The sequence below is a fragment of the Mycobacterium sp. NPDC050853 genome (genome assembly GCF_040653875.1).
In the GTDB taxonomy this organism is placed as follows: domain Bacteria; phylum Actinomycetota; class Actinomycetes; order Mycobacteriales; family Mycobacteriaceae; genus Mycobacterium.
This window is the reverse complement of record NZ_JBFAGW010000009.1, coordinates 112,308-168,876: the sequence shown is the minus strand read 5'-3', so window position 1 is coordinate 168,876 and position 56,569 is coordinate 112,308. Positions and strand designations below refer to the sequence as shown.

Here is a 56,569-nt window from a genome sequence, read left to right as displayed (position 1 = left end):
AATGAGCGGCGATGAGGGTCGTGAAGAGCGTCATGCTCAACGAGATCCGCACTGACAATCGAATCCTCCAGGGGCGAGGAAGAAGGAGCCATGGTGACCGATAACGACAAGGACGACACGTCAGGCGAGGTCACCGCGGAAACGACTTCGGTGTTCCGCGCCGATTTCGCCACCGAGCTGGAAGCGCCCGCACAGGCCGGTTCCGACGTGTCCGGTGTCGAGGGATTGCCCGCCGGATCGGCACTGTTGGTCGTCAAGCGCGGACCCAATGCGGGATCGCGTTTTCTGCTGGATCAGGCAACCACTTCGGCTGGACGCCATCCGGACAGCGACATTTTCCTCGATGACGTCACGGTGAGCCGTCGTCACGCCGAATTCCGCCTTGACAGTGACGAATTCCAGGTCGTCGACGTGGGCAGCCTCAACGGCACCTACGTAAACCGCGAGCCCGTGGATTCAGCTGTCCTCGCCAACGGCGACGAAGTGCAGATCGGGAAGTTCCGTCTGGTTTTCCTGACGGGCCCCAAGTCGGCCGGCGACGACGCCGCGGGCGGGCAGTGATCAGCACGTGACAGCTCCCGACCGGCCGGCTCTCACCGGAATGTCGATCGGGTCGGTACTCGACCTGTTGCGTCCGGAGTTTCCCGACGTCACGATCTCGAAGATTCGGTTTCTCGAATCGGAGGGACTGGTTACCCCGTCGCGTAGCGCGTCGGGGTATCGCCGGTTTTCGGCCTATGACGCCGAGCGGCTTCGGTTCATCCTGACTGCGCAGCGCGATCACTATCTGCCCTTGAAGGTGATCAAGGAACAGCTCGACGCGCAACCAGACGGAGCGCTGCCCGATGCGACGGGGTTTACCGGCGGTCCTCGTCTTTTTGCCATCACCGATGGCGACAGCACCAACAGTGTTGCCCGTCAAGGATTTCCGCCTGTCCGACCCACGCGGCTCAGCCGCGAGGACCTGCTCTCGCGTTCGGGTGCGGACGAGGTGCTGCTGACTTCGCTCATCAAAGCGGGAATCATCACCGCCGGACCTGGCGGTTTCTTCGACGAATACACGGTCCTGATCGTCCAGTGCGCCGCTGAGCTGGCCGACTACGGCGTCGAGCCACGGCATCTGCGCACCTTCCGATCGGCCGTCGATCGGGAGACCGATTTGATCGCCCAGATCGTCGGCCCGACCGTCAAGGCCAACAAGGCAGGGGCCCGCGACCGCGCCGATGACCTGATCCGGGAGGTGGCGGCGCTGTCGATCGCGCTCCACGGCGCCATGATCAAGTCCGCGGTGCGCGGCGTCCTCGATCGCTGAGTACTAGACTCGCGGTACGACGGACGTACTGGTGTTGGAGGCACGATGAGCGAAGTTCGAGTCGTGGGAATCCGCGTGGAACAGCCCCAGAACCAGCCGGTGTTGTTGTTGCGGGAGTCCGGCGGTGATCGATACCTGCCTATTTGGATCGGTCAGTCGGAGGCGGCGGCCATTGCCCTGGAGCAACAGGGAGTAGAGCCGGCGCGGCCGCTTACCCATGATCTGATCCGTGATCTGATAGCGGCCCTTGGGCATTCGCTCAAGGAAGTGCGGATCGTGGATCTGCAGGAGGGTACGTTCTACGCGGATCTGGTCTTCGATAGCGATATCCGGGTGTCGGCAAGACCCTCGGATTCGGTGGCAATCGCGCTGCGGGTCGGGGTTCCGATCTACGTCGAGGAGGCCGTACTCGCCGAGGCAGGTTTGATCATTCCCGACGAGGACGACGAGGACTCGGGCGGAGCGCTGCGAGAAGACGAGGTAGAGAAGTTCAAAGAATTTCTCGATAGCGTGTCGCCCGACGACTTCAAGGCCACAGAAGGCCCGTAACAGGCCTTAAGTAACGACTAAGTCTCAACCTGACCTTGACAGTCACCGCCCGGGCGCGTCGCGTTGACCGGGATTTCACGGGGGCCATAATTTGACTCAGCGGCCGGCACGGGGCAACGCAAGGGGCGTATGCTCGGAGAATTCGTGCTTGGACGAACGCACTACCGGCGGACTCGGATTCCTGAGGTTCTCAAGGAACCCACGGGACAGACAACCGGGGAAGCGATCGGCGAGAGGGAGCAGAAGTGGTCGAACAGCCGGAGCAGGGGCAGCTGGATATGACGCTGGACACTGGCGTAGCGGGTTCCGCTGGGTCCTCCGTGTCGCCTGGGCCTGTCCAGCCGGGCCTCTTCCCGGATGACTCACTTCCAGATCAGCTCGTCGGCTACCGCGGTCCCAGCGCCTGCCAGGTTGCTGGCATCACCTATCGCCAACTGGACTACTGGGCCCGCACCTCACTCGTGGTTCCCTCGATTCGCGGCGCCGCCGGTTCGGGTAGCCAGCGCCTGTACTCGTTCAAGGACATCCTGGTTCTCAAGATCGTCAAGCGACTGCTGGACACCGGGATCTCCCTACAGAACATCCGGGTTGCCGTCGAACACCTGCGTCAGCGCGGGGTCGAAGACCTTGCGAACATCACGCTGTTCTCGGACGGCACCACCGTCTATGAATGCACCTCCGCTGAGGAGGTTGTCGACCTCCTGCAGGGCGGACAGGGTGTGTTCGGCATCGCGGTCAGCGGCGCCATGCGCGAGCTGACCGGCGCCATCGCCGAGTTTCCGGGGGAGCGTGCCGACGGTGGCGAGGCCATCGAGGCGCCCGAGGACGAACTGGCCTCCCGTCGCAAGGATCGCGCCCGCAAAATCGGCTGATCCAGCTCTACCGCCTTACCGGTCTGGACCAGAGGCTGTACTCGCGTAAACTGGTTCCGCATCGCCCGTGGGCGGGAGAGTGTCATGACCGCCAGTCATGACCGCCGAAGGAGCAACACCTCTCCGCCAATCTCTCAGGCCCCCGAACCGCTCTCGGCCCCGATGCCTCTGGAAAGCGGTGATCTGGCCTACGCCCGGACCGCCCGCCGACGGGGAAAGGCTTCTGAACTGGCTTTTTTTGCCAGATTTTGACGCTGAATCTCTCAGGCGCCCCTAGCGGGTCGATGACAGAGGGAGGGGAGATTTTGTCGCGTGCCAGCCGCGCGACTCGGCCCTCCGGGAGTAACGTGTCCAGCTCTCTTCGCGCAACCGGCTCATCAGCCACTTTCGCCGACCGCCATATCGGTCCCACCGCCGCCGATATCGACACCATGCTCACCACCATCGGGGTGGCCAGTCTCAACGAACTCGCCGATAAGGCAGTTCCGGCCAGCATCCTGGACACACTTCACGGTGGCATCGCCACCGGTCTCGACGCGCTGCCGGCAGCAGCTTCCGAACACGAGGCCTTGGACGCGCTGCGAAAGCTCGCTAGCCACAACACGATTGCCGTGTCCATGATCGGACAGGGCTATTTCGAAACGCTGACGCCGCCCGTGCTGCGCCGCCACATCCTGGAAAACCCGGCTTGGTACACCGCCTACACGCCGTACCAGCCGGAGATCAGTCAGGGACGCCTTGAGGCGCTGCTGAACTTCCAGACCATGGTCGCCGAGCTCACGGGCCTCGATATTGCGAACGCCTCCATGCTCGACGAGGGCACCGCCGCCGCCGAGGCGATGACGCTCATGCATCGCGCCGGGAAGTCCGCATCCAACCGTCTGGTTGTCGACGCCGATCTATACGCGCAGACCGCCGCCGTTATCGGCACCCGCGCCGCGCCGCTGGGCATCGAGGTGGTGACCGTTGACCTCGCCCAAGGATTGCCTGACGGCGACTTCTTCGGGGTGATCGTGCAGCTGCCCGGCGCATCCGGGGCTGTTCGCGATTGGACACAGCTCATCGCCGAGGCTCATGCCCGCGGCGCACTGGTATCTGTGGGCGCCGACCTGCTGGCGCTCACCCTCAACGCGCCGCCCGGTGACATCGGCGCCGACGTCGCCTTCGGTACCACCCAACGCTTCGGTGTACCCATGGGATTCGGCGGACCACATGCCGGTTACCTCGCGGTGCACACCGCTCACGCCCGACAGCTGCCGGGACGCCTCGTGGGGGTGTCGGTGGACGCCGATGGCGCCCCGGCGTACCGGCTCTCACTGCAGACCCGCGAACAGCACATCCGCCGTGACAAGGCCACCAGCAATATCTGTACCGCACAGGTGCTGCTGGCGATCATGGCCGCCATGTACGCGAGCTACCACGGCCCAGAGGGATTGCGCGCCATCGCCACCCGCGTCCACCGCAACGCACAGCTGCTGGCCTCCGGGCTGACTCGCGGCGGCCACACCGTGGTGCACGACGAATTCTTCGACACCGTGCTGGTGCACGTCCCCGGTAAGGCCGCAGAGATCCAGGCCGCCGCCAAGGCCGAGGGCATCAACATCTGGAGCCCCGACGGTGACCATGTCTCGATCGCCTGCGACGAGGCGACGACGCTGCCACACCTGGTGTCGGTCCTGCGTGCATTCGGTACCGAAATTGACGAGGGTACGGCGGGGTCCCTGAGCACCTCGGATATCGCGACCCGCAGCTCGGATTACCTGACGCATCCGGCGTTCAACCGCTATCACAGCGAAACCGAGATGATGCGATACCTGCGAGCGCTGTCCGACAAGGATATTGCGCTGGACCGCAGCATGATTCCACTTGGATCGTGCACCATGAAGCTCAACGCCGCCGCCGAGATGGAACCCATCACCTGGCCGCAGTTCGCCGCACAGCATCCGTTCGCCCCGGCCGGTGATTCGCGCGGACTGCGCACCCTGATCGCCGATCTCGAAGGCTGGCTGGCCGATATCACCGGATACGACAAGGTGAGCCTGCAGCCCAACGCTGGATCACAGGGCGAATACGCGGGGCTGCTGGCCATCCGGCAGTACCACATCGATCGCGGCGAGAGCGACCGCGAGGTGTGCCTGATCCCGTCGAGCGCCCACGGCACCAATGCCGCCTCCGCTGCGCTGGCCGGGATGCGCGTCGTGGTGGTGGCATGCCGCGAGAACGGCGATGTCGACCTGGACGACCTGCGTGCCAAGATCGCCGCGAATGCCAGCACGCTGGCCGCGATCATGATCACCTATCCGTCCACCCACGGCGTCTACGAGCACGACATCGCCGATATCTGCGCGGCCGTGCATGATGCCGGGGGGCAGGTGTACGTCGACGGCGCGAATCTCAACGCCCTTGTCGGACTTGCCCGTCCCGGGCGTTTCGGCGGCGATGTGAGCCACCTGAATCTGCACAAGACCTTCTGCATTCCCCATGGCGGTGGCGGGCCTGGTGTCGGACCCGTCGCGGTGCGCAGCCACCTCGCGCAGTATCTGCCCGGACACCCGTACGCCGCGGAGCTACCCGACGGACCTCCGGTGTCCTCGGCCCCCTACGGTTCGGCATCGATCCTGCCGATCACCTGGGCTTACATCCGGATGATGGGGCCGGACGGCCTGCGCGCCGCATCGCTGACGGCCATCGCCTCGGCAAACTACCTGGCGCGCCGTCTCGACGAGTACTACCCGGTGCTCTACACCGGCGATACCGGCATGGTGGCACACGAATGCATCCTGGATCTGCGGGAGATCACCAAGAACACCGGCGTCACCGTCGACGATGTGGCAAAGCGCTTGGCCGACTATGGTTTCCACGCACCCACGATGAGTTTCCCGGTGGCAGGCACGCTCATGGTGGAGCCCACCGAGAGCGAGAGCCTGGCCGAGGTGGATGCCTTCTGCGAGGCGATGATCGCGATCAAGGCGGAGATCGACAAGGTCGGCTCCGGAGTGTGGCCGGTGGAGGACAATCCGCTGCGCGGGGCGCCCCACACCGCCGAATCGCTTACTGCCGACGAGTGGAATCACCCCTACAGCCGGACCGAGGCCGCCTACCCGCTCGGAAAGGGCTTCCGCCCCAAGGTGTGGCCGCCCGTGCGCCGCATCGACGGTGCCTACGGTGACCGGAACCTGGTGTGCTCCTGCCCACCGATCGAGGCCTTCGCAGAGTAGAAACTCGTCACGAGCAGTCTCCCCGCTTGCGGGGGACTGCTCGTGACTAAGAGACGAACCGCGTGATGGCCGCAGTGAGCTCCGGGCTGTTCGAGACCGCCAGGTTCTGGTACACGCCACCAGTCTGCTGAGCCAGCGCCTGCCAGGTCTGCTGATCGGAGTCGTTACCGAAGTCGATCACGTTGATGCGCACCGGTTTCGCCGGATCTTTGAGGCGGTTGATGGTGTCGATCAGACCCGGCCCGTCCAGGGATTGGTCCGTATGCGATCGCCCGGCCACCACCAACACCGAGTTGACCTGATTCGGGCGGAAACCACCGACAGCGTCCTGGTATAGCGCTCGGAGTGTCGTGTACGCCACGGCTCCATTGCCGGTCGGCTGCAGCGCGGCCAGCGAATCGGCAACACTCTGTGAGCGTGGCATCCCTTCGACGTCGTCGCCGGCGCCACCGAGCCGCACCACGGTATTGCCCTCCTTGCCGTCGTAGACCCACAGGCCCACACCCGAATTCGGGGAGATCGCGCGAACTCGACTGGCCAGCGCCCCGGTGATATCCGACAGCTTGATGTCGGGAGCAGGGGAGGAAGAAAGCATGATCGTGGTAGTCCCGGGCGTGGCCGCGGTGCCGTCGGCCAGCGCGACGCGCACCTTGTCCTCGATACTCAGCGGCTTCTCGATCGTGGCGAAGCTCACCACATCGCTACTGGGCAGATCCGCACCCTCGGCGCGGAAGCCGACGTCGGCCAGCGCCTTGAGCTGATCCTTTTCTCCCAGGAACCGCGCGAATTGGCTTGCCGCGGTGTGCTGTTCTTCGGACAGCCACGGACCGTCCAGCTGGACGGTGGGGTAGTCGGCCACCGGAGTCGCACCGGCGGGCTGCCACGCGGCGATGACCTTCTTGGCATCGGGGTTACTGCGGGTGCGGACATAGAGCTGCTGCTCGGTGGTCACCACCGAGTGCACAGCGGCACCGGGCTGCTCGCCGGCGTCCAGCAGCGCGCCCATGGCATCGGACAGACTGTTCGCAGGCAGCTTGGGGGCCGTCGCGGCCAGCGAAGCGGCCGCACCCGCGCCGAGCTCGGGCGACTCTCCGGGGCGGACACTGGCCGCCGCCACCGCCTCACCGGCGAGCTGCGCCGCGTCGGCGTTACCGCTCGATGGCAGCGCCAACCGCAACGAGCCCCAACCGGGGAGGCCAAAGCCGTCCAGCGAGTTCGGAACACTCTGCAGTGCAGGCAGATCCGCCCAGCTCTTGTCGTTGGGAATGGCCTGGCGCAGTCTCGGCGTCACCGCGATCACGACGGGCGTACTCACCAACGACCGGCTGTCGCTCACGATATTGGTCTTCGATGCCGCCTTCAGACGTGCCGACGAGACCGAGCTCCCCGGGATCCACAACGCCGGCTGCCCGCCGAGCTCGGCGGGCCACTGGCCCGTCAGCCCCTTGATCACATTGGTGGCATCGGCCGGACGGACCGACACGGTGAAGCAGTAGTCGCCGATCACCTCGTGCGTCTTGTTGAACCGCTCGGAGAACTCGCCGATCCTGTCGGCGATGGAGGGGTCGGCAACCACGGCGATGGTGTTGTCCCCGTGTACACAGGTGGCCGAGGCTTCAGCTTGATTGTCGGAGGTCCGCCCATCGAAGTACCACCACAGTCCGATGGATACGGCCACCACGAGCACGGCGGCGATCGCGCCGATCAGCCCCTTACTGACACCCCAGTTACTGCCGTCGCTGCTGCGATGCGAACGCTGCAAGCTGCCCGTGTCGAACTCTGAGCCGGAACTCGACTCGTGCTCCGGCTCCTGGTCCGCATCCCAACCGTCGTTGTCGTCTCCGCCGCTTGGGCTATCCGACCCAGATGCGCTGTGCCTGCCCATGGTGTCGTCGCGACCTTTCTTCGTGCTGTCTTTCGGCTACTGCGAGACCCGCCCCGCGTCCGCCCGAGTCTACTGTCCCAGGCCACCGTTACCACGGCACGCGCAACCAAACCGCACCCAAATCGACATGGCGCCGTACCCAGCGTCGCTGGGGGATTGGGGCATGTCAGATCGCCATCCGCTACTTGGCCGCAGCTGCCTTGTACTCGCGGCGGCGGCGGTGCAGGATCGGCTCGGTGTATCCGTTCGGCTGATCCTTACCTTCCAGGATGAGCTCCTTGGCGGCCTGGAAGGCGATGTTGCTGTCGAAGTCCGGGGCCATCGGGCTGTAGTCCCTGTCGCCGGCGTTCTGCCGATCGACAACCGGAGCCATCCGCTGGAGGCCCTCGACAACCTCGTCCTCGGTGATCACGTCGTGACGCAGCCAGTTGGCCAGCAGCTGGCTGGAGATACGCAGGGTGGCGCGGTCCTCCATGAGCGCCACATCATGGATATCCGGGACCTTGGAGCAGCCGACACCATGATCGATCCAGCGGACGACGTAGCCCAGGATCGATTGGCAGTTGTTGTCGATCTCCTCACGGATGTCCTCTGCCGTCCAGTCGCGGCGCGACTCGGCCAGCGGGATGGTGAGCAAAGAATCCAGTTCGGCGCGGTGCTTACCGGCCAGCTCCTGGTCCACCGCCTTAACGTCGACCTGGTGGTAATGCAGTGCGTGCAAGGTGGCCGCGGTGGGGGAAGGCACCCAGGCGGTGGTGGCCCCTGCACGAGGCTGCGCGATCTTCTGCGCGACCATATCGGCCATCAAGTCGGGCATGGCCCACATGCCCTTACCGATCTGCGCTTTACCCGCCAGGCCGGCGCCCAGTCCGGTGTCGACGTTGTGGTCCTCGTACGCCAGGATCCACGGCTGCGACTTCATGACGGCCTTGCGGCACATCGGCCCGGCCTCCATCGAGGTGTGGATCTCGTCGCCGGTGCGATCCAGGAAGCCGGTATTAATGAACACGACGCGGTCGGCGGCGGCCTTGATGGCGGCCTTCAGGTTGACGGTGGTACGACGCTCTTCGTCCATGATGCCGACCTTGAGAGTCGCATTCGGAAGTCCGAGCACCTCTTCGACGCGGCCGAAAAGTTCGGCGGTGAACGCCACCTCTTCGGGGCCGTGCATCTTGGGCTTCACGATGTAGACGGACCCGGTACGGCTGTTCTTCAGAACGCCGTTCTTCTTACCGGAGCGCAGCCCATGGATGGCGATGAGACTGGTGAACAACGCGTCCTGGATGCCCTCGGGGATCTCGTTCCCTTCAGCGTCGACGATCGCGTCGTTGGTCATCAGGTGACCGACATTGCGGACAAACAACAGGCTGCGGCCGGGCAGGGTCAGTTCGCCCTTACCGTCCGGGGTGGTGAACACGCGGTCCACGTTGAGCACCCGGGTGAACGTCTTGCCACCCTTGGAGACCTGCTCTGCCAGGTCGCCCCTGTTGAGCCCCAACCAGTTTCGGTACCCGAGCACCTTGTCTTCGGCGTCCACGGCGGCCACCGAGTCCTCGAAGTCCATGATCGTGGTGATCGCCGACTCCAGCACGACGTCCTTGATGCCGGCCTTGTCGGTGGATCCGACGGGGGAGTCGGGGTCGATCAGGATTTCCAGATGCAGACCGTGATTGACCAGCAGCACCGACCATTGCGGCTTCCCGAGCTTGCCCGTGTAGCCGATGAACTGCCCGGGGTCCTTGAGCCCTGTCGAGAGACCGTCGCCCAGTGTGATGAGCAGCTGCCCCTCGTCGATCTTCAGGCCGGTCGCGTCCTTCCACGTTCCGGCCGCCAGCGGTGTGGCGACGTCGAGGACCTCGCGGGCGTAGGCAATGACCTTGTCTCCGCGGATCTTGTTGTACGACGAGCCCTTCTCGGCACCATCGGCTTCCGGGATGACATCGGTGCCGTACAGCGCGTCATACAGAGAGCCCCAGCGCGCGTTGGCGGCGTTGAGCGCGAAGCGGGCGTTCAGGATCGGAACGACCAGCTGCGGGCCGGCCGTTGTGGTGATCTCGTCGTCCACGTTGGCGGTGGTGATGGTGAAATCCTCGGGTTCGGGAACGAGGTACCCGATCTCGGTGAGAAACTCCCGATACGCCGAATGATCCAGGGGCTCGAGTGCGCGCAGCCGGTGCCAGCGATCGACCTGGGTTTGCAGGTCGTCCCGTCGCTCGAGGAGCTCCCGGTTCCGCGGAGCCAAATCGGCGACTACCTTGTCGACCCCGCCCCAGAACGCGTCGGCATCCACACCGGTGCCCGGCAGCGCCTCATTGGTGATGAAGTCGTACAGCACCCGTGCCACGCGCAGGTTGCCAACATCGACGCGATCACTCATCGCAGCTCCTTCTGAGTTTGGTCGGTCGCTCTGGTGCGATTCGGTGGATATTGATCCTACTCACTGGTAGTGATCAACCTCGAAACCGCGTTAAATGCGGTGCGTTCCGTCACGTACGGTGCCGACAAGATCCTCCACCAAGTCCTCAAGTGTGACGAGGCCCACGACGCTCCCGTCGGTGGTCGACATGAGGGCCAGATGACTGTTGCTGCGGCGAAGCGTCGACAGCGCTTCCGCTAGCGGAACCGAACCGTGCAACCGAGGCAGTGGCCGAATGAATGCGGGGTCCACGATCGCTTCCGGATCGTCGCCCATGGTCAAGACGTCCTTTATGTGCAGATAGCCCAGGTAATCCCCGCCGGGTCCAATAACTGGGAATCGTGAATACCCGGTTTCGGCCACCGCGCGCTCCACGGTCGCCACCGACGGCCCCTGCGCGGCGCCCGATACGGCAATCGATCGAATCTGGTTAGCGGGCACGACCACGTCGGCGACCACACGGTGCTGGATCTGCAATGCGCGACGTAACCGGGTGTGTTCTTCCTCATCAAGAAGGCCCTCGGACAGCGACTCCGCGATCATCTCCGATAGCTCCACGGTGGACACCGTGATCTCAAGTTCGTCCTTCACCGGCACCTTGCCGAGCCGCAGCACGGTGTTGGCGCACCAGTTGTAGAAGCCGATCAGCGGCCGCGCCAACCGGATGTAGACCAGGTACGGCGGAATCAAGAGCATGGCCGCCGATTCCGGGCCCGCGATGGCGATGTTCTTGGGCACCATTTCGCCGAACAGCACGTGCAGCAGCACCACGATCGACAGTGAGATCACGAACGCGACGGTGTGCGTCACCGCAGAGGGCGCGCCCAACAGCTCGAACGGCTTCTCAAGCAGGTGGGCGACGGCCGGTTCTCCGATGCGGCCCAACAGAATTGAACAGATCGTGATGCCAAGCTGGGCGCCCGCAAGCATGAGCGACAGCTTCTGGCCGGCCATCATGACGGTGACCGCGTGCTTCTTGCCCGCCTCCGCCAGCGCCTCCAGCCGGTCCCTGCGGGCCGAGATCAGCGCGAATTCGGCACCGACAAAGAAGGCGTTCGCCAAAAGCAATGCCGCGGTGAGGAGTACACCAAGTATGTCGCCACCCATCGTGGTCATGCCCCCCGACCGGCGGTGTCGGTCATCTCGGTGAGCTCGATCTGGTCGATCCGGCGTCCGTCCATACTCGCCACCCGTGCACGCCATCGCGGCAGTTCGGCAAACGGATGGTCGGGCACCACCGCCGACAACTCGACAGTCTCGCCGACCGTCGGGATGTGGCCGAGCTCCTGCAGCACCAGGCCGCCGATCGTCTCGTACTCACCTTCGGGGGCCCGGTAACCGGTCGCCGCGGAGACCTCGTCGATGCGCAGCAGACCCGATACCACCCAACCTCCGCCGGAGGACACCACGTCGGGGGTCGCGTCATCGTGCTCGTCCCGGACGTCGCCGACGATCTCCTCGATCATGTCCTCGACCGTCACCAGGCCTGCGGTGCCTCCGTATTCGTCGACCACCAGCGCAGTTTGCATACCGTTGGCCCTGACCTGCTCCATCACCGCGTCACCGTCGAGGGTCGAGGGCACCACCGCGACCGGCCGGGCGAGACTGGCCAACGTGGTCGTGGCGCGCTGACCCGGTGGCACCTCGAAGATCTGCTTGACGTGGACGATGCCGATCGTTGCGTCGAGATCGCCTTCGGTGATCGGGAATCGAGAAAAGCCGGTGTCGACGGCAAGGGCGACCAGATCGGCGACCGTGTCGGTGGCCTCGAGCGATTCGATCTCGGTGCGCGGCGTCATGAGCTCCTCGGCGGTGCGACTCCCGAATCGCAGCGACCGGTCGACCAGCAGCGCGGTGGTTTCGTCCAACGCGCCGCTGCGAGCCGAGGTTCGCACCAACGACCCCAGCTCCTGCGGTGATCGCGCCGACCGCAGCTCTTCGGCGGGTTCGATACCCATGCGGCGCAACACCCAATTGGCGATGCCGTTCAATGCCCGGATCGCGAAGCTGAACATCGCCGAGAACAGCACCATGGGACCCGAGGTGGCGCGTGAGGTCCAGATGGGGCGGGCCAGCGCGAAATTCTTGGGGACCAGCTCACCGAAGATCATCGATACCGAGGTGGCGATGATCAGCGCCAGCGCCAGCGATATCGCACTGCTTACCGCCACTCCGGTGTAGCCGAACAACTGCGTGAGCAGGCGCGCGATCACCGGCTCGGCCAGGTAGCCGGTGACGAGCGTGGTGATGGTGATACCGAGCTGGGCCCCCGACAGCTGGAACGACAGCGTGCCGTGCGCCCGTTTGACCATCCTGTCCCGGCTGTCACCGGTCTTGGCACGGGCCTCGATGGCGCTTCGTTCCAACGCGGTCAGGGAGAACTCTGCCGCTACAAAGAGCGCGGTCCCTGCGGTCAGGGCGACGAACGCAAGCAAGCTCAGCCCGGTGAGTAAGACCGTCACCGCTGGCGGGCCCCTTAAGTTGAGTGGTCACACGGTGTGACCGGCGTGAGGCTCATGGTAACGGTGCAGGTGGCCGGCAGGTACTCAACCGTCGCGGAGGGCGGTCACCAACCTTCGGGAAGCGGACGTCCCTCGGCGAATCCGGCGGCGGACTGGACACCCAGAACCACCCGCTCGTGCAGCTCGGCCAACGTGCGTGCGCCTACATAGGTGCAGGTACTGCGCACCCCCGAGATGATGTGATCGATCAGGTCCTCGACACCGGGACGTTGCGGGTCCAATTCGATCCTCGAGGTGGAAATACCCTCCTCGAAGAGGGTCTTGCGTGCCTGGTCGAAGGCGCTGTCGCCCGAGGTGCGGGCGGCCACCGCGCGTTTCGACGCCATGCCGAAGCTGTCCTTGTAGCGGCGGCCGCTGGCCGAGAGCTGCAGGTCTCCGGGAGATTCGTGAGTGCCTGCGAACCAGGAACCGATCATCACATTGGCGGCACCCGCGGCGAGCGCCAGCGCAACATCCCGCGGATGACGAACCCCGCCGTCGGCCCACACGTTCGCACCGAGTTCCCTTGCCGCGGCTGCACATTCGATGACTGCCGAGAGCTGTGGACGTCCCACCCCGGTCATCATCCGGGTAGTGCACATGGCGCCCGGGCCCACGCCCACCTTGACGATGCCGGCACCGGCCTCGATCAGATCACGGGTACCCTCGGCCGACACCACATTGCCCGCGGCGATCGGCACACCCAGCGACAACCCCGCGACCGAGGTGAGCATCTCGATCATCTTCTGCTGATGACCGTGCGCGGTGTCGATGACCAGCAGGTCCACCCCGGCCTCCACCAAAGCGGTCGCCTTGGCCCGGACATCTCCGTTGATACCGACCGCACCGGCGATGCGTAAGCGCCCATTCGTGTCGACGGCAGGGGTGTACAGACCCGCCCGGATCGCCCCGGTGCGGGTGAGGATTCCCGCCATGGTTCCGTCCGGACGTGTCAGTACCGCAACCGGGATGTGCGCACCCTCCAGGCGATCGAAGATTGCCCGCGGATCGGTCCCCACCGGAGCTGTCACAAAGTCGATGGCCGCGATGTCGTGCACACGGGTAAACCTGTCGATACCGGTACATGCCAGCTCGGTGACGAGCCCCAACGGCTTGCCGTGCTCGACCACCACCGCGGCCCCATGCGACCGCATGTGAATCAGCGCCATCGCCTCGCCGGCCGAATCGTCCGGCGCCAGGGTCACCGGGGTGTCGTAGACCAGATCACGGCTCTTGACGAACTCGACGGTCTGCGCCACCGCTTGCACCGGAAGATCCTGCGGTAACACCGTGATACCGCCACGGCGAGCGACGGTCTCGGCCATCCGCCGTCCTGCCACCGCCGTCATATTGGCGACCACGATCGGGATCGTGGTGCCGGTGCCGTCGGCGGTGGTCAGGTCGACATCGAAGCGCGAGACGACATCCGAATGGTTCGGCACCACGAAGACGTCGTCGTAGGTGAGGTCGTATGGCGGCTGTTGCCCGTCAAGAAATCTCATGAGCCAACCGCCCTGTTAGGCAGACACTTCCGAACGGTCACCACTCCATAGCGTATGGAACTTGCCGGGGGAGTCGACACGCTCATAGGTGTGTGCGCCGAAGAAGTCGCGTTGCGCCTGGGTGAGGGCGGCGGGCAGGCGATCGGTGCGCAGACCGTCGTAGTACGACAGCGACGAGGCGAAACCGGGAACCGGAATTCCCAACTGCGTGGCCGTCACCACGACGCGGCGCCAACTGTCGATTCCGTTTTCGACGGCGGCCCGGAAGTACGGTGCGGCGATCAGCGTGGCGAGGTCCGGCTCGTCGGCGAACGCCTCCCTGACGCGGTTGAGGAACTGCGCTCGAATGATGCAGCCGCCTCGCCAGATGGTGGCCAGGTCACCGGGATGGACGTTCCAGCCGTACTCGGCACTGCCCGCGGCGATCTGGTTGAACCCCTGCGCATACGCGACGATCTTCGACGCATACAGGGCCTGCCGCACGTCTTCGACGAATTGCTTTGCATCGCTCGGCTTCTGGCCAAGCGCTCCGGAGGTGAACCCTGCGGCGGCGGCACGTTGCGGCCGTGAACCGGACAGCGCACGGGCGAAAACCGCCTCGGCGATGCCCGTCACCGGTACCCCGAGGTCCAAGGCAGATTTCACCGTCCAGCGGCCGGTGCCCTTCTGCTCGGCGGCGTCGACGATGACATCGACCAGCGGCTTACCGGTCTTGGCATCGGTGTGGGCCAACACATCCGCGGTGATCTCGATGAGGTAGCTCTCCAGCTCACCGCCGTTCCAGTCGGTGAACACCTCGGCGATCTGCGGTGCCGACATATCCAGCGCGTCACGCAGCAGCTGGTAGGCCTCGCCGATCAGCTGCATATCGGAGTATTCGATACCGTTGTGCACCATCTTCACGAAATGCCCAGAACCGTCCGGGCCGATATGGGTGCAGCAGGGCGTGCCATCGACCTGGGCCGCAATGGATTCCAGCAGCGGACCCAGCGCCTTGTAGGACTCGACCGGGCCGCCCGGCATGATGGCCGGACCGTTCAGCGCACCCTCTTCGCCGCCCGAGATTCCGGCGCCGACGAAAAGCAGCCCGCGAGCGGCCAGCGCGGCCTCACGACGGATGGTGTCGGTGTACAGCGCGTTGCCGCCGTCGATGATGATGTCACCGGGCTCCATCGCGGCCGCGAGCTCTTCGATGACCGCGTCGGTGGGGTCGCCGGCCTTCACCATGATCAGGACGCGGCGCGGGCGTTCGAGGGCCGCGACGAACTCCTCGACCGTCTCACTGCGGATGAAGTTGCCGTCGGATCCATGATCGGCCAGCAGCGTGTCGGTCTTCGCGACCGACCGGTTGTGCAGGGCGACGGTATATCCGTGCCGTGCGAAGTTCCGCGCGATATTCGAGCCCATGACGGCCAAACCCGTCACGCCGATCTGTGCCAATCCTTGCGCGCTTCCGCGCGCAGCGCCCTCTGCAGCCGTCACCGGCACATCCTTTCGTTGACGTGTTGTGCTCCACGGATTCTCGCGCAGGCACATTCGGCCCGCGAGCGCGGGTCACCTACTCGTGGGTTATCTACCGAACAGACGCTGTAGTTCGGTGAACCATGGAATGACGACAGCCAACGTCGGCACCACCAATATCGCCGCAGCGGCGGCATAGGCGCCGCACGACAGGAGAAGACTGTTTCCGCGCCCGCCCAGGCGGCGGACCCGGATAAGCGTGGTGGGTCCACCCGCGGCCATCGCGCCGACCGGCGTTGGGCCGCCCGCGCACGCGACCAGCGCACGTGCCAGGGGTGTGGGCCCCGCCGTGCGCACTGCGGCATCATCGGCCAGCAGCTCTACCAGCAGTTTGACCGCGTCCAGCGCATTCCTGCTGCGGACGATCACGGGGAACGCGTCGTGGACGGCGGTGAATGCCTCCAGCACCAGGTCATGACGCGCACGCAGGTGGGCACGCTCGTGCGCGACGATCGCGGCGACCTCGTTGTGCCCCAGCGTGCTCAGCGTTCCCTCACTGACGACCACCCGGCTGCGTACACCCGGTAAGCAGTAGGCGAGTGGCTCGTCGACTTCAATCACCCGCAGGTCGTGATCCCGGCGGCGATGGATGTCGTAGCCGCCACGCCAGTTCTCGCAATATCGGCTGTGATCGAGCAGATCGACGATCGCCCGGTGGCGGGCACGACGGCGGCGGGTACGGACAGCGACCCGAATGACCGACACCATCAGCCGGATGCCGATGAGAATGGTGATCGCGAACACCACCACGTAGAGGAGCCACAAACCCCAACCGAGACGGTCGATTTCGCCGGTAATCGTGGCAGTCGGGTGGCCGTCTGGGCCCGGGACGAGAAGCCTGCTCGCCACCGCCAGCCCGGCGCTGAATGCCGAGAGCACAGCGGCCACGGCAATGGCTTGCCACAAGACCATGGCGGCACGTGGTGCACGGTAGGTCCACTGCGCATGCGCAAGCAATGCCGGTACAGGACCGGTCAGGAGCAGCGCGAGGATCGCAAACGCCACGGCGGACACATCACTAGTGTCCCTTACGGGGTGGGGCGACCGCCAGCAGATGGATCTTTCGCTTCGAGATCGGCCAGAGCCCGGCGCAATGCGTCGGCCTCATCGGGGCCAACACGCTCCACGAAGTGCACCAACGCGGCCTCGCGGGCGCCCGAGTTGTTGGCCTGTGCCAGCGCGTCCACCATCAGGCCCGCAACAAGTTCGTCACGGCCGTGCACAGGCGCGTAGCGGTGCGCACGGTCATCGCGGTGCTGCACCACCAGATCTTTTTTGGCGAGGCGCTGCAGGACGGTCATCACGGTCGTATAGGCAAGGTCGCGCCGTGTCGACAGTGCCTCGTGGACCTGGCGGACAGTCTGGGGCTCGGGGGAGGACCACAGATGATCCATCACCGCGCGTTCAAGTTCGCCCAGGCGTGCCATTCCGAACATTCTACGTTCACCTCCGACGCAATGCCGTACTACATGGAGTCGTACTGATCCTGACAGCCAACGATCCGGGGTACGACCTTTGTTCCGGCCGCCGAATCGATCTCACCATGTGGGCCGTATCTACCGGCACAGCCCGATGATCAGGAGCTTTGGTGAGGGCTCTCACAACACCCGCACCTGGCAATGTCATCCTACATGTGGTTAGGCTTACCTATCTTATCTACGTGAAGGAGGCTGCCAATCGTGACGCTGGCCATTGATGATCCGCTGATCGCGGGGATGTCCATCCGCCAATCACTGGCACTGCACGAATCGAGCGCCCGGCTTCGTGAGCTGTACCCGGAATGCCCACGTGCCTATGGTGTCGCCGTGATGTCCGATGTCGGACGCCGCCGATGGTGGCCGCTGGCGCGCGCACTGAACACCGATCGCCTTGAGCAGATGTACGCCCGCGCCATCGAGGAGACCGGCAGCGATGCGGTCGCCGTCCATCAGCTCGCGGACGCCCTGGTCCACACCGTGGTCGGCCGATTGGTGGCGCTGGTCGTCTTGGAGGGACGCGCCTGGGATCCGGGGCTCGGGAATTTATGGGTCTACTTCGACTCCGAGGGGTGCATCGATTGGGCCGGCGTCGTCGACCCGACGCTGCGCGTGCTGCCCGACGACCCAGATAGAGACCGCGGACAGGTCGTGGTCTTTCCCGGCGAGGACGCACTCGCCGCATGGACCGCGCACCGGTGCCACCGCACACTGGCCCCGTTGTTCACGCGGCTGTCGCAGATCAGTTCCGGCGCAATGGAAATCGGGCAGATGTGGCAGCTGGTCGGATCGACCGTGGTGGGGGCGGCGACCCATGTTCCGCTGCTGGCGCGCTCGAGCGAGACCGACGGAATGCGGCGCGGCCAGGCGATCCTGGACCGATTCGTGACCCTCGGATTGCCGGTCCGCCACAAAGGGCTTGCAATTTAGGGCAGCCTTGCCTATCCTTAAACATGTCGAACGCGCTACAGCGCGACAAGACACCCGGACCGCCGCGGAGTCCTGAGGGCTGCAGAGACCCCCGGTCCATACGAAGGAAGGACCTCATGTGCTTCGGCACATGAGGTCCTTCTTCGTTATCGGGCATCTGGTTTCTCCGCGACCCCGTCTGATAACCCGGTCTGATAAGAAAGGGTGCATGTCTGACATTCCCGAGATCCTCAAGGCGATGGACAGGGCGCCATTCGACAAGCTCGTGGGGCTCGAATACACATCGCTCACACCCGACGGAGTGTCCGCCACTCTGACCATCACCGAAAACCTCTTGCAACCCAACGGGATCGTGCACGGCGGCGTGTACTGCTCGGTGGTCGAGAGCGTGGCCAGTGTGTCCGCATTTGTCTGGCGGGCCAACGCGCTGGGCGAGGAAGGCGCGGTCGTCGGGGTCAACAACAACACCGACTTCCTGCGCGCCATCTCGTCGGGCACGCTCACCGCGACATCCGCCCCGATACACCGAGGCCGCCGTCAGCAGCTGTGGCTCGTCACCATCACCGATGACGAGGATCGGACGATCGCGCGCGGGCAGGTGCGCCTACAGAACTTGTGAGACTCGGGTGGACGCGACCCCCGTGCGTCCACCCGAGCTCATTTCGAGAGATGGCGGCCAGCCCCCCGATGGTCGGGCCGCCATCTCCGTCCCCCCTGCCGGATCCGAGTCCCCACTTGGATCCGGGAGTCTTGTCAGCTCAGCTGCAGTTTGTCGACAATCCTGTCGGCCATCTTCTGCACCAGTTGCTTTGAGTTGCTCTGTGCGCAAACCTGCGTCTGCACAATCACATTCGCAACGCCGTTGAACGACACAAAGCAGCGGTATTTACTCGGGCCGTACACGAGCGCCCAATTCACCTTCTTGGTGGTCGACGCCGAGACCGACACCGTCACGGGCACCTTCTGTCCGCCAGGATCGGTGAAGTTGTAGGTCTTTCCGTCGCATTCCTTGATCTCGTCAGCGGCCTTCACGAACTGCGTCTGTGCGGCCTTCTGATCCGGGTATGCCGCGATCGCTTGATAGACCTGCGCTTCGGGGTTCTTGGCATTGTCTCCGAGCAGCATCTCGGTCGCGCGAAACGTCTCGTACTCTTTCCCCACCGATTCGACGGTCAGCGCTTGTGTCACATTGCAACTCGCGTTGTCGGACTCCGTGGCCGTGAAGGGCTTGTCCCGCTTGTTCGTCTTGGCGACACTTGTATCGAAAACCTTGGCAATCTCTTCGTCGGTGAACAGCGCCGACACCATGGCTTCCTCGGTGATCTTGTCCTGGCCCGGCCATCCCGTGAGACCGGCCGGACCGCTGCTCGTAGGGCCCGGAGCGGGCGCATTCACCGACCGTGAGGTCGTCGATGCGGCCGTCGATGTTTCGGTAGCCTGCTTCTGGCCGGAGCATCCGGTCAGCGCCAGCGCGGTGATCGCCGTCGCACACAGCAATGTCCGCACCCTCGTCCCCATCACTGCGCTCTTCATCAGACCCCCTGCCGTGCTCCTGGTCGCGGTCATGCCGGAATCCATTCCGCCATGCGATCGACGATCGCGGTGACTATCGGAGCGCCATTGCCGTTTTGGCACAGCAGACCCCCGAAAAGCGCGTTGTTCTTGACCCGGTAGTCGTAGAAACAACGCCATCCGGCCGGCTTTCCGTCCTGAAGCTCCTGTCGCACCCATTTCACACTCGTGCCATTGTTCGAGAATTCGCCGATTCGCCATTCGGTGTCGCCCTCGGTCTGGCGGGAGTCCTGGCATGAAGTCAGCGACGGGGGATACGCCGCCTGAAGCTGACTCGCCGCAGCCTTCGCGTCGGGGAACAGCACGACGGCCTGCCACACGATGTGGTCGTACCGCTTCTCCGTTTCCTGTAGGCGAGAACCCCGGTAGGTCGTCCATTCCTCGCCGAGGCTTTCGCTACGCAGCCCCGCGAGTGCCTGACATTTACCGCTCGCGGCCGAGTCGCTCGGACTAGTGGATTTGAACTCGTACGTCAGCGGGGATCCGACCAGTCTGCCGACGTCATCGGCGGAAATGAGGATCGAGTCCGCCTTGTCGGGCGTGACGAGCACCGGCGGAGGCGGTTCCAGCGAGGTCGTGACCGGTGGGGCACTGGACTTAGGGCTCGCGATCGCCTGGTCCTGCGCGCGATCGGAGGCAGTCGATGTCGCGGTCGCACCGACCGGTAGCGGTTTGATGCCACCGGAGTCCGTACTACAGCTCACTGCGAGTATCGCTGCCAGGCCAAGCCATCCGGCGGCCAACACGTGACGCATCCAAGTCCTTCCCTGTCGATTCAGACGCATATCGATTCAGACGCATATCGACCCAAATCATGGCTACATCGGATCGCTGGTGCCTAGTGTTACATGGTTGCCATCGAGCGCGGGTGCAGCTTGCGGACTGTTTCACGCACCTCACGACGCCGACGATGCCGCGTGGCCCAGATCGTGGCAGGATCGCCGTTTATGCGATTGACCCCGCACGAGCAGGAACGGCTGCTGATCTCCTATGCCGCGGAATTGGCACGGCGACGCCAGTCTCGGGGTTTGCGCCTCAACCACCCCGAAGCCATCGCGATCATCGCCGACCATCTCCTCGAAGGTGCCCGCGACGGCCGGACCGTCTCTGAGTTGATGGTCAGCGGACGTGAGGTGCTGGGGCGCGACCACGTCATGGACGGTGTGCCCGAGATGATCCCGGATGTCCAAGTGGAGGCCACCTTCCCCGATGGCACCAAACTCGTTACCGTTCACCACCCGATCGGATGAGCCAGATGATTCCCGGCGAGTATCTGTTCGCACCGGACGATATCGAGCTCAACGCGGGTGCCGCGGTCCTCGAGCTCGACGTCGTCAACACTGGAGACCGCCCGGTGCAGGTGGGCAGCCACGTTCACTTCCCACAGTCCAATCCAGCGCTCGACTTCGACCGGACGGCCGCGCACGGCCATCGGTTGCATATACCGGCCGGTACTGCGGTGCGATTCGAACCCGGTGTCGCCCAAAGAGTTCGGCTGGTACCGCTACGTGGCCGCCGCGAAGTGCACGGGCTCACGCTCGATGCCCCAGGCAAGTTGGACGGCGATGAGCCGCTTGCGCGAAGAGCAGATGGCCGGGGCCCGGCATGACAAGACTGTCACGGGAGCACTACGCCAAGCTTTACGGACCAACCACAGGCGATCGGATCCGGTTGGCCGATACCGATCTGCTTATCGAGATCACCGAAGATCGCTGTGGCGGACCTGGTTTGGCGGGTGAAGAGGCCGTCTTCGGCGGCGGCAAGGTACTGCGCGAGTCGATGGGACAGAGTCGACTGACCCGTGCCGAAGGAGCGCCGGACACCGTCATCACCGGTGCCATCATCATTGATCACTGGGGAATCATCAAGGCGGACATCGGCATTCGCGACGGTCGTATCGTCGGCATCGGCAAGGCCGGCAACCCCGACATCATGGACGGGGTCCATCCTCAGCTGATCGTCGGCCCGTCGACGGAGATCATTGCCGGTAACGACCGGATCGTCACAGCGGGCGGAATCGACTGTCACGTCCACTTCATCTGTCCGCAGCTGGTCGACGAGGCCATCGGCGGCGGTATCACCACCATGATCGGTGGCGGCACCGGGCCCGCCGAGGGCAGCAAGGCCACGACCGTCACACCCGGCGCCTGGCATCTGGGGCGGATGCTGCAGGCCCTGGATCAATGGCCGGTCAACGTGCTTCTACTCGGCAAGGGGAACACCGTCAACCCCGAGTCCATGTGGGAGCAATTACGCGGCGGGGCAGCAGGTTTCAAGTTGCACGAGGACTGGGGTACCACACCGGCGGTCATCGATGCCTGCCTGCGGGTCGCGGACGAGGCGGATGTCCAGGTCGCGCTGCACTCGGACACGCTGAACGAAACGGGGTTCGTGGAGAGCACGCTGGCGGCCATCGCCGGGCGCGGAATCCACGCCTATCACACCGAGGGTGCCGGTGGCGGTCACGCTCCCGACATCATCACCGTTGCCAGCCACCCGAATGTGATGCCCAGTTCCACCAACCCGACGCGTCCACATACGATCAACACTCTCGATGAGCACCTCGACATGCTCATGGTCTGCCATCATCTCAATGCCGCCGTGCCGGAGGACCTAGCGTTCGCGGAGAGCCGGATTCGCCCGTCGACGATCGCGGCCGAGGATCTACTGCACGATATCGGTGCGATCTCGATGATCGGCAGCGACAGCCAGGCCATGGGGCGCATCGGCGAGGTGGTTATGCGTACCTGGCAGACCGCGCATGTCATGAAGAAGCGCCGTGGCGCACTCCCGGGGGACGGAGCTGCCGATAACAACCGGGTACGCCGGTACGTCGCGAAATACACCATCTGCCCGGCGATTACCCATGGCATCGATCACGAGTTGGGTTCGGTGGAGGTAGGCAAGCTCGCCGATCTGGTGATGTGGGAACCCGCGTTCTTCGGGGTGCGGCCGCACATAGTTATCAAGGGCGGTGCCATCGCCTGGGCTGCCATGGGTGATGCGAACGCCTCCATTCCCACCCCGCAACCCGTCCTGCCACGGCCGATGTTCGGCGCCATGCCCAATGTGGCCCCCGGATTGGCCGTGCATTTCGTGTCACCGACCGCGATCGAGGACGATCTGGCGGCCCGACTTGGGTTGCGGCGCAGACTGGTTCCCACCCGCAATGTCCGTCATCGCGGCAAGGCCGACCTACCGCTCAACGATGCGATGCCGGATATCCAGGTCGATCCCGACACCTTCACCGTGCGCATCGACGGCGAGGTGTGGCAGGAGCAGCCGGCCACGGAACTGCCCATGGCACAACGGTATTTTCTATTCTGATGGGAGCTACGGATACTTCCGGGACCACGGCGTTGCTGCTGTCGCTGGCAGATTCCCGGTTGCCCACCGGTTCACATGTGCATTCCGGTGGGGCGGAGGAGGCCATCGCCCAGGGCCTCGTACGGGACTGCGTGACGCTCAATGCCTTTCTGCGGCGTCGCATTCAGACTCACGGCCTGGTCGCGGCGTCTATCGCCGCCGCCATCACATCCGGGCGGCTGGATCCCGTGCGAGCGGATGCCGAAACGGATGCGCGGACTCCGTCACAGGCCGCCCGGCACGCCTCTCGCGCCCAGGGCCGCGGGCTCCGACGCCTGGCCGGTTCGGCCTGGCCGCAGATCGACTGGAGCCCACACGGTCGGCAGCCGCATCTGGCCGTTGTCTACGGCATCATCGGAGCGGCTACAGGGTTGACGGGACGTGAGATCGCGCTCGTCCTCGTCTACACCACCCTGACCGGGTCGGCCACCGCAGGCCAACGCCTGCTGGCGCTGGATCCGGCGGAGGTGGCGGTGGGCACGCTGGCCCTAATGGGCCTATGCGAGGAGACGGCGACACTGGCCGCCACCGAGCTCGCCAGCTTGTCCGATCCGTTACAGGATGTTCTCGCCGAGCAGCACCTCACACGCGAACGCCCGCTTTTTGTTTCGTAGTTTTTTAGTAGTACTTCTGTAGCACTACCACGATTGGATTGATATGCCACCGCATCTCCTTGACGGCCAGCCCCATCACCACATCGACAGGCCACGTCGTGTACGTCAGCCGGGGGAGCCGCTGCGCATCGGGATCGGCGGACCGGTGGGATCGGGCAAAACCGCGCTGGTCGCCGCGTTGTGCCGCACGCTGCGCGACGAGATCTCGGTGGCGGTGCTCACCAACGACATCTACACCACCGAGGATGCGGACTTCCTGCGCCGGCACGCCGTGCTTCCCGATGAACGCATCACCGCGGTACAAACGGGAGGCTGTCCGCATACCGCGATCCGCGACGACATCACCGCGAACCTGGATGCCATCGAAGATCTGATCGCCGCCAACGATCCACTCGACCTCATCCTCGTCGAATCGGGCGGGGATAACCTCACCGCCACCTTCTCCTCGGGCCTGATCGACGTGCAGATCTTTGTCGTCGACGTGGCCGGTGGTGACAAGGTGCCACGCAAAGGCGGTCCCGGCGTGACGTTCTCGGATCTTCTCGTCATCAACAAGACCGATCTGGCCCCCATGGTGGGTGCCGATCTGGGGGTGATGGCCCGCGATGCGACGGCCGTGCGCCAGGGACGTCCAACCGCGATGATCTCGTTGACCGAGGACCCGACGGCCGCCGAGGTGTTGGCCTGGGTGCGAAATCATCTCGACGAGGCGCGCGCTGCCGACCATGCGCACTGAGGTCGTCCTCATTGCAACCAAGGGGCAGCTGCCGCGGATGCGCTGCTCCGGAAGTCTGCAGGCCCGACTCACCTCCACCGATACCATCCATCTTGTCGGAGTGGCCGCGAGTCCGCTTGGTGGCGATGAGATCTCGGTGCATATCGAGGTGGGTGAGAACGCGGTGTTGCGGGTGCGATCCGTGGCGGCCACGGTGGCCCTGCCCGGCCGCGATACCGTGCACTCCTCGACCGCATGGGCCTGCTCGGTGGAGGGCGAACTGGATCTCGACCCGGCGCCCACCATCGTCGCGGCCAACGCCGCCCACCATTCCCACGTCACGGTGCACGGATCAGCGGGCGCCAGCCTGCGACTACGGGAGCGCGTGCAGATCGGCAGGGCGGGGGAGTCTTCGGGATTCTGGAGCGGCCGGCTTGACGCGGATGTGGGCGATCGCCCCCTGCTACGGCATCGCGTCGAACTCGGTGCGGGATCGGTGACGGATGACGAGCTGGGCTGCCCGTTGGCATTGATCAGCGAACTACGTTATCCAACAATGGATTCCATAGAGACAAGCCCTATCGATGCCACCCTGCTGCACCTCGCCGGCGACGCCACCCTGCTCACGTGGCAGGGACGGCGTCTACCGGCAGATTAGCTTGCGGCCTTTTCTTCTTCCCGCGCAACCTCGTCGCTGGATTCGTCTTCGCCGTTCTTTTCGGCGACGAGCTCCTCAAGTTGGTCCAAACGTGTTCGCGCCCAGGCTTGCTGCTCGGTGATGGCCATCTGGCCCCGCGATCGCGTGACGAAGGCGATGGACCACAGAATCAGCGTCACGAGCCTGTTTTTGAACCCGACGAGGTACACCAGGTGCAGCGCCAGCCACATGAGCCAGGCGATGAATCCGCTGAACTCCAATGGCCCGATCTTGCACACCGCGCTGTAGCGCGACACGGTGGCCATCGACCCCTTGTCAAAGAACTTGAACGGGGTGCGGTTCTCAGGACTGCGGCCACCGAGTTCCGCCTTGATCTGCTTGGCGGCGTAACGACCACCCTGAATAGCACCCTGGGCCACACCGGGCACCCCATCCACGGCCATCATGTCGCCGACCACGTACACATTGGGGTGCCCCGGGATCGTCAGATCCGGACCCACCTTGACGCGACCGGCGCGGTCGAGTTCGACACCCGACTGCTCGGCCAACGTCTTGCCCAGTGGGCTCGCGGATACGCCGGCCGACCACACCTTGCACGAGGATTCGATGCGCTTGGTGGTGCCGTCCGAGTACTTGACGGTCAAACCGTTGCGGTCCACGTCGGTGACCATGGCGCCCAGCTGGATCTCGACACCCATCTTCTCCAGCCGCTTGCGCGCCTTGTTGCCCAGCTTTTCGCCAAACGGCGGCAGTATCGCGGGTGCGGCATCCAACAGGATCACCCGCGCGTCCGTCGGATCTATGTGACGGAAGGTGCCCTTGAGCGTCTCGTTAGCCAATTCGGCTATCTGCCCGGCCATCTCGACTCCGGTGGGCCCGGCGCCAACCACCGTGAACGTCATGAGCTTCCGACGACGCTCGGGGTCACTGGAGCGCTCCGCCATTTCAAAGGCGCCGAGAATCTTTCCGCGCAGTTCCAGGGCGTCATCGATCGACTTCATGCCGGGGGCCCACTCGGCGAATTGATCGTTGCCAAAGTAGGACTGACCCGCGCCGGCAGCGACAATCAGACTGTCGTATGGCGTCTTGTAGTCATGCCCGAGCAGCGTGGAGTGCACGAACTGGTTCTCCAGGTCGATGCCGGTCACGTCTCCGAGAACTACCTGCGCGTTGTGCTGGTTCTTCAAGATCTGCCGGGTCGGCGGCGCGATCTCTCCCTCGGAGATGATCCCGGTGGCCACTTGGTACAGCAGCGGCTGGAACAGGTGGTGCGTGGTGCGCGCGATCAGGGTGATGTCAACGTTGGCTCGCTTGAGTGTCTTGGCGGCGGTGAGCCCACCGAATCCGGAACCGATGATGACCACGCGGTGCCTGGGCGACAGGGCGTCCTTGATCTTGGACTGTGGGTTGGCGGGGTCGGCGACATGAGGCACCGCGGGGCTGGCGGCGTCTGGTGTCGTGCTCATCGATCACTCCTCGTCGAATGGCGTCTCAACTGGGGTTATTAACCTTGATTGACACTTGGTGCAACACCACAACCGTAGTCGGGATTTCCGTGCACGTCGCGTCACTTAGTTTAGCGAAATATCTCACAGAGTCCTTGGCTGCCAGCCCGGATCACGTCCCGACATGGCAAGCATGTGATCGAACCGTGGGGTTCCCGGGGGGACCGGCAGCTGCGGGCCAAACAAACCCGGTGTTCCGCCGTCCGAGGCCAGCGCAGTGAGGAACCCGTACAGACCCGGATCCGTGCCTTCGGGCAGGTCGAACGGCTGACCCGTCGCGGCCGCCAAATCCCAGCCGTGCAGCACTAATTCGTCGAGGGCCACCATCGCCACCTGATCGTTGGGCATGACGGTTCCGGCGATCGTCGCCTCGCCCTCCCAGGATTGCGGCTCCGCCCATGTCACGACGAGATCCGTCAGCCGCTGCGGTAGCAGCGTCCGCCACTCCGGATCGAGGTCCTCCGTGAAGGACGGTCCCGACAGGTCGATGCCCAACGCGGCGGCCTTCTCCGGCTGGACGACAAATCGGAAGGCCATAGACAGACCCATGAGGTGATTCAGCAGCGCACGAACGGTGAGTTCCGCACAGGGAGTCGGGTTACCCAAGTCGTTGTCAGACACTCCGGGAAGAAGTGCTTCCACCGCCGCTGCGGCGGGTTGCAGGCTGAATGGCGCATCCATATCCCACATCCTGCCGAAGGATTGCGCGATACAGACCGAATCCGGCCGACTAGTCCTTGAACAGCGGGCGAAGAGTGCTACCGATCGATTCCACCACGCCGGGGATGTGCCCGTTACCCGGCACGTTGAGGGTGATGGAGTCGATTCCCTGATCGAGGATGCGAGTCTGCACCTGCTCGGCGATCTCTTCGGGGCTGCCCACCAGTGTCCTTCCGAGTACCTGCGCCTTGACATCCTCGGGCAGAGTTTCCAAGTCCAGACCGTTCTTGCGCAGGTGCTCACCGGCCTGTTTCCAGGCTGCGGCCGAATCCTCGTCGACGAACACCGAGAAGAAGGCCGAGGTTTCCAGGGTCGATGGATCGCGGCCGGCCTCCTCGCAGCGCTGCCGCAGCACCGACAACTTGTGCGGGATCTCGTCCAGCGCGCTGAGCAGGTTCAGGTGATCGGCGTACTTCACCGCCAGACCGAATGTCTTCTTCTCGCCGCTGCCGCCGATCATGATCGGGATGTTCGATCGGTAGCGGGGCTCGTTGATGGCGGTCTCGGTGCGGTAGTACTTGCCATCGAAGGTGGGCCGCTCACCGCGCAGCATCGGCGGGATGATCTCCAGCGCCTCGCTCAGCCGCTCGAAGCGGTCGGTGAAGGTGCCGAACTCGAAACCCAGTTGCTGATGCTCCAGCTCAAACCAACCCGCGCCGATACCCAGAATCGCGCGTCCGCCGCTGACCACGTCGAGCGTGGTGACGGCCTTCGCAAGCAGTGTGGGGTTCCGGTACGTGTTGCCGGTGACCAATGTGGAGAGCTGGATGGTGCTGGTGGCACTGGCCAGCGCACCCAGCGCCGTGTACGCCTCCAGCATCGGCTCGTCGGGGGCGCCGATCATGGGCAGTTGGTAGAAGTGGTCCATCACGAAGACCGTGTCGAAGCCCGACGCCTCCGCCTCACGCGTCTGTCTGACGACGGTGGGGAAGAGCTCGGCGACGCCGGTGCCGTAGGAGAAATTGGGGATCTGCAAACCGAGCCGAATGGTCACTCGGTCAGCGTACGCCCGAATCGCAGGTACAGCATTGATCTTGCGTTACAAGGCAATTCGAACAAAAAACCTAGAGTGCCCTCCAGGTCTGGATTAGCGGACGCCGGCGGGAACGCCGCGGCTGACGTGCAGGGTCTGACCGGTGATGTGACGCGCCTGTGAGCTGGTGAGGAACAACGCCAAGCGGGCGATCTCCGCGGCGACCAGCTCCTGCGCATCCCCGACACTGTCGAGACCGTCGTAATTGGCCTCGGCCGGTTGCCCGGGCGCGATGGTGTTGATGGTGATCCCGCGAGTACCCATCCGCTCGGCCTGTTCGGCGGTCCACGCGGACAACGCGGCCTTGGCGGCAGTGGTTGCGCCGGACCGGTCATGGGTGCCCAGCATGCACAGGTTGATGATGGCCGCACCGGAACGCAGGCGGTCCCCGACGGCCTGCACCGTCAGCACCGCGGTCAGCACGCTGGATTCGTACCGGGACAGCCATGCCTCGCCGGTATCGGTGAGGGTGCCCAGATGCGGTCCAGGCTCACTCCACACGGGATTGGGGATGTTGACGATGGCGTCCAGGTACTGGGGGAACAGCTCGACGTTCTCTTCCAGGCTGTCCGGGTCGGCGTTATCGCATACAACGGCATCGACCTCGAGCTCCTTGGCTGCGATCTCCAGCTCGTCGGCGTTGGGCCCGGTGATGACCACGCGATGGCCGGCGTTGCGGAACTCCGCGGCCACCGCTCGGCCGACCTCGTTAACCGCTCCGGTTACCAGTACGTCCATGGCGGGTCCTTCCTCACCTAACTTGCAGACACGGCACCTACACGCTGTCCCGTGCACTTTTCCCTACCGAACCAGCGATGATCCAGCACGATCGTGACACAACCCGGACCTCATACCCCGGATTTGGCGGCCGGGTCGCACGGGTTTGACCCCCAATATTACTGGACGGTAGCAATACCCTTGACCGCCGCATCGGTGGCAGACAATGGCTAGGGTTGTGCCGGTGACCAGCGGACGAATCTTGGGCCCACTAAAGCTCCTCGCGACACTCCTGTTCGCGAGTTCGCTGACCGTGTCGGGCTGCGGCTCACGCACGACCTCCGATAACGACACAGCCAGCACAGGGGCCACGTCGACGGCCACGAATTCTGCCGCCGTCAGGTTGCACGTGCTGGCCGCGGCATCGCTCCGGAAGGCGTTCACCGAAATCGGGAAGAATTTCGAGACCACACACGCGGGGACAACCGTTGAGTTCACCTTCGCCGGCTCCTCAGATCTGGTGACCCAACTCACCCAGGGCGCCGAGGCCGACGTGCTCGCCACCGCGGACTCGGCCAACATGGACAAGGCCTGGAAGGCGCACACCGTCATCAACCCTGTCGACTTCGCCGCCAATACGTTGACGATCGTGGTCGCTCCGGGTAACCCGAAGAGCATCGCCACCTTCGCGGACCTGGCGCGCCCCGGTCTCGATGTGGTGGTGTGCGCTCCGCAGGTTCCGTGTGGTGCGGCCACCACGACCGCCACCAAAGAGATTGGTGTGCAACTGAATCCCGTCAGCGAGGAATCCTCGGTGACGGACGTGCTGAACAAGGTGATCGCCGGGCAGGCCGACGCCGGTCTCGTGTACGTCACCGATGCCAAGGCTGCCGGCGACAAGGTCACCACGGTCCCATTCCCTGAGGCGCGGACCATCGTCAACACCTATCCGATTGCGGTCACCGCGAATTCGCGTAACCCGGAGCGCGCGAACCAGTTCATCGAAACCGTCACCGGGGATGTCGGACACAAGATTCTGGCGGAGGCGGGGTTCGCCGCACCGTGACCCGGTCACCCGGCCTGCCCCGGTGGGTATACCTGCCGGCGGCCGTCGGGGCGCTGCTCATCGTGCTGCCGCTGCTGGCGCTGCTGGTAAAGGCCGACTGGGCTCAGTTCCCGGCGCTGGTCACAAGCCCGGCCTCGCAGGCGGCGCTCCTGCTCAGCTTGAAGACGTGCCTCGCCAGCACGGTGCTGTGCCTGCTGCTCGGGGTGCCGCTGGCTGTCGTCCTCGCCCGCGGGCCCGAACGGCTGACCCGGCTGCTGCGTCCGATGATTCTGCTGCCGCTGGTGTTGCCGCCGGTCGTCGGCGGCATCGCGCTGCTGTACGCCTTTGGCAAGCTGGGGCTGCTCGGCCACTACCTGGATGCGGCCGGTATCCGGATTGCGTTTTCCACCTCTGCCGTAGTCCTGGCGCAGACCTTCGTATCGCTGCCGTTCCTCGTCGTCAGCCTTCAGGGTGCGCTGGCCACGATGGGCGAGCGGTACGACCATGTGGCCGCCAGTCTGGGGGCGCCGCCCACCACCGTGCTGCGTCGCGTGTCGCTGCCGTTGGTGATGCCCGCACTGATATCGGGCACGGTGTTGGCGTTCGCGCGCTCACTGGGGGAATTCGGCGCCACCTTGACGTTCGCGGGATCCCGGCAGGGCGTGACGCGCACCCTCCCACTGGAGATCTACCTGCAACGCGAATCCGACGCACAATCGGCTGTTGCGCTCTCGCTGCTGCTGGTGGCGGTGGCCGCGGTCGTCCTAGCCATCGTCGGTGCGCGGACCTGGCGCCCCGGCGGGTGGCTGTGATGAGCGAACTGCGATTCGACGCCGGACATTCCGGACGCGGTGTGCATGCCGACTTCACGGTCCTACCCGGGGAGACACTGGCGATCGTCGGCCCAAACGGAGCCGGCAAGTCCACACTGCTCGCACTCATCGCGGGTCTGCTTCGACCCGACACCGGCGAGATCCGGCTCGGCGACCACGTGCTGACGAACTGCGCCACAAGCACTTTCGTCCCCACCCACCGACGACGGACGGCGCTTCTGCTGCAGGAAGCGTTGTTGTTCCCGCATCTGACGGTGGCGGCCAACGTCGAGTTCGGGTTGCGCAGCAGGCGACGCGGCCGCGACGAGGTCTCGACCACGCGGGATCACTGGTTGGAATCGGTGGGCGCGCGTGATCTGGCACGGCGTCGCCCCGGCGAGTTGTCCGGGGGACAGGCACAGCGAGTGGCCATCGCACGTGCGCTGGCGACCGAACCCGACTTGGTGCTGCTCGACGAACCGCTCGCCGGTCTCGACGCCGACAGCGCTCCTGCCATTCGGGCACTGCTGGGGCGGGTGCTGGGCCGTGACGGACAAAGTGCCCTGATCGTGACCCACGACATCATGGATGCCGTCGCCATCGCCGACCGGGTGATGGTGCTGGACGGCGGCCGCGTCACCGAGCTGGGTGATACCGCCACGGTCCTGGCGCGCCCGACCAGCCAGTTCGGCGCGCGGTTCGCTGGGGTGAACCTCGTCGACGGCACCGTGGGCGAGGATGGCGCCCTGCACGTCGGCGATTTGGCCATCCATGGTGTTTGGGCCGACACCGGAAGCCATTCGCGTGGCCAGCACGCCGTCGCGGTGTTCGGGCCCCGTGCCGTCGGCGTGCATCTGTCCCCGCCAGGAGGTAGCCCGCGCAACGTCATCCCCGTGTCTGTCACGACGCTTATCGCGCACGGTGACAGCGTCGTTGTAACGGCAACCGCCGGGACCACGATATTCACCGCACATATCACCGCGGCCGCCGCGGCAGAACTAAGGCTGACGCCCGACGCGCCGGCATACTTTGCCGTGAAGGCTCACGAGGTCGTCATTCAGGCGGCGCCATAGCTGGGGACGGGGATTTCGAGAGGAATCACATGTTTGCGTCTGAGCAACCAAACCCCCTGTCACCGCGCCGAATGATCTTGAAGTGGCGCCGCTGGCGGCTTTCGGCAAATCGGGCGCGCCGATTGCCGGTTAGGCTTGCACGTGCTCGACAAACCGGTACGTTCATGGACATGCAGCAACCACGGGCAACATCAGCAGCCAAGCGGGCGCAGCGGGCACGAGTAATAGCAGCTGCCGTCGCGGTCGCCTCGCTGTCCGGGGCAGGAGCCATCACGCTCGTCGCCGCACCGGCCAACCAGGCGCCGCCATCGGTACGCACGGCGGATATCCACCTGGTGACTACCGATGCGCCTCCGCCGCCCGCCCCGGGACAGCCGGCGCCCAACCCGGAGACGCCTACCACCGTGACCACGGCTCCGGCCTCACCGGCGCCCGGCACGCCCGCGCCCGCCGGGGCGCCTGCACCGGCAACTCCGGCACCCGCTGATGCCAGCCGCGTCAACAATGACCAGGGTGGCTTCAGTTTCGTTGTGCCCCAAGGCTGGACACCATCGGATGCACGCAGGCTGACCTACGGATCGGCACTGTTGACCAATCCGGCCGCACCGAACGGAAGCATCCTGCTGGGTCGTCTGGACCTCAAGCTTTTCGCGGGCGCCGAGCCCGACAACCAAAAGGCCGCCCGCAGACTCGCCTCGGATATGGGCGAGTTCTTCATGCCGTACCCGGGTAACCGCCTCAACATGGAAGATCAGAGCTTCGAGGTCGCGGGCATGCCCGCGGCATCCTCGTACTACGAGGTCAAGTTCGACGACGCCGCCAAGGACCCCGGCCAGATCTGGTCCGCGGCCGTGGGCAAGGGTAAAGACCGTTGGTTCATCGTGTGGCTCGGTACCTCCGCATCACCGGTGGACAAGGGCGTGGCGAAGGCCCTGACCGAGTCGATCCGTCCCTGGACCCCACCGACTCCGCCGACACCTCCGGCCGGGCAGCCGGTTGATCCCAACCAGCCGGCCCCGCCACCTGCGGACCCGAACCAGCCGCCGCCCCCGCCGGCCGATCCCAACCAGCCACCGCCACCGCCGGCTCCCGCGGCACCAGGTGCGCCGGCCCCCGAACCCGTTCCCGCGGGGCAGCCCGTACCCCCACCAGCACCACCAGCGCCCGGCGTCCCGGTCTGACATCCGGTAGGCGGCCAGTTCATGGATTTACATTCGCGAACCGCCGCTTTTCCTGCGGTATTCATCCGGAGGCATTCCGCTGTTAGACCTGAATTCGCGTCCCGGTACGGGTGGCGCAATACCCCACGCGCATTGTCGCGAGGGCTATCATCGATTTAGCTCACATTCGCTCAGCGATTTAGCAGGAGGATGAATGATCGACATTGCTATGACGGCAGAACTTCTCGCGCGCTCGACCACAACGACCAGCGTGGGGATCGTCGGATACCTGATCATCGGCGCGCTGGCCGGCTGGATCGCCAGCAAGATCATGGGCACCGACCAGCAGATGGGACTTCTTCTCAATATCGTTGTCGGCGTTATCGGTGCATTCCTCGGCGGATTTTTGCTGAGTTTCGCATTCAACACCGCTAGCGGTGGGTGGTGGTTCACCTTCTTCACCGCAATACTCGGGGCTGTAGTTCTCCTATTCCTCGTCAAATTGGTCACCGGGAAGAAGTAGCCCAACGCTTCCTCACGTTGCGAAAACGGCGATGGTGAGGAGGCTGTGACGCCCGGATAACCTCGGTGGAAGCATTCGGGAATCTGATTCACTCACCATGACAGGGTGACTGATCTCAGCGCGCCGCCCACCGCGCGCCGTGCCGCATGCTCGTATTGCGGTGTCGGCTGCGGTGTGGTGGTGCGCTCCGACTCGGGCCCAACGGGCTCGGGCCCGCTCACCATCGCGACCGTCGAGGGCGATGCGCTGCATCCGAGTAACCACGGCCGCCTGTGCACCAAGGGCGCCACCCACGCACAGCTGATGGCCACCGACGGGCGCATGACGACGGCGCATATTCGTCCCGCGCGCGGGTCGGAGCCTGTTCCCACACCGCTGGCGGCAACAACCACCGACGCGGGACGGCGGCTGCGCCAGATCCTCGACACCCACGGCCCCGATGCGATCGCCCTGTACGTGTCCGGTCAGATGAGCCTGGAAGCGCAGTATCTCGCCAACAAGCTCGCCAAGGGCTACATCCGCACCGCACATATCGAATCCAACTCTCGGCTCTGCATGGCAAGCGCCGGCACCGGGTACACCCAATCTCTCGGTGCGGACGGACCGCCTGGGTCGTACTCCGATATCGAGCAGAGCGACCTGTTCCTCGTCATCGGTGCGAACATGGCCGACTGCCATCCGATTCTGTTCCTGCGCATGGCCGACCGGCTAGGCAGCGGAGCACGGCTGATCGTGGTGGACCCACGACGCACCGCCACCGCCGAGCGAGCCGATCTGTTCCTGCAGATCACTTCGGGTACCGACCTTGCCCTGCTCAACGGACTATTGCATCTGCTGGTCGAGAGCGGAGATATTGACCAGGAGTTCATCGCCGAGCACACCGAGGGCTGGCCGGGTATGCCGCAGTTCCTCGCCGCCTATTCGCCCTCCGCGGTCGCGGCCGTCACAGGGCTGGCCGAGGACGATATCCGCACCGCCGCGCGGTGGATCGGGGAGGCGCGCGAGTGGATGACGTTGTGGACCATGGGCCTCAACCAGAGCACCCACGGCACCTGGAATACCAACGCGATCTGCAATCTGCATCTGGCGACCGGGGCCATCTGTCGCCCCGGGAGTGGACCATTCTCATTGACCGGCCAGCCAAATGCGATGGGCGGCAGGGAAATGGGCTACATGGGGCCGGGGCTGCCGGGCCAGCGGTCTGTTAAGTCTGCCGCCGATCGGGCCTTCGTTGAGCAGCAATGGCAGCTGACACCCGGTTCCATCCGTGCGGAATTCGGCGCCGGTACGATCGACATGTTCGCCCAGATGGCGGCCGGGGACATCAAGGCGTGCTGGATTATCTGTACGAATCCGGTTGCCTCAGTGCCGAATCGGCAAAATGTGATCGACGGACTGCGCCGCGCCGAGCTGGTGATCACCCAAGATGCCTACCTGACTACGGCCACCAACGAGTATGCCGATGTCATGTTGCCCGCCGCCCTGTGGGCCGAGTCCGATGGCGTCTCGGTCAACTCGGAGCGCACGGCGACGTTGACCAACCGGGCCATCGATGCCCCGGGCGATGCCCGCCCCGACTGGCATCTGATCTGCGATATCGCCGCCGCGATGGGATTCGGGGATGCCTTCGACTACTCCTCGAGCGAGGAGATCTTCGAAGAGATCCGCGCATTCTGGAATCCGCGCACCGGATACGACATGCGTGGCGCGAGCTATGCCCGGCTTCGGCAGGGCCCGGTGCAATGGCCGTGCCCGCCGAGTGATTCGGGGGACTCTGCGGATAGACATCCGATTCGCTACCTGAACGACGGGGTCAGCCAGGACCTGCACGTCGACGAAAACGGCACCGTGCCGCGACTGGCGTTTCCCACCCCGTCGCGCCGAGCCGCGTTTCACGCTCGGGCGCACCGCGATCCCGCAGAACTTCCCGGTGACGGATACCCCATGATCCTGAATACCGGTCGTTTGCAACATCATTGGCATACTCTCACCAAAACTGGCCGCATCAGGACGCTCGATCGACTCCATCCGTCACCGTTCGTGGAGGTACACCCGCACGATGCCGTGACACTCGGAATCGTCGAGGGCGATATCGTCGAAATCGCCTCACGTCGCGGCAGCGCCGAGCTACCGGTGATCGTCAGCGAGAATGTCAAGCGCGGCAGCTGTTTTGCCCCCTTTCACTGGAATGACACGCAAGGGCCGGGCCTGACGATAAACGCGGTGACCAACGACGCCGTCGACGCGGATTCGCTGCAGCCCGAGTTCAAGGTCAGTGCCGTCGCACTGCGCCCCACCGGGCGGACGGTCGTCGATGGAGCATCCGACTCGCAGGCACAAGCACTGGGGGACATAGCAATTCTGTGGACATCGCAGACCGGCAACGCCGAGACCGCGGCCATCTCGGTGCACGACCTCCTGGAAGCGGCGGGGATATCGGCCACACTGACCGCGATGGACGAATGCGACCCAGTCGATCTCGGCCAGGTCCGCACGGCATTGGTCATCGCCAGCAGCTTCGGGGAGGGCGGGCCACCCGATAACGGCGCGCGGTTCTGGTCCTCGCTCGCAGGACTCTCGGAGGGAACAAAACCCTTGAACCACATGCGTTATGCGGTGCTGGGATTCGGCGATCGTGCATACGCGGATTTCTGCGGCCACGCAAAGGCTCTCGACGCCCGGCTGCAGGAGCTGGGCGCCGTCCCGGTACTCGGCCGAGTGGATGGCGAAGCCACCAACCGATCGCTGGTCGCGTCCTGGACTGCGGATCTTCTGGAGGCGATCGGGGAGGGCACCGCCGCCAGCACCGAGACGGTCCGGCGGCTGCGCAGCGATGGGCTGCCCGCAGCCGCTCCGGAACCCTTCACCCGTGCCGCACCCATTCTGGCGGCGTTGTCGCACAACGAGATTCTTTCCGCGCCCGACTCCGATAAGGAAGTACGGCGAATCGAATTCGACCTGTCCGGTCACGATGTCGATTACTCGGTGGGTGACGCGTTGGGAATCTATCCGACGAACCGCGAGGATGACGTCCGACGCTGGCTCGACGCAACCGGTTTCGACGGAGAGCTGCCGATCACGATCGACGGGGGCGAGCTTCCGTTGGCCACCGCCCTCGCCGAGCACTACGACATCTGTCGCGTTACCGACGATCTGCTGCGTTTCATTGCCGAGAGGCGCAGCGACAAGCCGACCATCAAGTTATTGCGCGGTCGCGATAGCACGGCACGTGAGCGGTGGTTGCAGGGCCGCAACGCCCTCGACGTGCTGCGCGAGTTTCCTATCCGCGCCGATATCGACGAATGGCAACAGGTTCTCATCCGCCTGACCCCGCGCCAGTACTCGATCTCGTCGAGCCCCCTGGTCAGCCCGCGATCCGTCGCGCTGACGGTGTCCATCGTCCGGTACCGCGGGCCGGACGGCTCAGCGCGCGGCGGCGTGGGCTCGACCTTCCTGGCCGACCGTGCGCAGCGACTTCCTGTCCCGATCTTTCTGCAGCGATCTCCGCATTTCCGCCCACCCGGTACGTCGGACACGCCGATGATCATGATCGGCCCCGGAACCGGTATCGCGCCGTTCCGAGGGTTCCTACAGGAACGTCGCGCGCTCGGGCATACCGGACGCAACTGGCTGTTCTTCGGCGACCAGCACCGCGCCCAAAACTTCTACTACCGCGAGGAGCTCGACGGATTCCTACGCGACGGCTCCCTGCGTCGCCTCGATCTCGCCTTCTCGCGTGACCAGGACAAACGCATCTACGTCCAGCACCGCATGCTGGAGCAGGGGGCGCAGTTGTGGCAGTGGCTGTCCGAGGGCGCACACCTGTACGTGTGCGGAGATGCCAGCCGCATGGCTAAGGATGTCGACAACACATTGCTCACGATCGCCCAAAAGTACGGGCGGATGTCGGGGGAAGAGGCACTCGAGTTCCGTAAGGACCTGGTAGCCGAGAAACGCTACGTCCGCGACGTCTACTGATCGCTGCGGTGCCAACGCGACGCTATAGTCGCATTGCGCGATGGATCTCGCCGGGGCTTGTCCCGAACCGCCACTGACGGCTGATAGTTCCTGTGTTGATGAGACGTAACACGATGGGGCCCGCATGTGACAGGTCGATACCGCGAAGAGCGCAGCGAGTCCATGCGGCCCGTCCATCTGCGACCTGCGGCGCTGCTGTGGGTATTCCTCGGGGGCATGTGTGGGACCGGATTGCGGTATTGGTTCGAGCAGATGTGGCCGGCCTCAGGCGCTTCGTGGCCCTGGGGGACATTCGCGGCCAACCTATCCGGAGCATTCATCCTCGGCGCGCTCCTCGAAACCGTCACTCTGTTGGGATCCGATAGCGGCTGGCGTCAGCGCGCCCGGCTGTTCCTCGGGACTGGTCTCTGCGGCGCGTTCACCACGTACAGCGCGCTCGCGTTGGAGGTCAGCACGCTCACGCGCCACGGCTTTCCGGGCATCGGCCTGGGGTACGCATTGGTCAGCGTTGCGGCGGGTTTGGGCGCCGCGCTGGCCGGGATAGCCACCGCGGCAAGAGCACTCGCGCGCTATTCGGGGGGTTCCGGGTGATGGACATCGCCTTTGTCATGGCCATCGTCGTGGCCGGGGCCCTGGGCGCGGTATTGCGGTTCGTCGTCGATTCGGGCATCAAACATCGATGGACCCATCGGTTCCCCTGGACAACGTTGCTCATCAATGTCTCTGGGTCGGCACTCATCGGCGTGCTGGCCGGAGTGGTGATCTTCCACCACGCGTCATCCGATCTACTTGCCATCCTCGGAACCGGCTTCTGCGGCGGCTACACGACCTTCAGCACCGCCAGCGTCGAATCGGTGAGGTTGATCGAGCAGCGGCAATGGTCCCTCGCGCTGTACAACACATTTGGCACATTGCTCGGCACCATCGGGGCATGTGCCGCCGGGCTGGCGCTCGGGTGGCTGTTGGCGTGAGGATATAGCTATGGCCGAGTCGCCCGCAGTGCATCTGGTCGTCGGATGGGACAGGTATCCGCCGAGCACTGCCGCGCTGCACTTCGCGATCGATCTGGCCCAACGGCTCGACGCGTGCGTGCACATTGTGCACATTCTGGACATGGACGACGAACCGTTGGACCCCGACACCAACAGTTGGGAGTCCCAGGCGCCCACGGCTGTGGCCGCTGACGAGACCGCGGCTCGTGAAGAGCTCACCGGCAGCGACGTGTCCTGGGAATACCACCGCGCGCATGGGCGTGCCGCAGCTGCGCTTCTCGCGGTGGCACAGCAGTACGAGGCACTGATGATCATTCTCGGGAGTCCGCGCGGAGGACCCGCATCTGCGCTCGACACTCTTCTCGGACAGTCGGTGTCACATCGCCTCATCGGCGCAAAGAGGGTTCCACTCGTCCTCGTACCCGCCATCTGACTGTTTGCGCATAGCGAACGTTTCTGCGGTAGCCTGGCGCGGTGCGTGGCAAATGCCGAACCGGGTCGACCGTCAGCCACGGTCCAGTCACGATCGACGGGGTGACAGTGGTATTACGCCCGCCCCGGCTGTCGGATGGCCCATCCTGGCGGCAAACCTGCTTGAGGTTTACCGAGAGGCTGTCACCAGCGTTCGGTCGCGATGATATGGACTGGGAGAACGCTCACTCACCCGTCATGTGGGCGTACACCTGGCGCACGGCCCTCGCCGATGCGAGGGCGGGTGGCGTCTCGTATCTTTTGGTGCGCATGGACGACGAGATCGAGAGTGTTGTCGGCCATTTCTTCATGGCCGGACGCGATCCCCGCACGGGCGGCGCCGAGATGTCGACCTGGGCCGCCGATGTTCCGCCTGCCGTGAGTGCGTGGGCGCTGCTGACTACCGTCCTATCCGCATTCGAGGGAAATCCCAATATCCCGTTTGTATTGGCGCCCGCCGCGGCATCAAATGTACGTGCGAACAGGTTCTTTGCATCGATGGATTGGGTTCAGCTGCAGACACGTCGCGCGCTGCGCAGGTACGACGGGCAGGTATCTGACCATCACATATGGATGCTCGCGAATACATCCGAGGGTCGGGATGCGGTTAGGCACCGCTTAGCAGAAATTGCCTCTACCGAAAGACCTTTCACGCCCTCCGCGCACCGCACGCCAAGCCTGGAGTATCTCGTGGCATGGGGCAGACACCAGGCGATCCGCACCAAGCAGGTATGCAACGTCATGCTGCAATCAACTCCACGCCAGAACGCACTCGAAATCTCGCCCAACAGTGGGGAATTGGTGCGCATCGAGCCCACAGCTCAAGACCGATACCGCGTCTCGGTGGCCCAGCGTCCTTGCGGTTCGGTTGAGGTTCATTCCGATATTGGCACGTCGACAACGGAATTGGTGCCACGATTCAGCTCGTGGGCACCTGACAACGCCCGCGTATCAGCGGTATCCGCACTTGCGAGCCATCTCGCAGACCGCCCGGACGGGTCTCGCCGGACGGTCGTTGCCGTCCGCGACATTGACACCTCGCTCGCGAATCGGCTTGCATCGCTTGGCTTTATCGACGAGGGCGAGGCGCCACCGACCCTGGGCGAAGTGGCAACCCCCCGGCGGATGTGGACGCAGATCAGAATCCGCTAGTCACCATGGGCACGCGCGTAGGCCTCGGCCAACAGCGGCCGGATGACTTCAGCGAAGGTGCCCTCACCGGGATTGACCACGCATACCCACTTGGCGCCCCCGTATTCGGGATGCGGCAGGACTCGATCGAACTCCGCGTAGTCGATGTCGGCCGTCTCGTCGCCGGGCATCTCAACGACCCCGGCGAAGGTGTCACCACTGACGCCGATATTGAGCCGGTACACCGATGGGCGCGCCAGATCCGAGTATTTGTCGAACGCCTCATTCGACATCAGGGTGATGACGGGCACCTGCCGCTTGGTGCCGCCGAAGAAGAACCAATTCCCCTCGACGACCTCGTGCTGGAGGTCCGGGAAGGTCATGATGATGTACTCGATGATGGCTCCCTCATCCATGCCATAAACCTACCGGCCTAGGCTGCTGACATGTTGCGCGCCGGAATCGTCGTCACAGGCACGGAGGTCCTCACCGGGCGGGTGGCCGATGCGAACGGGCCGTGGCTTTCCGAACGTCTACGAGAAGTGGGAGTGGACGTAGCGCATATCTGTGTATGCGGAGACCGCAAAGACGATCTGACCGCACAGCTGACATTCCTCGCCGGTCAAGGTGTCGACCTCATCGTCACATCCGGGGGCCTGGGGCCGACGGCCGACGATATGACCCTGCCAACCGTGGCCGAATTTGCTGGTACCACACTGGTTTTCGATGCCAACCTGGAAACTTCCATCATGGATCGGCTACGGCCGATGGCGAACCGCTGGGAGAACGTCGACTGGGACGCGTTGCATGTCGGCATCGCGAAACAAGCACTCGTTCCGGCGCAGGGGGAGGTGCTCGATCCGGTAGGCACTGCACCGGGCGCGGTCATGCGCGCCGGCGGGGTAGTCATCGTGGTGCTACCCGGACCACCGCATGAGCTCCAGCGAATGTGGCCGTCGGCCGTCGGCTCCGAGCCCTTCCGCGTGCTCGTGGGGGACGATGCCGCAGCCATCGAACAGACGACTCTGCGCCTGTACGGCATCACCGAGCCGGATATCGCCGAGACTCTGCGCCTGGCCGAAGGCGAATTGGGAAACCTTGCTGCACTGGAGATCACGACGTGCCTGCGACGCAGCGAGGTGGAGGTGGTCACCCGATTCGAACCGTCCGACCGCCCGCAGTGGGACCGTCTCTACAAGTTCATCGAGACACGGCACGGCTCGGCCCTGTTCTCTTCAGACGGTACGACTGTCGACGAACTGGTGGCCGGACTTCTGCACGGTAGGCGCCTGGCCGTTGCGGAGTCATGTACCGCGGGACTGTTGGGGGCACGGATCGCCGATGTGCCAGGTTCCTCGGATTACTTCCTGGGCGGTGTCATCAGTTACGCCAACGATGTCAAAATTGGCCAACTGCACGTAGATCCACAGTTACTCGCGAGCCATGGCGCGGTGTCGCCGCAAGTCGCCGAGGCCATGACGGACGGCGCACTGACGACGTTGGCCGCCGATATCGCGGTCTCGACGACGGGTGTTGCCGGGCCCGGCGGTGGAACACCGGAGAAACCCGTGGGCACGGTGTGCTTCTGCGCCAAGACCGCGACCGGGGAGAAGGCCGAGCTCCGGGTCGTTATCCCGGGAAATCGCAACCAGATTCGTGAGCGTGCCACCACTGTCGCGCTACATCTACTGCGCCGGCTGTTGCAGGGCAGTCCTACTCCGTAAAGGGGGCGGCCTTGACCAGGAGCGGAAACGCCGCGTAGCGGGTCAGCCACGCCGCGCGGCCCTTCGGTACCGCGGCACCCTCTGCCGCCCAGGCTTTGAGCATGTGCCGCTTGAATTCCAGACGAGGGTGCCGCCGCAGCAGCTCCTCCACCCATGCGGGCTCGAGGTCCGACAACCGCAGCCCGAAAACATCCGTTCCTGCGCCCGCCGACACAAATCCTCCTGCGTCTGAAAGGTTTTCGCTGGCACCCAGGGTGATATGTGCAGCGATCGCCGCACCCACCGCCTGGGCACGGTCCTCGCCGACCCCTTGGTCCCGCACGAATCGGGCGGCACGCTCACCGCCGACCACGGCGAAGCATCGCCCCGGCGTCGGATGCTCAAGCTGTAGATCGTGCAACAAGCTCGCGACGTAAACCAGCTCGTCATCGACCTCTACGCCGTCCAATGCGGCAAGCGCCTTTCCGAAAAAGTAGGTGCGGTAGGAGTGCTCAAGCACATGCGGAGTTACAGAGTCGCGCGCCTCCTGCTCCGCTGCAAACGCAAGTGCGGAATCGGGCACCGCGATCGGCCCGAATTTCACTCGCCTCTGGCCACGGCGGCCTACCCGGGTCTTGACGGCATCGCCGACCATTCCGGGCAGCGCGCGAAACAAGCGTCCGAACAGTACCCGTCGCTGGGCTGTCGAGACCTCTCCGCCGGTCCGGGTCGCCCACTGCCAGTCCAAGTCGATCGTCATCACCACCTCAGTCAAGGCCGATGCACCGGAAACAGCCAGTGGCAGAAATGCCACAGGTACTCGGATTCATGCCATAGTGAGGCATGGGCACCAAGACGGTGGCGACACTCGCGCTCGACGGAGTCATCACCTATGACCTGGCGTGCGCCGTGCAGATGTTCCGGCGAGGACCGGGGCGCGCCGGGCAACCCGATGGTTTCGACCTGGTGACGTGCGGTCACCGGCCCGGAACCGTCTGGACGCCAGATGGTTTCGCCCTAGAGGTGGAACAGGGCATCGACGCGCTAGAGACCGCGGATATCGTCGTCGTACCCGCGCGGGCTCCACATGACCATCCGCCGCCGGACGATGTGTTGAACGCGCTGGTGAGCGCGCACCAACGCGGCGCCGTGGTGTTCAGCATCTGCCTGGGTGCGTTCGTTCTCGCTGCGGCGGGCCTGCTGGATGGACGCCCCGCCACCACACATTGGGAGTACTGCGACGATATGCGCAGGCTCTATCCGCTGGTCGATCTGCGACCCGAGGCGCTGTACGTGGACGATGGGGACATCCTCACGTCGGCGGGACTGTCCGCGGGCATGGACCTGTGCCTGCATGTCGTGCGACGCGAGCTGGGCGCCGCCGTGGCATCCGATTTGGCCCGCTGGAACGTGATGGCACCGCACCGAGATGGTGGCCAGGCGCAGTTCATCCCGCCCACCAAGAGCTCTCACGATTCCGGCGGCCTCGGTCCGACGCTGAGCTGGGCGGCCGAGCACATCGCCGATATCGACGATGTGTCCTCACTCGCGCGGCACGCGCATCTGAGTCTCCGCACGTTCAACAGGCGCTTCGGCGAGGAGGTGGGGACCACGCCTAAGCGGTGGCTCGACGCGCAGCGCGCCACCCGCGCACGCGAACTGCTGGAGAACACCGAAATGACCATGGAATCCATTGCGACACAATGCGGTTTTGGCAGTGTTACGGCCATGCGGACGCATCTACGGAAGGTCACCGCGACAACGCCGAGCGCCTACCGCCGGGCGTTCCGACGGTAGGCGGTTCGTGGTCAGCGCACGACGTGTGGCATCAGAGCGTTGGGCGGAATGACACCGAAGCGGCCCGCCTGATAATCCTCCACCGCCTGAATCAGCTCAGCCTTCGTGTTCATCACGAATGGCCCGTAGGCGACCACACGCTCACGGATGGGTCGGCCACCCAGCAGTAGCACTTCCATCGCCGGGCGATTTCCGTCCTGACCCGCATTGGCCTGCACCGTAATCCGATCGCCGGGCCCTAGTACGGCGAGCTGCCCCTGCTCGATCGGATGCCCCAGCGCGCCGACCGAACCACGTCCGGAAAGCACGTAGACGAGCGCGTTGAACTCCCGGTTCCAGGGCACGTTTATCCCGGCCCCGGGTTCAATAGTCGCGTGCGCCAGGGTGATTGGTGTGTGCGTACTTCCCGGACCGTGATACGGGCCGATGCCTCCGGCGATGATCCGCACCAGGGCGCCGCCGTCGGGCGAGCTCACCAGTGTGGTTTCCGTTCCCTCGATCGACTGGTAGGCGGGGGTCAGGAACTTGTCGCGCGCAGGCAGGTTGACCCAGAGCTGGATGCCATGGAATATTCCGCCGCTCTCCACCAATTCTGCTGGGGGAGTTTCGATATGCAGGATTCCCGATCCGGCCGTCATCCACTGGGTGGCACCGTCGTGAATGAGGCCGCCGCCGCCATGGGAATCCTGGTGCGCGAATCTCCCGTCAATCATGTAGGTGACCGTTTCGAAGCCGCGGTGCGGATGCCAATCAGTCCCGCGCGGCTCACCCGGTTCATAATCGACTTCACCCATTTGGTCCATGTGGATGAATGGATCCAACTCTGCGGACGGCACGCCGCCGAAGGCACGCACGACGGGGAAGCCTTCCCCCTCGTATCCCCGGGACCCAGTGGTGATCGACCGCACCGGACGTTCGGTATCAGCGGGTTCGGGCGTAGGGATGCGCGGCAGGGTCAGGGTGTCGGCGGTAATAGCTGGCATGAGAACCTCCTCGTGGTTGTTCCGATACCTACTTAACCGGACTGCAGTCCGCTTTATTCCGGCGACTGAACGGGCGCGCTTTGATGCTCGGCGAGAGCAGTTGTCGCCGCAGCCGACACCGTCGCACCGGCGGCCCTCAGCGGCTCGGGACTGCGCAGCGCCCGGCTCAGGACGAAGGCGCCCTCCAGGCTGGTGATGAACCCCAGAATGAGGCTCCGGCACACCTCATGCGGGAGACCCGATCCGGCGATGCGTTCGGCCCCCCGGTCGATCCAGTCCGTGAATACGTCGGCCGTGGCGAGTCGCAGCGTTTCGTTCGTGCTCGCCACCTCCAGTGCGATGGTGGCGATCGGGCAGGCATCGGCGTAGTCGGTGGCGATGAGATTGTCGGCCGCGGCCGCGAATGCGGCACGGATGGTGGACGGTAGATCGGGGCCGACTTCATCGAAGATCGCCAGCACCAGGTCCCGATACATCGCACCCGAGGTCCGGATGGCCTCGTCAGCTAGCTGCGCCTTACCTCCGGGAAAGAAGTGGTAAATCGACCCGAAGGGCGCGCCCGCGCTCTGCGCGATCTGCTTGAGCCCGGTACCGGTCATGCCCTGTCGGCGGAACAACTCACAGGTGGCGTCGACGATGCGGTCGCGTGTGTCGGCGGGCATGGTGCGTCCTTCCGGAGACTCTTGTGTCTGATCCAAGGGCATTGTACGGTCCAACTAGAACGATCTATCAAGTTCGATCCTGCGACCGCGAAGGAACACGGCGATGGACAAAGCGCTCAAGTACCTGGCAATCCTGACCGGTGTGATCTGTCTGGCCATCGGCCTGTATCACCTCATCGGCGGCGCAGAAACGGTCATCGGCGGGGGAGACATCACCGCGAGCACCGACAGCCAGGAGAGATTCTTCGCCGGGCTGTTCGCCGTCTACGGTGCGACTTGGATCTGGGTTGCCCGCCAGTCGCCCATCCCCGGCGTCGCCATCCGGTTCCTGGCAGCCGGACTACTGGTGGGCGGGCTCGGCCGGGTGGCCTCCCTGATCGATAGGGGACAGCCGCACTCGTTCTGGATCGTCATGCTCGCCGTCGAAATTGCCATTCCCGCACTATTTTTCGCCATCGCAGGGGCCGACGAGAAGGCGAATTCGGTTCAATCGGGGGCCGCACCGCGGTAGCAAAACCAATACGCGAGTTCAGATTTCGCGAACCGCTAGAGTGCGTACTACCGACAGCAGTTGCGCATACTCAGGTATTTCAGGAGGAATCTATGCGGTTCACCTTCGCCGAGGCGATGACCGATCCGTCGTACTACATCCCGTTGGCTCAGGCAGCCGAGGCGGCCGGGTACCACGGCATGACCATCGCCGACAGCCTGGCCTATCCCTACGAATCGGATGCGAAGTATCCGTACACACCCGATGGGAACCGCGAATTCCTCGAAGACAAACCGTTTATCGAAGCGCTCACGCTGACGGCGGCACTCGGTGCGGTGACCTCGACACTCCGGTTCAACATCTTTGTCCTCAAGTTGCCGATCCGGCCGCCGGCGCTGGTGGCCAAGCAGGCTTCGTCCATCGCCGCCCTGACCGGCAACCGACTCGGCCTGGGCGTGGGGACGAGCCCCTGGCCCGAGGATTACGAGCTCATGAACGTGCCGTTCGCCAAGCGCGGCAAACGTATGGACGAGTGCATCGAGATCATTCAAGGACTCACCACCGGCGACTATTTCGAGTTCCACGGCGAGTTCTACGACATTCCCAAGACCAAGATGTGCCCGGCGCCCACACAGCCGATTCCGATCCTCATCGGTGGACATGCCGATGCCGCACTGCGGCGCGCCGCGCGCTGTGACGGCTGGATGCACGGCGGCGGCACCGAGGATCTTGACGAGCTGTTGGCCAAGCTCAACCGGTTCCGCGCGGAGGACGGTACGGCCGACAAGCCGTTCGAAGTCCATGTCATCTCTCTCGACGGATTCACGGTCGACGGTGTGAAGCGCTTGGAGGACAAGGGCGTAACAGATGTCATCGTCGGCTTCCGCATTCCGTACATCGTGGGGTCGGACACCGAGCCACTGGATACCAAGATCAAGAACCTGGAGAGCTTCGCCGAGCGCGTCATCTCCAAGGTCTGATTCCGCGAGCAGACGCTTGTTGCACGCTCCACCCGGCGTTTCTGTGCAATAAGCGTCTGCTCGCCGGAAACAACGTTGACAGTTATTCAACGCGAGCGTTAAATATCAACCATCGGGTACTCCTACTGAGAACGAGGTGGTTCGGATATGAGCACACGTCCAAGCTTTGCGTCGGCGGTCGTCTATCAGGATCCGTCGGCAGCGCTGGATTGGCTGGAGAAGGCCTTCGGATTCGAACGATCCATGGTCATCACCGACAGCGAGGGCAAACTGGAACATTCCGAAATGCGTTTCGGCGATTGCTATCTCATGGTGGGATCGGAGTGGGACGAGACCGTGGCCAGCCCCAAATCCGTGGGCGGACGGTGTACCCAGTCGATCCATGTGCACCTCGACGAAGATGTCGACGCGCACTGTGAGCAGGCGCAATCCGCCGGTGCCGAGATCCTCATGCCGCCCACCGACCAGTTCTACGGTGACCGTGTGTACCGTGCCCGCGATCCCGAGGGTCACGTGTGGGCATTCGCGCAGACCATGCGGGCCGTGTCGCGTGAGGACGCCGAGAAGGCCAGCGGCCTGAAGATCGAGGGCTGGATTTGACGCGGCCCTTAATGCCGCCCGCAAGCATAGATCGCACACTCGCCGCGCTGGCAGATCCGAATCGACGAAAAATCGTTGAGGCGCTTCGGGATCGGCCGTGCCGTGCGGGGGAGATCGCGCAGGTCGTCGGCCTGAGCCCGGCGGCACTCAGCAGGCACCTACGCACCCTCAAGGCCAGCGAGCTGGTCCAGGAATCCCACCCCGAGTTCGACGCACGTGTGCGCATCTACACCCTGCGGCCCGCTCCCATGGCAGAACTGAAGGCATGGATCGACCAGATCGAGAAGCTTTGGGCCACCCAGCTGGTGGCCTTCAAAGATCACATCGAGCGACAGTCTGACCGATGACTTCACGCATCCTGGTTTCACTGCGTGTCCGGGCCACCCCGCGGCACGCCTTCGACGTATTCGTCAACGACATCGGTCTCTGGTGGCAGCCCAGCGCACTGTTCGGCTTCACCAGACGCAGCCGCGGCACGCTCGCGTTCGAGCCCGAGCCGGGCGGCCGCTTCACCGAGTCCTATCCGGACGGGTCCCAGTTCGAGATCGGCATGGTGACGACCTGGGAGCCTGGATCCCGACTGGGATTCACGTGGCGGCAGGAGAGCTTCGTCGACGATCAGATTACCAATGTCGAGGTGCGCTTCGAGTCGGTGAGAGACGAAACCCGAGTCACCGTAGAGCATCTCGGCTGGGAGACGGTGCCAGTGGACAACGCCGCTCGGCATTCCTTCCCCGATGGGGTGTTCCTGCTGCGTCACGGCGAATGGTGGCAGCAGCTGCTCGAGTCGCTGCGCACTCAGATCACCGATCACTGATCTGCGCCGCCAGCCATGGCAGCGCGTCCGAGAATGTTCGGCTGGCGAACTGCCAGGTGTGCCCGCTGATCATCTGGTGGACCGAGCAGGAGATCTGCACCTGCTGCGCGGCCGCGCACAGGTCCGCCGAGGCACCGTCCCGATCGTCATCGGTCACCTCGTCGTGCCCACCGATCCCGGTCGGGGTGTCGGCCGTCGGTCGTTTGGCACCGCCGGGCTTCTTGCTCCCGGCTGGCGGTATGGCGTCTTCGAACCATCCCGTCACACCCGTATACGGCCCGTGCTTGGCCATCACGGTGCGCGGGTCGAAGGCATCCCAACGGGCGGCGTCGCCGCCATAAAGTCGCTCGATCGTCTGTTCCTTGGTTCCGGCGGTGGGGCCGTGGTCACCGGCGATATCGACAAAAGTGGAGAACAGATTCGGGTGCATCACGGTTAGGTCGATGGCACATGTGCCGCCCATCGACCAGCCGACAACACCCCAGTTGGCAGGGTCCGCCGACGCCCCGAACTGCGAAACCACATAGGGGCGAACGTCTTCGGTGAGGTGATCGGCGGCATTGCCGCGCGGCCCGTTGACGCATTCGGTGTCGTTGTTGAAGCTGCCAGCGACATCGACGAACACGAATACAGGCGCCTGCCCACCATGGGACTTGGCGTATTCGTCGATCATCTGGGTGGCGTTACCGGTGCGGACCCAGTCAGCCGGGGTATTGAACTCGCCGGCGATCATCATGACCACCGGTAGCCGCGGCGGGGTGTCACCGGCGAACCAGGCCGGCGGTAGGTAGACGTATTCGCCGCGATGTGCGAATCCGCTCGCGTCCCCGGGAACGTCCACCTGAACGAGCTTGCCGGTCGTCGGGTGTGAATTACGCAGTCCCGCAAGCTCACTGATATCGGTTTCACCGGGAAGCGGCCCAGCGGTGATCGCCCCCCAGGCAGCCTGCACGGTGGGGTAGTAACCCACCCAGCGATTCAGTGACACGAGCGCCGCCAGCAGCGTGAGGGAGATGGCGAGCAGCGATACGCCACGCCGCCACCACCGTGCGCCGCGAAAGCCGAGGATGGCGACGGCGAGCGCGCTGACAAACACACCGATCCATACCCACAGCGCGAACGGCGCCGGGTCCGATGCCAGCCCTTCGGAGTTCGTGTATATCCACGCCGCGAGGGCGCCGAGCGCGCCGACGACTGCGCTGACGGGTACCCACAGCAGACGCCAGCGCCGGGTCCGCCAGCCGATGACCACCAGCAGGGCAACGATCGCCAGCACCTGGACGGTGACGGGAAACCAGCCACCGAGTGCCGAGACGCCGTGGCTGAACTGATGAAAATCGTTCGCGGGCAGCTGCGGTATCGGCGTGGGTACCGTCGGCGGTGGGGGCGTCGGGGTTGTGGTCGGTGGCACGCAAACATTGTGATGAGGTTTCCTGGGAGCAACCTGGACACCCCTTTACGAGACAGGCGGGACACCACGGCCATGACCGAGAGCTATCTGTCGGATGAGGCGATCGCGGGCCTCTCCGCGTCCGAGCGAAAAGACCTGATTCAAAGGCTGGAACGCCCGCTCAGCGAGGTGGCACCGCCGAATCTGGCGAGGTTTCGCACGCTACGGCTGGGTTTGATGATCGGAGGCGCGATCACATTGATCCCGTGGATCACCTATCTGGCGTTCACGCTGCCGGAAAACTACGTGGCACAGCGGTGGACGGCGACGTGGGTCGGGTTCGACATCCTGCTGGTGACATTCATGGCGGCCACCGCGGTGCTGGGTCTCCTGCGACGCCAATTGCTGGTGCTGACCGCGTTCACCACCGGCGTGCTACTGATCTGCGACGCATGGTTCGACGTGATGACGGCGGGCCCGTCGGAGCTGCGGTGGGCGATCCTGGCCGCAGTGCTCGCCGAGCTGCCGCTCGCCGTGGTGATGATCCGAGGGGCGTTACTGATCACGCGGTTGACGATGACGCGGCTGTGGGTCATCGACCCGGAAATGGCGCTCTGGCGGGTGCCGTTACTGCCCTAGCAGGTCACCAGCAGTGGGCGAACCCGTCGCAGTACTGCGGGAACCGATCGACGGGCACGTCGAGCGGTGCCACGAACTGCAGGCTGAAAGGCTTCTTCGTCATCCCCGGCGGACCGCCGCATACCGCGCTGTGGATGGTGGTGTGCACGCCGGTCAGGGTCTCGTCGTTGAAGACGTACTTGTCCTGGGTGGGTGCGAAAGTCCCGTCCGGGCAGGTCATGCCCTGCGGCCGGGGGTGTAGGAACGTCCATTGGTCATCGACGAGCTTGGCCGGGATGGAGTAGTTCTGGAGCTTATCGCCGTGTTTGAGGATGTCGGGCGTCGAGCTGGTGACGGTCAGCGTGCAGCCATCGGCCTGGATGGTGGGGTCGGTGTAGTCGGACTGTATGCGGGTACCTGAGGCCTGGACACAGACAGCGGACATCTTCCAGGCAACCTGGCCAAGGCCTTCCTCGATCATCCGGTAGGTGCCGTCCGCAGGGGGAGCAACGGCCGCCGCGGGGCCGGCGAATCCGACTCCGATCGCGATTCCGACGACGGAAACCATCAGCAGGCGGACTAGGCGCACGGTCATGCGGTCAAGTATCGCAATGCGGTGGACCCGCCATAGCGCAACCTCAGTCATTAGACGCGGCGTCCAATGCGGCCGCGACCAGATCGGCCACGGCACTCATACCGTCGTCGGTGGGGTGCAGCGGAGCCGCACGCCACGGCCAGGGGATTCCGGGGCGCGTCGTCCAGGGCTCATCTGACCAGGCGTGATGACCAACACTGGCCGCCGATACGCGCACTATCTCGCAGTCGGCGGAGTGAGCGGCCGCCGCGGTGGCGGCGGCAAGTTCCGCGGCGATATGACGACCGAAATCGGCCTCGGCTTCCGTGTATGGCGGCGCGGGCTCACCCTCCGGCGGCAGCAGCGCAAGGTAATCGACGAAAAGCACCCTGGCATGTGGTGCCCTGGTGCGCACCTGCTCACCGACGGCACGCAGGGATTCACCGACCGCGGCCAGCGCCGCCTCCCGCTGCCCGGTATCCAGGACACCGCGCAATGGCCCGCCAATCACCGGCGCGGCTCGGAGGAAGCGCGGCAGGCATGCCGCCATCAGGAACGGCACATAGCCGACGTCGTTTCCTCCGATGGTGACGGTCACCAACTCCTCGGTGCCGTCGAGCGCATCGATTTGCGGTGCAGCAGTGTGCTGCGGGTCGGTCAGGATATGTGCCGTGGTTGCGCCGGAGTAGGTGACGTCAACCAGCTGATATCCCGTGCGCTCGGCAACTTGGTGCGGGTAATTGCGGGTCGAGCGGCCCGCGAGCCGGGGTGAGCCCGGTGCTCGCGGCATGATGCCCGGCCCCGCCGCCATCGAACTTCCCAATGCCGCATACCGTCCCGCCATACGCCAAGCTTATCGGCGGGCCAAGCCCGCGAGCCTGCGCAGTGAAGAGCTCACTCCACGTGGTCTTGGATCGTCCAACCGCAGTACTGGCCACCCCCGCTCGGCGGCCATGACGGCGAGCCGGCCGCGTGGGTTGACCGGGCACGGTTCGCCGACAAGAGACATCAGATCGATGTCCTCTTCGCCGTCCGCATAGAAGTAACTGCGTTGTAAATCAACATCATTGGATTCACAGAATAATGCGACCGCGGTCGCCTTATTGCGCCCCCACACGATTGGCTTGCGGATGCCACCGGTGAGCAATCCGTGGTCGTCGAGGTCGAAGTGATTGCACAGCACATGGGTTATCCCGAGGTGGCGCGCCACTGGTTCGGCGTGAATGGTCAGCGCCGATGAACTGACCACCACGGTGTGGCCCAGCTCCTGATGTGCCCGCACAAGCTCGCGCATGTGCGGGTAGATCATCGAGGCATTGTGCTGGTGAAAGATTCGTTGGCCGACGGCTTCGAGTTCCGCTAGCGAGTCTCCGCGCAGGTATCCGGCCGCACGCACCACTAAGCGCTCGAATTCCATGCGGCCCAGCTTGTACCGGAAGGTGGCCTCCAGAACTCCGAGAACTTCGCCGATACCGGCCTGCCCGCGACGCATCCGATCACGAGCATGTGCGGTCGGGGTGAATCCGGCCACGAGGGTGCCATCCAGGTCGAAAAATGCTCCGACCTGCGGCCCGGTGGGGCTGATCGCACTATCGGCTGCCGGATCAGCTGCCGAGCTCACCGTCATGTGGGCCAATCTACCGTTGCATGGCACGACCGCCGGCTAAAGGCGACAAGATGGGTATCACCCGTATCACGACCGAAAGGAGGCGCGATGGATCCGCGGCCGCACCACTCGCGGTCGGTCACCAGACGTACGGTGCTAACGGCCGCGGCGGCCGTGGCTCTCGGTGGAGTGGCGATCACGGGCTGTTCCCGGCAGCACCCGGCAGACGTCCCCGCCATTCCTCGATGGGAAGACCTGCGCGGCAGCCTATCCGGAGCCCTGGTGGTCCGCGGTGAGGCCGGGTCGGTTGAGGCCGGTAGGGCGTTCAATCCACTGTTCGATGTGAATCATCCTGGCGCGGTGGCCTTCTGCGCCTCCGAAGAGGATGTGGCACGTTGTGTGGAGTTCGCTTCGAACGCCGCGATACCTGTTGCGGCACGCAGTGGGGGACACAGCTATGCCGGATACTGCATCCCGAACGACGGATTGGTCGTCGATCTTGGTCGCATGGCGACGGTCTCGATGACTGGGACCGCTGCGGTGGTCGGGTCCGGAGCCCGTCTGATCGACGTGTACGCCGGTGTCGCCGAGGCGGGCCGGATGCTTGCGGGTGGATCCTGTCCGACCGTGGGTATCGCCGGGTTGACCCTGGGAGGCGGAGTAGGGGTTCTCACACGTAAGTTCGGACTCACCTGCGACCAGCTGATCTCTGCCCGAGCGGTGACCTCCGACGGCAAAATCCGAATCCTTTCATCGACTTCCGAACCCGACCTGTTCTGGGCCATCCGCGGAGTTGGCGGCGGAAACTTTTGCATTGCAACGGAGTTCACCTTTGCAACGGCCGAAGCCACCGAGCTGACGGTATTCACCCTCGACTATGCGCCGGGGGACACGGCCGCGATCATGCATAGGTGGCTGACGTTCATGGCCGATGCGCCCGATGAATTGTGGACAACCCTGCACGCCGCGGGCGGCACCGCACCGCAATGCCGGATCGTCGGGTGTATCGCTGGGCGCACCAATCCGCGCGCACTGATCGAGAATCTGCGCAGCGCAATCGGCATCGGCCCCACCGACCGATTCGAGGCCGTGAAGAGCTTCCTGGACGCCATGAAGTTCATGGGCGGCTGTTCCACATTGACTGTGGCCCAGTGCCATCCGTCATGGACTGGGAGCGCAGCTGGACGGTTGGATCGGGAATCATTCGTGGCGTCCTCCCGGATGGTCCCGCATGCCGGAGTCGACACCGCTCTAATCGAGGCGCTCCTGACGGGCAAGCCCGGGCTCACGTTCATCTTCGACAGCCTGGGCGGGGCAGTGAGCCGAATTCCCGCCGATGCCACCGTCTTCCCTCATCGATATGCCGTTGCATCGATCCAGATCTATCACGGGGTCGGAGCGGACTCCGCGATCGCGTCTCAGCGTGTGGACGAAGCACGCGACCGGCTCGGTGAGATCTGCGGTGCCGCGGCCTATGTGAACTACATCGACCCCCGCATGCCCGATTGGGCTGCGGCGTATTACGGGGAGAATCTGCCGCGGCTGCGGCGGATTGCCGCCGCCTACGATCCGAACGAGGTTTTCGGCTTCGCGCAAGCGGTTCGTCCCTAGTCGCGCCGTACGCTCCGCTGTGCCTGCGCGATGAGTTCGCGCCAACGGCCTTCGGGGAGTTCGTACACCGCGGTGTCTCCGCCGTATGCACTGGAGACGACGACGTCCGGCGACAGACTCCCTAGAAGTTCCAGACTCGACCACATCTCGTCGGCGTCACCGCGCCCGGGCACCACAAAGGTCGACCATGCGCCCCCCTCGGTGGGGAACATCGTGTCTCCGGTGAAGAGATACTTGTCGCCGTCTGCGCCCGTCACCAGATAGCTTGTGCTGCCGGGTGAATGTCCCGGTGTGGGAATCACCTCCACGCCGTTGCCGTCGACATGGCGTTCGTCGGTGGGAATGTCGAGCTCCGCGTGCTCGCCAATCTCATGCCGTTCCTCGACAGAGGCGTGCAGCTTTGATCCGAAATGTCGCTTCACGACGGCAAGCATCGGTCCCGCCTCGTCCTGATGCGATAGGTATTGGTGGGCGACACCACCCAGCTCGGCGATGGCCTCGAAATCGGCCTCGGTGGCCGGGCTGTAGAACAACACGTTCCCCTCAGGACGAGTCCACAGGTAGGCGTGGGTGGTCAGTCCGGGAAACGGGCTATCCGTCCGTGCCTCCCACAGGTCGGATCGAATCTGGCGCATATTCGATGTCTTCGTTGTCATGCGTCCAGTGTTCATTCTCAAGTGAACTTGAGGTCAAGGACTTGTCTGGAAGCTTCCTTGCGATCGATGCCGACAACCTCAGGATGCTGCCATCTCCATAGCAGATGGTTTCTAGCTGAACTAGCTATTGGACTTATATCTTGCTCTCGATGCACAGTGGACCGGACAGCCCGGTAAATCCGAGGCCGACCGAAATATCCACGGATGGAAGGAGATAGGCGGCGTACAGGTACGCGGCCTACAAAGACCATGGTTGCTTTTCGTGATCTGCGAGACTACATCGACACGCTAACCCGTGAGCTGGGCGATGCAGAGGTGATGACGATCGACGGAGCCGATTGGAACCTCGAAATCGGCTGCATTACTGAACTTCTCGCCGAAAAAGAGGGACCGGCATTGTTGTTCGACAACATTCCCGGTTACCCGACCGGGTACCGGGTGTTCACCAATTTCATGGGAACCGTCCAGCGGTGTGCGGTGGCCCTGGGACTGCCCGTGGAAACACCGGCCATGGACATCGTCCGTGCCTGGAAGGACCTCAGCAAGCGCATCGAACCCATTGCACCGGTGGAGGTCTCCAGCGGCACAATCCTCGAGAATGTGATCGAGGGCGACGATGTCGACCTCACTGTGTTCCCAACACCTCAGTGGCATGACGGTGACGGCGGGCGCTACATCGGTACCGCCTGCATGGTGATCACACGCGACCCCGATTCGGGCTGGGTCAACGTTGGGACCTACCGAGGCTGCGTGCAGGGCAAGGACCGGCTGTCATTGTGGATGCTTGGCAACCGGCACGCACTCGCGATCGCCAAAAAGTATTGGGACAAGGGCCAATCCTGCCCAATCGCAGTCGTCGTCGGCTGCGATCCCATCCTCACAACGGCCGCGGCCATAGCGGCACCGGCGGAGGTCTGCGAATACGACGTGGCAGGTGGTCTGCGCGGCAGCGGCGTCGAGGTCCTCGCGGCACCGGGAACCGGGTTACCGATTCCCGCACACGCCGAGATCGTGATCGAGGGCGAGATGCCACCGGTTACCGAGGAATCAGTTCCCGAGGGACCATTCGGCGAGTGGACAGGCTACTTCACTCACGCAGGAAACGAGACTGTGGTGCGCGTGCAGCGCATCTTGCACCGCGATAATCCGATCATCCTCGGTGCGCCCCCGATGATCCCGACGGTTCCCGCCGGCGATCAGGCCGTACCCCTGTACTCGGCCTCGGTGACCTGGGACCATCTCGAAGCCGCCGGCGTTCAGAACATCCAGGGCGTCTGGGCGTATGCGCGCCAGCTCATGATGGTGATATCCCTCAAGCAGACCGGTGCCGGAGACGCTATGCAGGCATTGCTGGCCGCCGCCGGACGCAAACGCACCGGTGGCATGGATCGCTACTTCGTCGTGGTCGACGACGACATCGATATCACTGACATCAATCATGTGTTGTGGGCGATCTTCACAAGGGTGAACCCATCGGAGTCAATTCAGATCGTGCGGACACCCACCACAGCGATCGACCCGCGTTTGTCACCAGCGCAACGGGAAGCCAACGATTTGTCCATGGGCATCGTTCTCATCGACGCGTGTAAGCCGTTCTCGTGGATGGACTCCTATCCGAAGGCGAACCGCTTCGACCAGGCGTACCGCACCCAGATCCGCGATCGGTGGAAGGCGACGCTCCCGCTATGAACGCCAAGGCGTTACCCGGTGACCTCTGCGAATTGCTGCGCGGGTTTCCCAGCGTCGATTCTCGCGAGCAGGCCTTCCCATTCGTCACCGTGGACACCGGCGGATATCCGCATTCCGCCCTGCTGTC

The 56,569-nt window shown here is 64.4% G+C and carries 57 protein-coding genes and 2 riboswitches (1 of these 59 running past the window's edge); of the genes, 34 read left to right on the top strand and 23 right to left on the bottom strand.

The window, feature by feature from the left end; all coding sequences use genetic code 11:
* Positions 1 to 90: 90 nt before the first annotated feature.
* The 5 genes from garA (at position 91) to gcvP (ending at position 5,951) form a co-directional block, all read left to right on the top strand.
* Positions 91 to 561 carry a glycogen accumulation regulator GarA gene (garA, locus tag AB0H22_RS23190; protein ID WP_180750118.1) on the top strand — a complete coding sequence of 157 codons (471 nt, stop codon included), beginning with the start codon at positions 91 to 93 and terminating at the stop codon, positions 559 to 561.
* Positions 562 to 568: 7 nt separating this feature from the next.
* A complete protein-coding gene (locus AB0H22_RS23185) occupies positions 569 to 1,312 on the top strand; it encodes a MerR family transcriptional regulator (protein WP_358149313.1) in 744 nt (247 codons plus the stop codon).
* Between the two features lie 45 nt (positions 1,313 to 1,357).
* Positions 1,358 to 1,861, top strand: a complete 504-nt coding sequence (locus AB0H22_RS23180; RefSeq protein ID WP_180750120.1) for a bifunctional nuclease family protein — start codon at positions 1,358 to 1,360, stop codon at positions 1,859 to 1,861.
* Between the two features lie 245 nt (positions 1,862 to 2,106).
* Entirely contained in the window at positions 2,107 to 2,733 is a 627-nt protein-coding gene (locus tag AB0H22_RS23175) for a MerR family transcriptional regulator (RefSeq protein WP_180750121.1), read from the top strand.
* Between the two features lie 62 nt (positions 2,734 to 2,795).
* A riboswitch (glycine riboswitch) is annotated at positions 2,796 to 2,893 on the top strand.
* A gap of 271 nt (positions 2,894 to 3,164) precedes the next feature.
* On the top strand, positions 3,165 to 5,951 hold the full coding sequence (gene gcvP, locus AB0H22_RS23170) for an aminomethyl-transferring glycine dehydrogenase (RefSeq protein ID WP_358149402.1): 2,787 nt from the start codon (positions 3,165 to 3,167) through the stop codon (positions 5,949 to 5,951).
* A gap of 46 nt (positions 5,952 to 5,997) precedes the next feature.
* On the opposite strand, the gene AB0H22_RS23165 is transcribed toward gcvP, so the two are convergent.
* The 8 genes from AB0H22_RS23165 to AB0H22_RS23130 all read right to left on the bottom strand — a co-directional run bounded on the left by AB0H22_RS23165 (position 5,998) and on the right by AB0H22_RS23130 (position 17,212).
* A complete protein-coding gene (locus AB0H22_RS23165) occupies positions 5,998 to 7,836 on the bottom strand; it encodes a substrate-binding domain-containing protein (RefSeq protein WP_358149310.1) in 1,839 nt (612 codons plus the stop codon).
* Between the two features lie 181 nt (positions 7,837 to 8,017).
* Entirely contained in the window at positions 8,018 to 10,213 is a 2,196-nt protein-coding gene (locus AB0H22_RS23160) for a malate synthase G (protein ID WP_358149307.1), read from the bottom strand.
* A gap of 90 nt (positions 10,214 to 10,303) precedes the next feature.
* Positions 10,304 to 11,359, bottom strand: a complete 1,056-nt coding sequence (locus AB0H22_RS23155) for a hemolysin family protein (RefSeq protein WP_358149399.1) — start codon at positions 11,357 to 11,359, stop codon at positions 10,304 to 10,306.
* A gap of 5 nt (positions 11,360 to 11,364) precedes the next feature.
* Positions 11,365 to 12,714 (bottom strand): hemolysin family protein, encoded by a 1,350-nt coding sequence (locus AB0H22_RS23150; protein ID WP_180750126.1) that lies wholly within the window; start codon positions 12,712 to 12,714, stop codon positions 11,365 to 11,367.
* 104 nt (positions 12,715 to 12,818) lie between these two features.
* The gene (locus tag AB0H22_RS23145; RefSeq protein ID WP_358149304.1) at positions 12,819 to 14,255 is read right to left on the bottom strand and encodes a GuaB1 family IMP dehydrogenase-related protein; all 1,437 of its coding nucleotides are present in this window, start codon (positions 14,253 to 14,255) and stop codon (positions 12,819 to 12,821) included.
* Positions 14,256 to 14,270: 15 nt separating this feature from the next.
* On the bottom strand, positions 14,271 to 15,743 hold the full coding sequence (gene gndA, locus AB0H22_RS23140; protein WP_358149302.1) for an NADP-dependent phosphogluconate dehydrogenase: 1,473 nt from the start codon (positions 15,741 to 15,743) through the stop codon (positions 14,271 to 14,273).
* Positions 15,744 to 15,824: 81 nt separating this feature from the next.
* A complete protein-coding gene (locus AB0H22_RS23135; protein ID WP_180750129.1) occupies positions 15,825 to 16,790 on the bottom strand; it encodes a M56 family metallopeptidase in 966 nt (321 codons plus the stop codon).
* Positions 16,791 to 16,804: 14 nt separating this feature from the next.
* Entirely contained in the window at positions 16,805 to 17,212 is a 408-nt protein-coding gene (locus AB0H22_RS23130; protein WP_180750130.1) for a BlaI/MecI/CopY family transcriptional regulator, read from the bottom strand.
* A gap of 279 nt (positions 17,213 to 17,491) precedes the next feature.
* Between AB0H22_RS23130 and AB0H22_RS23125 the strand changes: the two genes are divergently transcribed.
* Positions 17,492 to 18,181: an iron reductase gene (locus AB0H22_RS23125; RefSeq protein WP_255485929.1), complete on the top strand. Its 690-nt coding sequence runs from the start codon at positions 17,492 to 17,494 to the stop codon at positions 18,179 to 18,181.
* Between the two features lie 208 nt (positions 18,182 to 18,389).
* Complete coding sequence (locus AB0H22_RS23120) at positions 18,390 to 18,800, top strand: PaaI family thioesterase (RefSeq protein ID WP_180750132.1); 411 nt, start codon at positions 18,390 to 18,392, stop codon at positions 18,798 to 18,800.
* Between the two features lie 134 nt (positions 18,801 to 18,934).
* Here AB0H22_RS23120 and AB0H22_RS23115 read toward each other — a convergent pair whose 3' ends face one another.
* Positions 18,935 to 19,747 carry a sensor domain-containing protein gene (locus AB0H22_RS23115; RefSeq protein WP_358149298.1) on the bottom strand — a complete coding sequence of 271 codons (813 nt, stop codon included), beginning with the start codon at positions 19,745 to 19,747 and terminating at the stop codon, positions 18,935 to 18,937.
* Entirely contained in the window at positions 19,744 to 20,508 is a 765-nt protein-coding gene (locus AB0H22_RS23110; RefSeq protein ID WP_358149296.1) for a sensor domain-containing protein, read from the bottom strand. The genes AB0H22_RS23115 and AB0H22_RS23110 overlap by 4 nt, the downstream gene beginning before the upstream one ends.
* 192 nt (positions 20,509 to 20,700) lie before the next feature.
* On the opposite strand from AB0H22_RS23110, the gene AB0H22_RS23105 reads away from it, so the two are divergent.
* Genes AB0H22_RS23105 through AB0H22_RS23080 form a run of 6 tightly spaced genes read left to right on the top strand, consistent with a single transcriptional unit; the run spans position 20,701 to position 25,106 of the window.
* Positions 20,701 to 21,003 carry an urease subunit gamma gene (locus AB0H22_RS23105; protein WP_180750369.1) on the top strand — a complete coding sequence of 101 codons (303 nt, stop codon included), beginning with the start codon at positions 20,701 to 20,703 and terminating at the stop codon, positions 21,001 to 21,003.
* Positions 21,004 to 21,008: 5 nt separating this feature from the next.
* The gene (locus AB0H22_RS23100; RefSeq protein ID WP_358149396.1) at positions 21,009 to 21,362 is read left to right on the top strand and encodes an urease subunit beta; all 354 of its coding nucleotides are present in this window, start codon (positions 21,009 to 21,011) and stop codon (positions 21,360 to 21,362) included.
* Positions 21,359 to 23,080, top strand: coding sequence for an urease subunit alpha (locus AB0H22_RS23095; RefSeq protein WP_180750135.1), 1,722 nt, complete (start codon positions 21,359 to 21,361; stop codon positions 23,078 to 23,080). The genes AB0H22_RS23100 and AB0H22_RS23095 overlap by 4 nt, the downstream gene beginning before the upstream one ends.
* On the top strand, positions 23,080 to 23,733 hold the full coding sequence (locus AB0H22_RS23090) for an urease accessory UreF family protein (RefSeq protein WP_358149294.1): 654 nt from the start codon (positions 23,080 to 23,082) through the stop codon (positions 23,731 to 23,733). Before AB0H22_RS23095 ends, AB0H22_RS23090 begins: the two co-directional genes overlap by 1 nt.
* Positions 23,734 to 23,776: 43 nt before the next feature.
* Positions 23,777 to 24,469, top strand: a complete 693-nt coding sequence (gene ureG / locus AB0H22_RS23085; protein WP_180750137.1) for an urease accessory protein UreG — start codon at positions 23,777 to 23,779, stop codon at positions 24,467 to 24,469.
* Positions 24,459 to 25,106, top strand: a complete 648-nt coding sequence (locus AB0H22_RS23080; protein ID WP_358149291.1) for an urease accessory protein UreD — start codon at positions 24,459 to 24,461, stop codon at positions 25,104 to 25,106. Before ureG ends, AB0H22_RS23080 begins: the two co-directional genes overlap by 11 nt.
* Here AB0H22_RS23080 and AB0H22_RS23075 read toward each other — a convergent pair.
* From AB0H22_RS23075 to AB0H22_RS23060, 4 genes are all read right to left on the bottom strand, one after another.
* Complete coding sequence (locus AB0H22_RS23075) at positions 25,103 to 26,572, bottom strand: NAD(P)/FAD-dependent oxidoreductase (protein ID WP_358149289.1); 1,470 nt, start codon at positions 26,570 to 26,572, stop codon at positions 25,103 to 25,105. The two genes, AB0H22_RS23080 and AB0H22_RS23075, sit on opposite strands and share 4 nt — an antisense overlap.
* Positions 26,573 to 26,695: 123 nt before the next feature.
* Positions 26,696 to 27,292: a TIGR03086 family metal-binding protein gene (locus tag AB0H22_RS23070; protein WP_358149286.1), complete on the bottom strand. Its 597-nt coding sequence runs from the start codon at positions 27,290 to 27,292 to the stop codon at positions 26,696 to 26,698.
* Positions 27,293 to 27,341: 49 nt separating this feature from the next.
* A complete protein-coding gene (locus AB0H22_RS23065) occupies positions 27,342 to 28,325 on the bottom strand; it encodes an LLM class F420-dependent oxidoreductase (RefSeq protein WP_180750141.1) in 984 nt (327 codons plus the stop codon).
* A gap of 93 nt (positions 28,326 to 28,418) precedes the next feature.
* On the bottom strand, positions 28,419 to 29,102 hold the full coding sequence (locus AB0H22_RS23060; RefSeq protein WP_180750142.1) for an SDR family oxidoreductase: 684 nt from the start codon (positions 29,100 to 29,102) through the stop codon (positions 28,419 to 28,421).
* 223 nt (positions 29,103 to 29,325) lie between these two features.
* On the opposite strand from AB0H22_RS23060, the gene modA reads away from it, so the two are divergent.
* The 10 genes from modA (at position 29,326) to AB0H22_RS23010 (ending at position 40,287) form a co-directional block, all read left to right on the top strand.
* Positions 29,326 to 30,147, top strand: a complete 822-nt coding sequence (gene modA / locus AB0H22_RS23055; RefSeq protein ID WP_358149282.1) for a molybdate ABC transporter substrate-binding protein — start codon at positions 29,326 to 29,328, stop codon at positions 30,145 to 30,147.
* Positions 30,144 to 30,938, top strand: a complete 795-nt coding sequence (locus tag AB0H22_RS23050; protein WP_180750144.1) for an ABC transporter permease — start codon at positions 30,144 to 30,146, stop codon at positions 30,936 to 30,938. The genes modA and AB0H22_RS23050 overlap by 4 nt, the downstream gene beginning before the upstream one ends.
* Positions 30,938 to 32,011: an ABC transporter ATP-binding protein gene (locus AB0H22_RS23045; RefSeq protein WP_358149280.1), complete on the top strand. Its 1,074-nt coding sequence runs from the start codon at positions 30,938 to 30,940 to the stop codon at positions 32,009 to 32,011. Before AB0H22_RS23050 ends, AB0H22_RS23045 begins: the two co-directional genes overlap by 1 nt.
* 170 nt (positions 32,012 to 32,181) lie before the next feature.
* A complete protein-coding gene (locus tag AB0H22_RS23040; RefSeq protein WP_180750146.1) occupies positions 32,182 to 33,192 on the top strand; it encodes an APA family fibronectin-binding glycoprotein in 1,011 nt (336 codons plus the stop codon).
* Positions 33,193 to 33,385: 193 nt separating this feature from the next.
* Complete coding sequence (locus AB0H22_RS23035; protein ID WP_180750147.1) at positions 33,386 to 33,694, top strand: GlsB/YeaQ/YmgE family stress response membrane protein; 309 nt, start codon at positions 33,386 to 33,388, stop codon at positions 33,692 to 33,694.
* A gap of 180 nt (positions 33,695 to 33,874) precedes the next feature.
* A complete protein-coding gene (locus AB0H22_RS23030; RefSeq protein ID WP_358149393.1) occupies positions 33,875 to 37,672 on the top strand; it encodes a bifunctional nitrate reductase/sulfite reductase flavoprotein subunit alpha in 3,798 nt (1,265 codons plus the stop codon).
* Positions 37,673 to 37,699: 27 nt separating this feature from the next.
* Positions 37,700 to 37,772, top strand: a riboswitch (Fluoride riboswitch).
* Between the two features lie 62 nt (positions 37,773 to 37,834).
* Complete coding sequence (locus AB0H22_RS23025; protein ID WP_358149391.1) at positions 37,835 to 38,263, top strand: CrcB family protein; 429 nt, start codon at positions 37,835 to 37,837, stop codon at positions 38,261 to 38,263.
* Between the two features lie 17 nt (positions 38,264 to 38,280).
* Positions 38,281 to 38,643, top strand: a complete 363-nt coding sequence (crcB, locus tag AB0H22_RS23020; RefSeq protein WP_358149389.1) for a fluoride efflux transporter CrcB — start codon at positions 38,281 to 38,283, stop codon at positions 38,641 to 38,643.
* 10 nt (positions 38,644 to 38,653) lie between these two features.
* Positions 38,654 to 39,097 carry a universal stress protein gene (locus tag AB0H22_RS23015; RefSeq protein WP_358149276.1) on the top strand — a complete coding sequence of 148 codons (444 nt, stop codon included), beginning with the start codon at positions 38,654 to 38,656 and terminating at the stop codon, positions 39,095 to 39,097.
* 206 nt (positions 39,098 to 39,303) lie between these two features.
* The gene (locus AB0H22_RS23010; protein ID WP_358149274.1) at positions 39,304 to 40,287 is read left to right on the top strand and encodes a hypothetical protein; all 984 of its coding nucleotides are present in this window, start codon (positions 39,304 to 39,306) and stop codon (positions 40,285 to 40,287) included.
* On the opposite strand, the gene AB0H22_RS23005 is transcribed toward AB0H22_RS23010, so the two are convergent.
* Complete coding sequence (locus tag AB0H22_RS23005) at positions 40,284 to 40,682, bottom strand: DUF6194 family protein (protein WP_180750151.1); 399 nt, start codon at positions 40,680 to 40,682, stop codon at positions 40,284 to 40,286. The genes AB0H22_RS23010 and AB0H22_RS23005 overlap by 4 nt on opposite strands.
* Before the next feature lie 30 nt (positions 40,683 to 40,712).
* On the opposite strand from AB0H22_RS23005, the gene AB0H22_RS23000 reads away from it, so the two are divergent.
* A complete protein-coding gene (locus AB0H22_RS23000; RefSeq protein WP_358149271.1) occupies positions 40,713 to 41,990 on the top strand; it encodes a competence/damage-inducible protein A in 1,278 nt (425 codons plus the stop codon).
* Here the strand turns inward: AB0H22_RS23000 and AB0H22_RS22995 are convergent.
* Positions 41,980 to 42,729, bottom strand: a complete 750-nt coding sequence (locus tag AB0H22_RS22995; RefSeq protein WP_358149269.1) for an HD domain-containing protein — start codon at positions 42,727 to 42,729, stop codon at positions 41,980 to 41,982. The two genes, AB0H22_RS23000 and AB0H22_RS22995, sit on opposite strands and share 11 nt — an antisense overlap.
* 83 nt (positions 42,730 to 42,812) lie before the next feature.
* Between AB0H22_RS22995 and AB0H22_RS22990 the strand changes: the two genes are divergently transcribed.
* A complete protein-coding gene (locus tag AB0H22_RS22990) occupies positions 42,813 to 43,766 on the top strand; it encodes a helix-turn-helix domain-containing protein (protein WP_358149266.1) in 954 nt (317 codons plus the stop codon).
* Between the two features lie 11 nt (positions 43,767 to 43,777).
* Here the strand turns inward: AB0H22_RS22990 and AB0H22_RS22985 are convergent, their stop codons facing one another.
* Positions 43,778 to 44,749, bottom strand: a complete 972-nt coding sequence (locus AB0H22_RS22985) for a pirin family protein (protein ID WP_358149264.1) — start codon at positions 44,747 to 44,749, stop codon at positions 43,778 to 43,780.
* A gap of 53 nt (positions 44,750 to 44,802) precedes the next feature.
* Complete coding sequence (locus AB0H22_RS22980) at positions 44,803 to 45,411, bottom strand: TetR/AcrR family transcriptional regulator (RefSeq protein ID WP_358149261.1); 609 nt, start codon at positions 45,409 to 45,411, stop codon at positions 44,803 to 44,805.
* 103 nt (positions 45,412 to 45,514) lie between these two features.
* On the opposite strand from AB0H22_RS22980, the gene AB0H22_RS22975 reads away from it, so the two are divergent.
* From AB0H22_RS22975 to AB0H22_RS22955, 5 genes are all read left to right on the top strand, one after another.
* Positions 45,515 to 45,922, top strand: coding sequence for a DUF4345 domain-containing protein (locus tag AB0H22_RS22975; protein ID WP_358149257.1), 408 nt, complete (start codon positions 45,515 to 45,517; stop codon positions 45,920 to 45,922).
* A gap of 92 nt (positions 45,923 to 46,014) precedes the next feature.
* Complete coding sequence (locus AB0H22_RS22970; RefSeq protein ID WP_358149255.1) at positions 46,015 to 46,881, top strand: LLM class flavin-dependent oxidoreductase; 867 nt, start codon at positions 46,015 to 46,017, stop codon at positions 46,879 to 46,881.
* Between the two features lie 147 nt (positions 46,882 to 47,028).
* A complete protein-coding gene (locus AB0H22_RS22965; RefSeq protein ID WP_180750159.1) occupies positions 47,029 to 47,481 on the top strand; it encodes a VOC family protein in 453 nt (150 codons plus the stop codon).
* 11 nt (positions 47,482 to 47,492) lie between these two features.
* The gene (locus AB0H22_RS22960; protein ID WP_180750160.1) at positions 47,493 to 47,828 is read left to right on the top strand and encodes a metalloregulator ArsR/SmtB family transcription factor; all 336 of its coding nucleotides are present in this window, start codon (positions 47,493 to 47,495) and stop codon (positions 47,826 to 47,828) included.
* Positions 47,825 to 48,298: an SRPBCC domain-containing protein gene (locus AB0H22_RS22955; protein WP_358149251.1), complete on the top strand. Its 474-nt coding sequence runs from the start codon at positions 47,825 to 47,827 to the stop codon at positions 48,296 to 48,298. The genes AB0H22_RS22960 and AB0H22_RS22955 overlap by 4 nt, the downstream gene beginning before the upstream one ends.
* Here AB0H22_RS22955 and AB0H22_RS22950 read toward each other — a convergent pair.
* Positions 48,285 to 49,709, bottom strand: a complete 1,425-nt coding sequence (locus AB0H22_RS22950) for an alpha/beta hydrolase-fold protein (RefSeq protein WP_358149249.1) — start codon at positions 49,707 to 49,709, stop codon at positions 48,285 to 48,287. The two genes, AB0H22_RS22955 and AB0H22_RS22950, sit on opposite strands and share 14 nt — an antisense overlap.
* 72 nt (positions 49,710 to 49,781) lie before the next feature.
* Here AB0H22_RS22950 and AB0H22_RS22945 point away from each other — a divergent pair, with 72 nt between their 5' ends.
* A complete protein-coding gene (locus tag AB0H22_RS22945; protein ID WP_358149246.1) occupies positions 49,782 to 50,327 on the top strand; it encodes a hypothetical protein in 546 nt (181 codons plus the stop codon).
* Positions 50,328 to 50,331: 4 nt separating this feature from the next.
* Here AB0H22_RS22945 and AB0H22_RS22940 read toward each other — a convergent pair whose 3' ends face one another.
* From AB0H22_RS22940 to AB0H22_RS22930, 3 genes are all read right to left on the bottom strand, one after another.
* Positions 50,332 to 50,874, bottom strand: coding sequence for a hypothetical protein (locus AB0H22_RS22940; protein WP_180750373.1), 543 nt, complete (start codon positions 50,872 to 50,874; stop codon positions 50,332 to 50,334).
* A gap of 70 nt (positions 50,875 to 50,944) precedes the next feature.
* The gene (locus AB0H22_RS22935; RefSeq protein WP_358149244.1) at positions 50,945 to 51,724 is read right to left on the bottom strand and encodes an SGNH/GDSL hydrolase family protein; all 780 of its coding nucleotides are present in this window, start codon (positions 51,722 to 51,724) and stop codon (positions 50,945 to 50,947) included.
* Positions 51,725 to 51,733: 9 nt separating this feature from the next.
* Positions 51,734 to 52,507 carry an HAD-IB family hydrolase gene (locus AB0H22_RS22930; protein ID WP_358149241.1) on the bottom strand — a complete coding sequence of 258 codons (774 nt, stop codon included), beginning with the start codon at positions 52,505 to 52,507 and terminating at the stop codon, positions 51,734 to 51,736.
* Between the two features lie 87 nt (positions 52,508 to 52,594).
* Between AB0H22_RS22930 and AB0H22_RS22925 the strand changes: the two genes are divergently transcribed.
* A complete protein-coding gene (locus tag AB0H22_RS22925) occupies positions 52,595 to 54,097 on the top strand; it encodes an FAD-binding oxidoreductase (RefSeq protein WP_358149239.1) in 1,503 nt (500 codons plus the stop codon).
* Here the strand turns inward: AB0H22_RS22925 and AB0H22_RS22920 are convergent.
* On the bottom strand, positions 54,094 to 54,753 hold the full coding sequence (locus tag AB0H22_RS22920; protein ID WP_255485837.1) for an MBL fold metallo-hydrolase: 660 nt from the start codon (positions 54,751 to 54,753) through the stop codon (positions 54,094 to 54,096). The two genes, AB0H22_RS22925 and AB0H22_RS22920, sit on opposite strands and share 4 nt — an antisense overlap.
* 267 nt (positions 54,754 to 55,020) lie before the next feature.
* On the opposite strand from AB0H22_RS22920, the gene AB0H22_RS22915 reads away from it, so the two are divergent.
* Positions 55,021 to 56,442: a UbiD family decarboxylase gene (locus AB0H22_RS22915; protein WP_180750375.1), complete on the top strand. Its 1,422-nt coding sequence runs from the start codon at positions 55,021 to 55,023 to the stop codon at positions 56,440 to 56,442.
* Positions 56,439 to 56,569 carry the 5' portion of a hypothetical protein gene (locus AB0H22_RS22910; RefSeq protein WP_358149236.1) on the top strand. 355 nt of this gene lie beyond the right edge of the window, so the window shows 131 of its 486 coding nt (coding positions 1–131); it begins with the start codon at positions 56,439 to 56,441; its stop codon lies beyond the right edge, outside the window. The genes AB0H22_RS22915 and AB0H22_RS22910 overlap by 4 nt, the downstream gene beginning before the upstream one ends.

Bases quoted from the DNA above. Each gene is read 5' to 3' on its own strand.
- garA (WP_180750118.1), top strand. From the start codon at position 91: ATGGTGACCGATAACGACAAGGACGACACGTCAGGCGAGGTCACCGCG.
- AB0H22_RS23180 (WP_180750120.1), top strand. From the start codon at position 1,358: ATGAGCGAAGTTCGAGTCGTGGGAATCCGCGTGGAACAGCCCCAGAAC.
- gcvP (WP_358149402.1), top strand. From the start codon at position 3,165: ATGCTCACCACCATCGGGGTGGCCAGTCTCAACGAACTCGCCGATAAG.
- AB0H22_RS23165 (WP_358149310.1), bottom strand. From the start codon at position 7,836: ATGGGCAGGCACAGCGCATCTGGGTCGGATAGCCCAAGCGGCGGAGAC.
- AB0H22_RS23160 (WP_358149307.1), bottom strand. From the start codon at position 10,213: ATGAGTGATCGCGTCGATGTTGGCAACCTGCGCGTGGCACGGGTGCTG.
- AB0H22_RS23155 (WP_358149399.1), bottom strand. From the start codon at position 11,359: ATGGGTGGCGACATACTTGGTGTACTCCTCACCGCGGCATTGCTTTTG.
- AB0H22_RS23145 (WP_358149304.1), bottom strand. From the start codon at position 14,255: ATGAGATTTCTTGACGGGCAACAGCCGCCATACGACCTCACCTACGAC.
- AB0H22_RS23130 (WP_180750130.1), bottom strand. From the start codon at position 17,212: ATGTTCGGAATGGCACGCCTGGGCGAACTTGAACGCGCGGTGATGGAT.
- AB0H22_RS23125 (WP_255485929.1), top strand. From the start codon at position 17,492: ATGTCCATCCGCCAATCACTGGCACTGCACGAATCGAGCGCCCGGCTT.
- AB0H22_RS23120 (WP_180750132.1), top strand. From the start codon at position 18,390: ATGTCTGACATTCCCGAGATCCTCAAGGCGATGGACAGGGCGCCATTC.
- AB0H22_RS23115 (WP_358149298.1), bottom strand. From the start codon at position 19,747: ATGACCGCGACCAGGAGCACGGCAGGGGGTCTGATGAAGAGCGCAGTG.
- AB0H22_RS23110 (WP_358149296.1), bottom strand. From the start codon at position 20,508: ATGCGTCACGTGTTGGCCGCCGGATGGCTTGGCCTGGCAGCGATACTC.
- AB0H22_RS23105 (WP_180750369.1), top strand. From the start codon at position 20,701: ATGCGATTGACCCCGCACGAGCAGGAACGGCTGCTGATCTCCTATGCC.
- AB0H22_RS23100 (WP_358149396.1), top strand. From the start codon at position 21,009: ATGATTCCCGGCGAGTATCTGTTCGCACCGGACGATATCGAGCTCAAC.
- AB0H22_RS23095 (WP_180750135.1), top strand. From the start codon at position 21,359: ATGACAAGACTGTCACGGGAGCACTACGCCAAGCTTTACGGACCAACC.
- AB0H22_RS23090 (WP_358149294.1), top strand. From the start codon at position 23,080: ATGGGAGCTACGGATACTTCCGGGACCACGGCGTTGCTGCTGTCGCTG.
- ureG (WP_180750137.1), top strand. From the start codon at position 23,777: ATGCCACCGCATCTCCTTGACGGCCAGCCCCATCACCACATCGACAGG.
- AB0H22_RS23080 (WP_358149291.1), top strand. From the start codon at position 24,459: ATGCGCACTGAGGTCGTCCTCATTGCAACCAAGGGGCAGCTGCCGCGG.
- AB0H22_RS23075 (WP_358149289.1), bottom strand. From the start codon at position 26,572: ATGAGCACGACACCAGACGCCGCCAGCCCCGCGGTGCCTCATGTCGCC.
- AB0H22_RS23070 (WP_358149286.1), bottom strand. From the start codon at position 27,292: ATGGATGCGCCATTCAGCCTGCAACCCGCCGCAGCGGCGGTGGAAGCA.
- AB0H22_RS23060 (WP_180750142.1), bottom strand. From the start codon at position 29,102: ATGGACGTACTGGTAACCGGAGCGGTTAACGAGGTCGGCCGAGCGGTG.
- AB0H22_RS23045 (WP_358149280.1), top strand. From the start codon at position 30,938: ATGAGCGAACTGCGATTCGACGCCGGACATTCCGGACGCGGTGTGCAT.
- AB0H22_RS23040 (WP_180750146.1), top strand. From the start codon at position 32,182: ATGCAGCAACCACGGGCAACATCAGCAGCCAAGCGGGCGCAGCGGGCA.
- AB0H22_RS23035 (WP_180750147.1), top strand. From the start codon at position 33,386: ATGATCGACATTGCTATGACGGCAGAACTTCTCGCGCGCTCGACCACA.
- AB0H22_RS23025 (WP_358149391.1), top strand. From the start codon at position 37,835: ATGCGGCCCGTCCATCTGCGACCTGCGGCGCTGCTGTGGGTATTCCTC.
- crcB (WP_358149389.1), top strand. From the start codon at position 38,281: ATGGCCATCGTCGTGGCCGGGGCCCTGGGCGCGGTATTGCGGTTCGTC.
- AB0H22_RS23015 (WP_358149276.1), top strand. From the start codon at position 38,654: ATGGCCGAGTCGCCCGCAGTGCATCTGGTCGTCGGATGGGACAGGTAT.
- AB0H22_RS23010 (WP_358149274.1), top strand. From the start codon at position 39,304: ATGGACTGGGAGAACGCTCACTCACCCGTCATGTGGGCGTACACCTGG.
- AB0H22_RS23005 (WP_180750151.1), bottom strand. From the start codon at position 40,682: ATGGATGAGGGAGCCATCATCGAGTACATCATCATGACCTTCCCGGAC.
- AB0H22_RS23000 (WP_358149271.1), top strand. From the start codon at position 40,713: ATGTTGCGCGCCGGAATCGTCGTCACAGGCACGGAGGTCCTCACCGGG.
- AB0H22_RS22995 (WP_358149269.1), bottom strand. From the start codon at position 42,729: ATGACGATCGACTTGGACTGGCAGTGGGCGACCCGGACCGGCGGAGAG.
- AB0H22_RS22990 (WP_358149266.1), top strand. From the start codon at position 42,813: ATGGGCACCAAGACGGTGGCGACACTCGCGCTCGACGGAGTCATCACC.
- AB0H22_RS22985 (WP_358149264.1), bottom strand. From the start codon at position 44,749: ATGCCAGCTATTACCGCCGACACCCTGACCCTGCCGCGCATCCCTACG.
- AB0H22_RS22980 (WP_358149261.1), bottom strand. From the start codon at position 45,411: ATGCCCGCCGACACACGCGACCGCATCGTCGACGCCACCTGTGAGTTG.
- AB0H22_RS22975 (WP_358149257.1), top strand. From the start codon at position 45,515: ATGGACAAAGCGCTCAAGTACCTGGCAATCCTGACCGGTGTGATCTGT.
- AB0H22_RS22970 (WP_358149255.1), top strand. From the start codon at position 46,015: ATGCGGTTCACCTTCGCCGAGGCGATGACCGATCCGTCGTACTACATC.
- AB0H22_RS22965 (WP_180750159.1), top strand. From the start codon at position 47,029: ATGAGCACACGTCCAAGCTTTGCGTCGGCGGTCGTCTATCAGGATCCG.
- AB0H22_RS22960 (WP_180750160.1), top strand. From the start codon at position 47,493: ATGCCGCCCGCAAGCATAGATCGCACACTCGCCGCGCTGGCAGATCCG.
- AB0H22_RS22955 (WP_358149251.1), top strand. From the start codon at position 47,825: ATGACTTCACGCATCCTGGTTTCACTGCGTGTCCGGGCCACCCCGCGG.
- AB0H22_RS22945 (WP_358149246.1), top strand. From the start codon at position 49,782: ATGACCGAGAGCTATCTGTCGGATGAGGCGATCGCGGGCCTCTCCGCG.
- AB0H22_RS22940 (WP_180750373.1), bottom strand. From the start codon at position 50,874: ATGGTTTCCGTCGTCGGAATCGCGATCGGAGTCGGATTCGCCGGCCCC.
- AB0H22_RS22935 (WP_358149244.1), bottom strand. From the start codon at position 51,724: ATGGCGGGACGGTATGCGGCATTGGGAAGTTCGATGGCGGCGGGGCCG.
- AB0H22_RS22930 (WP_358149241.1), bottom strand. From the start codon at position 52,507: ATGACGGTGAGCTCGGCAGCTGATCCGGCAGCCGATAGTGCGATCAGC.
- AB0H22_RS22925 (WP_358149239.1), top strand. From the start codon at position 52,595: ATGGATCCGCGGCCGCACCACTCGCGGTCGGTCACCAGACGTACGGTG.
- AB0H22_RS22920 (WP_255485837.1), bottom strand. From the start codon at position 54,753: ATGACAACGAAGACATCGAATATGCGCCAGATTCGATCCGACCTGTGG.